The following is a 57,671-nucleotide window of genomic DNA, read 5'->3' as shown; positions in this document are numbered from 1 at the left end:
TCAAATTGCCTGCGTTCAGCCAATTCCTGTTGCAGGGCGGTATAAAGCCTGGCATTGATCAGAGCAATCGATGCCAGATCGGCAAAACGGCTGAGTACGATTACTTCCTCCTGGGTAAACAGCCTGGCTTCCAGATAAGCCAGGCCGATAATCCCGGCCAACTGCCCCTGTGCCTTAAGCGGCATGCCGATAACTGCGTTCACAGAGTTATATTCAACGTCCGGATAACGGCCGGGCCAATTTGCATAATCATTGACAATACAGGTTTCACCAAGACTAATGACCTGTCCGACTACACCCAGGCCAGGAACAATTTCCAGCCCACTGTGACGGGCATAGAAGCCAATGGCCACTTGCAGTTTAAAATTTCCGTCAGCTTCATCAAAAAGCGCAATAAAGCCGTGCTCAGTACCAACAAGTTCGCCGGCCTTTACCACCATGCTTTTCAGTAATTCCTTGCTGTCCAGATTATTCATAAGTGCCAGCGCCGTGTCGTGCAGGGCTGTAAGATAGTTGTTCTGACGGTATAGATCGTCCATGATTCATCCCTGTCTTTCCCAACTTGCATCGATTTCCAAGGGTTGCTGTATAATTCGCCGCCGGCAAAAAGCTTTCCTTCCGGATTAATTGATTTATTGGTAAAATTATACACCTTCGTATAAATACCAGAGTATTTCTGCCATTTCCTCTTTAAATACCGGTACCGGATTTACCCGGGTTGAACCTTTAAGGCAGTTTTCCACCAGCTCGGCAAATCCCTCACTGAAGGCCTCACGATTGACGCCGGCCTGCTCCAGCCCGGCCGGAACAGCTAATGTCCGGTTAAGTTCCTTCACGGCAGCAATAAAGTCCTGGCAGTCCCTGCGGCCAATAATGCGGGCCAGTTCATCCAGCCGGCTGGCTACCTCCATAGAGCGGGCGTTGAATTCCAAGACATAAGGCAGAGCAATGGCGTTCAGCAGTCCATGCCCCAAATCAAGTTTGCCGCCCAGAGCATGAGCAATGCCATGCGCCATACCCAGTCCGGTATTATCAAAAGCCAACCCGGCCAGACACTGATAGTGATGGACCTTTTCCCGGCTTTCAACCGTTTTGTCCTGATAAGATACCGGCAGCCAGGAAAATAATCCGGCCACCGCTCCTTTGGCCAATACCTCGCTGAAATCATCCCGGCTACTGTTAATGTAGCACTCGACAGCATGGGTAAGCGCATCCATTCCGGTCTCGGCCACAACATGGCCGGGCATGGTCATAGTGATATCGGCATCCAGGATGGCTAAATCAGGAATGAACGCCGGCGTCTTTAAGCCAATTTTGAGATTTTGTTCCCGAAAAGTAATGACGGCTGCTTTCGTTACCTCAGCGCCAGTGCCTGAAGTTGAGGGAATAGCGACAAACTGCAGATTCTTACGGACAGCAGGCAGGTCACCTGCCTGCGCCTTGGCAAAATCAAGCTCGGGATAATCATAAAATAAGGCCATTACTTTGGCGGCGTCAATGGGCGAACCACCGCCAACAGCCACTAACAGATCTGGACCGAACTTTCGCATGCTTTGCAGGCCGTCCAGTACTGCCTGGGTATCCGGATTTTTACCAATGCCGCCATATACCTGAGTCGTACAGCCGGCACCCTGTAAGAGGGCCTCTATCCTGTCAATTACGCCGCTGGTTTGCATAGCTTTGCCGCCAGTGACTATAAAAGCCCGGCCGGCCTGAATACCGGCCAGTTCAGCAATGGAACCCTGACCGGTAATAATCGCCCGACCGCCTAATACGATCTTTTTCATGAAGCTTCATCTCCCTTTGGATTTAATCACGAATCATAATACTAGTATTATTGGACACCCCTTGCCGGCAAACCTTCTTAAAAAAAGTAAAAAGCCGCAGCAGCGAAGTCCGCTGTTACGGCTACAATATCATATCCTGTAACTAACCTTCAGCCGGAGTTAAACCCTCACCTGAAGCTAAGTTTACTTTATTGAGGCTTTTTGCCAAACCACTTTTCGTAGATTTTGGCATATTCGCCATTTTGTTTCAGTTCATCAAGCGCTTTATTGATTTTTCCTGCCAGTTCGGTATTTTTCTTAGCCACTGCAATCCCGTATTCTTCGGCATTCAGCACTTCACCGACCAGTTTTGCATCCTTATTGCCGCCTTTTGCCAGATAATATTCATTTACCGGCAGGTCATTTACAACGGCATCAGCACCACCGGCTTTGAGCTCCAGAAAAGCTTCCGAGGCACTGTTAAACTCACGCACTTTGGCATCCTTGATCTTTTTGGCTTCTTCTGCACCGGTTGTGCCGATCTGCACGGCAATCCGTTTGCCTTCCAGATCTTTAAAGTTTTTAACAGCGGTATTATCAGCTTTCACTATAATGGATAAACCGGATTTGTAATAGGGCTTGGAAAAATTAACTTTCTTGGCTCGCTCATCAGTAATGGACATAGCCGACGCAATCACGTCAATTTGGCCGCCTTCAAGCGCCGGAATCAAACCGTCAAAAGCCGTATTAGCCACCTGTACTTCCATTCCCATTTGTTTGCCGATAGCTTTCATGAGATCTACATCAAAGCCCACATAGTCTTTATTTTGATCATCCTGAAACTCAAATGGCGGGAAAGTAGCCTCAGCCCCGACCTTAAGAACCTTGGCAGCTGCCGGCTGGGCCTGCTGACTGCCGCCGCAGCCGGCAAGAGCCACAGTTAGAGCAAACAGCGCCAGACTAGCAAAAGCAATCCACTTTTTGGACATAGTATGTACCCCTCTCTCTTATGCATAATCCTTTATTATTATACATACTTTCATCCAGTCTTCCAAACTTGTTGGCCTGCCAAAACAAATAAAAATACAGGCGCTTGCGCCAGCAAACGCCGCCTATGTCCTTTTATCAAAGATTATTGAAAGAATTTTAACATTTTATTCTTTCTCGGTATACATTTTATTATATCCTTTTTCCAGAAGCCGGGCTAATTGATGGTAGAACACCAGTTGATCCGCAAACAGTATCCTGGTCAGACCGCTGGGCGACGGTACAACAAAGTCAACAATACCGGCAACTGCTCTTTGCGCCTGCTGTCCGCACTTAATATCCGGCCTGCCGGCGAACTCTTTATATACGCCCACACCGGCGAAGCAGGCAATCTTCGGTTTATACTGCCGGAGCTTGCCTTTAAGAATCTCGCGTCCGGCAGCATACTCTTCCTTCGTTATCTCCGCCGCTGCCCGGCTGGGGCGGGCCACGATATTGGTGATTCCCAAACCCAAACTAAGGAGTTTTTTGTCTTCTTCAGGTTTAAACTGGTACGGCGTTAAGCCAGCTGCCGCTAAGAGCTTCCAAAACTTATTGGAATAACCGGCAAAGTGGTGGCCTGTTTCCGCCGACCTTGCTCCAGGATTATAGCCGATAAACAGGATATTCAGGTTGGGAACGATTATGTCCGATACCTGGTTCATCGCAAACCACCTGTTAACGTAAACACACTAATCTCGGCCGGACAACCAATCCTAAGCGGCAGCCAATGGCCTGTGCCTACACTGACATACCCATAAAAGTCCCCTTGCCGGTACAAGCCCCGCATATATTTATACTCAACAGGCAGCAATGATTTTCCGAAGATATTCACCTGGCCGCCATGCGTGTGCCCGGCGAGCGTTAACGGCACACCGCCGCTAAACGCATTATCAAAAAAATCGGGATGATGCGCTAAGAGAACAGGAAATGCATCTGCGGGAATTCCCGCCGCCGCCTGGGAGAAATAGCGTCGCCGGACGTCTTCCTGCTCTGCCCGGTTCTTGCTCCAGGGATAGTCAACACCGGCAAGATACAGTTTGCCGGCAACCGCCTTGTTGCTATTTTCCAAAACAGTAATAGGACTATTGTATAGCGCCTTGCGGATACGGCCAATATCCCGAAAATACTCATGATTGCCCCAGCAATAGAATATCCCGTAAGGCAGTTCGGACTGAAAAGCGGTAAGCCGCTCCATAGTGGGAGCCAGCAAATCCAGATCGTCAACAAGGTCGCCGGTAATCACCAGCAGGTGCGGCTTTTCCTGCTTAATTACAGTAAGTACTTTATCCAGTTTATCCATACCAAAAAAAGGTCCGATATGGGTATCACTGATTTGCGCGATCCTAAATTCCTCTAGTTCTTTAGGCAATTGCGGGAAACTCAACCGGTACCGGTTGGTTGTAATGTACCTATCGCCGCCAATCACCCCATAAGTACTGATCGCGAATGGAATTGCCGGTACTGCGGCCAGGGCACCCTGTAAAAATTGCCGGCGCGTAACCCCTTGTGCTGCGTCCTGCCCGGCCGGAACTTGCGCAAGTTCCGCTGCCGGTGTCTGTAGTTTTCGCATCAGCTTTCTGACAATATACCCGGCCAAGAGTACTACCAGCATAAACACAAGTCCGACCAGCCATATATAGGAGAAATATATAAGATAGCGGAACCACTCTCCGGGGAAACCGCCGGCCGGACGCAGCCAGCGGCTGAAAATGAGAATCCCCAGGGCCAATAGCGTGGCCCCCCAATATATACACTTTGCCTTTTGGCCGGCGTATATAACATGCCATTTGGACAGAATTCGTCCACCCAGCCAGGTTATGCCTGCCAGGATAAGAAGAAGAAACAATACTGAGAAAATCGAAGGTCCGTGCTGCATATGCGCCTCCCTTTAGCGGCTTGTGTCACGTATCTACTGCCTGCAGTTATAGTTAGTTATTTCCCTAAAATATCTTTAGTATAGTCCATTAACCAATAAAGTAGACTTAGTTTCAGGGGGGTTACCCCATCTGAAGGTCAGTCTTCGGCTAAAAGGAAACATCCTGCCCAAATACAATTAACTACTACCAGAAGCAGCGTTACTGCTATATGATTTATTTTCTGGAAAGAGCGTTAGTGTAATATCCATCTGGCTGCATACGGCATATACTAGTAGTCTGAAAGGGGGGAATGAGTATGGCTACAACGGACAGCATAACAATTATTAATACGCTGTTAGGCGATATTAATGCTGTTATACCCAACTTTACCTCTTTAGTCAGCTCTTACCGGCTGCTTGTCGGTGCCGCCGAAGAGATACAGCGTACCCCTGGCGTGCCTTTTGAAATATTTGAACGGTCAGTTATCCGTTATGACCGTGCCGGCACCCTGATTGATCTTTTACTTGAGCTCTTATGCTGCAAGATTGCGTTCACCACTCAGTTTTTGGCGGTCACCTGCGCCCCTGTCGACATCTTCAGACTCCTGGAGAATTGCTGCTCAATTGACGATCCCGCCTGCCGCACGGCTGAAACCATCATTATTCTTGAGGCGCTGCGCCAGTTACTCGGGCGGCCTTGCAATTCCTGCTTCGGTCCGCCGCCGGAAGGCATAACGCCGCCGCCCCCGAAAGTCCCGCCCGCTTCGCCGGCGCCGGCCAAAGCCGACATAATACCAAGCGATCTGGAAACGCAAAAAGAACTTATGACAGAAGTTACACCGCCGCTTTCCCCAGCCTTCCGCAGCCCGCTGTCCCGTAAACATATATAAAACTTACCCGTCTGCCAGCATCCCGGCCTTTTTATATAAAGAATAAAAATGATGGGTAGGGCCTACTCCCCGGCCGATTGTCAGCGCATGTTCGATGGCCACCGTGATGTACTCCTTAGCCGCCGCAACCGCTTCGGCAACAGACATTCCCCGGCCTAAACTGGCGGCAATAGCCGACGAAAGAGTACAGCCTGTACCATGTGTGTTCTTTGTTGCAATTCGCGGAGACGGAAAATAGGTAAAGTTGTCACCGTCAAACAGAATGTCGGTTGAATCGCCTTCCAGGTGTCCGCCTTTCATCAGTACATTCTTACAACCGAGGGCTAGAATGTCGCGGGCGGCGTCTTCCATGTCCGATAGTGTGACAATGGTTCTGCCGGTAATGACCTCGGCTTCAGGAATGTTCGGAGTCAGAATGGTGGCCAGCGGCAGCAATTCCCGCACCAGCGTTGCCTCTGCCGCCGGGTTGAGCAGATGGAAACCGCTTTTAGAAACCATCACCGGATCAACAACTATTTTTTTTGCATTATATTTTTTCAGCCCTTCGGCAATTGTCACAGCGGTTTCGATCTGGGACACCATACCGATTTTGACTGCGGCTACATCAATATCCTCAAAAATGGCTTCAATTTGCTTGGCGATAACTTCGGGCGTAATATCCTGTACCGCAAACACTCCCTGCGTATTCTGGGCAGTAACAGCAGTTATCACACTCATGCCAAACACGCCATGGGCGGCAAACGCTTTGAGATCGGCCTGTATGCCAGCGCCACCGCTTGAGTCTGAGCCGGCAATTGTTAATACATTTTTCATAGTATCACCCCTACCCAAAAATAAACACGAATTCCATAGAATTCGTGTCCTTTCCATTGACAAACACCGCAGCGTACTGGCGCTGTCACCTTCAGTCTTTGTATAGAAATATAGACGCAAACCTCCGGATTATTATAATTTTAGCATATTACAATCCGGAAAAACAGTCTTATGGTTATTCTGGTCTATAATCAGGACTAAATTCGGTAACATATTGCCAGGCTTGTTCCGCCAAGCCTTCCTGTTCGGCCAGTTGAGCCTCGTACAGCAGGTAAAGCCAAACGTGATCATTGGCGATAGCATACTCTTGCCCCTTCATGGTATTACCTCCTTTTATTTACGAAAAAAAGAGGAAGCCATTGCTTATGCATTGGCTCCCTTGCCTTGCTTCTGATGTAGTATATGCGGTCTGCTATAATTACTCTCATACTGCAGGGTATGTATTCTGTATATCCTGCTTGCTGCCGTCCAAGCGCTTATTACCGGTCTCTATCAGGTTCTGAAATTCTTCCGGCGGCAGCGGCCAACTAATAAGATAGCCCTGAATGGTATCGCACAGCTTTTGTTTTAGAAAGGCGAACTGAGTCTCGGTCTCCACGCCTTCGGCCACAACCGACAGGCCCATTTGATGAGACAGTTCGATGATTGTGCCTGTTACAGCAGCATCAATGCCACCGGCAGCAATATCATCAATAAAAGCCTTGTCCATTTTCACAGCCGTAATCGGAAGTTTTTTTAGATATGTCAGCGAAGAGTAGCCTGTACCGAAATCGTCCAGCGCAATCCGTATTCCCATGGCACGCAGTTCTGCCAGCTTACGGACATTATCGGCCAGTTGTTCCATTAAAACGCTCTCGGTAATCTCCAATTCAAGATATTCCGGCGATAACCCCGTTTCCGCCAGGACATCCGCCACACTTTGCACAAAGCCTTCCTGAATCAGTTGCACAACCGAGATATTAACAGCTACCCACAATCGCCTTTGTCCGCTCTTGTACAGATCCTGACTGAACGCACACGCCTGCGCCAGCACCCAGCGGCCAATTTCTACAATCAGGCCGGTTTCCTCCGCCAAAGGAATAAATTTCAGCGGCGACATCATGCCGTATTCAGGACTTTCCCAACGCAGCAACGCTTCAAAGCCCTCAATGCTATCTGTTTTCATGTCAAACTGCGGTTGGTAATATACTTTGAGTTCCTGATTTTTAAGAGCTTGCCGCAGCCGGGACACCAGTTGTGTCTTCTCCGCAACAGCGTCATGCATGGCATCGTTGAAAATCATATAGCCGCGCTTGCCGGAATTTTTGGCAGAATACATCGCCGTATCGGCATTGCGCAGAAGCTTGCCAAGGGAATCGCCATGTTCCGGGTATAGGGCAATACCGGCGCTGGCGGTAATATGAAAAACATGCTCATTCACGATAATAGGCTTCTCCAGCAACTGCATAACTTTATCGGCATAAGTGGCAACCTCATCGCTACCGCTAATGTCGGGCAAAAAGATAATGATTTCATCGCCGCCCAGCCTGGCGGCCATACCGGCATCTGCAACCAATGCCGCCAGTTGACGGCTGATGTTTACCAACAGCTGATCACCCCAGGAGTGACCATACGTATCATTGATCAGTTTAAAATTATCGATATCAATAAACAGAAAAGCTCCCTGTGAGCCCTTTTCCCGTGCCCTGTCTAACGCCGCGCAAACCGTTTCTGTTAAAAGCTCCCGGTTAGCCAGGCCGGTAAGAGTATCGTAATAAGCCATATGCTTAATCTTCTCTTCTTTGAATTTGCGGTCTGTAATATCCGTATACGAGCCAGCCATCCGGACAGGGTGGCCATTACTGTCAAACAAAGCCTTGCCGCGGGATAAAATCCAGCGATATCCCCCCTCAGGCGCTTTCACCCGGTACTCGACCCGAAACAGCGGCTCCTTGCCATCAAGGTGGCTGCCTAGCTCTGCCTCGAAATGCGGCAAATCGTCGGGATGCACGAGTTTTTTCCATTTCTCATGGGTATTTACCGCCTGTTCGGATAATCCGAGCAAATGCAACCCCCGTTCCGACAAAGTCTGGGTATCGCTGGCAACATCCCACACCCACAGTCCATCATTGGAACCCTCGGTCACTAACCGGTACATCTCCTCATGTTGCCGTATTCGCTCTTCATTCAAATATAATTCATTAAAATTCTGCCTCAGTTCTTCCTCTTGCGCCGCCAACTCCTGATGAATGGCCGTAAGTTCCTCATTCTGCTTGATCAGCAGCCGCTCAGTCTCTTTATACTTGCCAATCTTAGCGGCAAGGCAGAGAATAATCAGGCCTAACAATATGACAGTTGCTCCCCAAACAACACTATACATATCTTCCAACCTTCCACACCAGCTTCCTGTAACATAGCCTGTAAAATTATATCGTAATATTTTTGTCAATCCTTTAGAGAAACATAAGGTCAATTAAGGTCAAAAAGTCAGAAAAAGTTAGATCATTTGCGTCCGGCATTCCCTTTTGGCAAAAATCAGTCTGCAAAGCCTAAAATCGCTGATTTTCGCCAATTCTCAAACTCCAACTAAGAAGAGTTTTCTGCTAGTATTAAATTGTAAATATTGCTAAATATATTGTCAGCTTAACTCTATCCTGTTTGAGGAGGTAATTATTATGTCTAATGAAAAATATACACAAAAAGCAGCGGCAGCACTGCAGGAAGCCCAACAGATCGCCGCGCTGAACTATCATCAGGAATTAACGGCTAAACACTTGGCGCTGGCGCTTATGAAAGATGCAACAGGTATCATGGCCTACCTCTTAACCCAGCTACACATCGACACCGGTCTGCTAGCCGCCAAATTAGAGCAGTTGGTAAGAGCTATCCCTTCGGTGCGCGGTCAGGAAAGCGGTTTAAGGATGAATACTGCCATGATGCGAGTCCTGGCCTTAGCCGAAAACCAGGCCAAATCCATGAAGGATGAATATATCAGCGTAGAACACCTGCTGATGGCCGTCGCCGAAGACGGTGACAGCGAGCTGACTGCAGCCTGCCGTGATTTTGGTTTGACTAAAAAACGGATTTTGGAGGTTGTAAATCAGTTTCGGCAAGGCCAGTCCATCACTACCGATAATCCTGATGAAAACTTGGAAGCGCTCAATAAGTATGGCCGTGATTTAACCGAGCTGGCGCGGCAAGGCAAATTGGATCCCGTGATTGGCCGGGATGAAGAAATTCGCCGGGTTGTTGAAATTTTATCCCGGCGTACCAAAAACAACCCGGTGTTAATTGGCGAGCCAGGTGTCGGTAAAACGGCGATTGTAGAAGGCTTAGCCCGCCGCATTATCGCCGGTGATGTGCCGGAAGGTCTGAAAAACAAAACCGTGTTCTCACTCGATCTGGGCGCCATGGTAGCCGGAGCAAAATTCCGGGGCGAGTTTGAGGAACGACTCAAAACAGTGCTGGCCGAAATAGCCAAATCCGAGGGAAAAATCGTCCTATTTATTGACGAGCTGCACACCGTCGTCGGGGCCGGCGCCGCCGAAGGGGCAATGGACGCCGGCAATATCCTGAAACCTATGCTGGCCCGCGGCGAGCTTAGGTGTATTGGCGCCACAACGCTTAACGAATATCGCAAACATATTGAAAAGGACGCAGCACTGGAACGACGGTTCCAGCCAATTATGGTAGACCAGCCAAGCGCCGAAGATACTATTTCCATCCTGCGTGGTTTGAGAGAGCGCTATGAAATTCACCATGGTGTAAAAATCAAAGACGCCGCGCTGGTAGCGGCGGCCGTCCTGTCAGACCGTTATATTGCCGACAGGTTTCTCCCCGACAAGGCTATCGACCTTGTTGATGAAGCTGCGGCAAAATTGCGCACCGAAATCGACTCCATGCCCAGCGAGCTTGATGAAGCATCACGGCGTATCATGCAGTTTGAAATAGAGGAGCAGGCGCTCAAAAAAGAAGCCGACCTTTCCTCCAAAGATAAACTGGAGCGCATTCGTCACGAACTGGCCGGTCTTAAGGAACAGGCCGATGCCCTAAAAGCACAGTGGCAACTGGAAAAACAGGCTATCGTCCGTCTGCGGGACTTAAAAGGGGAAATCGAAACCGCACGCACACAGATGGAAGCAGCCGAACGGGCTTATGACTTAAACAGGCTGGCCGAACTTAAGTATGGCCGGCTGCCCGAATTGGAAAAGCAACTGAAACACGAGGAAGAACAACTCACCAATAACCGTTCTCATAAATCCATGCTGAAAGAAGAAGTGGATGAAGACGACATCGCCAAAGTGGTCAGTCGCTGGACAGGTGTTCCCGTAACTAAACTCATGGCCGGCGAGCGGGAAAAACTAATCCATCTCGAATCGGTTCTTCATCAACGTGTCATCGGGCAGGACGCAGCTGTTACCGCCATCAGCGAAGCCATTATCCGTGCCCGTGCCGGGATCAAGGATCCCAACCGGCCCATTGGCTCCTTCATCTTCCTGGGCCCGACCGGTGTTGGTAAAACCGAGCTGGCCAAAACGCTGGCCGAAGTATTGTTTGACGATGAGCGCAGTATGATCCGCCTGGATATGAGCGAATACATGGAGAAGCATGCCGTTGCCCGTCTTATTGGCGCACCGCCCGGTTATGTCGGCTACGATGAGGGTGGCCAGCTTACCGAAGCCGTCCGCCGCCGTCCGTATAGCGTTATTCTGCTGGACGAGGTGGAAAAGGCCCACAATGATGTATTCAATATTTTGCTGCAAATTCTTGATGATGGCCGTCTGACCGACAGCAAGGGCCGTACTGTGGATTTTAAAAACACGGTAATTATCATGACTTCCAATCTTGGGTCCCAGGATATTCTGAGTAACGAGTTTTCTGTAGCCAAGGAGCGGGTGCTGGATCTCCTCAAGCTTCATTTCCGGCCGGAATTTTTAAACCGTATCGACGATATTGTCGTATTTAACGCCTTAACGGCCAGACAGGTCGCCGACATTGCCGCTATTATGCTGAACAGCTTAAACCATCGCTTGCAAAAGCAGCTAAATATCAGTCTGTTATGGGATGAAAATGCGCTCACGCTGTTATCGAAAGAAGGCTATGATCCGCAATTTGGCGCCAGACCTTTAAAACGTTTAATCAGCCGGCTGGTAGAAACCGAACTGAGTAAAATGATTATCCGGGGTGAAGTACCAGAAGGCAGTCAGGTTTCACTGGGGACGGCCGCAGAAAAAACAACCCTTACCGTTGCGTCCAGACCTGCCAACGAGTAGATCAAAAAGAGACAAAATGCCCGGCTATGGCCGGGCATTTTGTCCGTTTCGGGACCTAAGTACCAGGGTTATGTGACCTTTGGCGGATTGAATTCCATTACCATCCAATTTATACTTAAGCTGCCAATGAAATATCTAGTTATATACGATGCAGTAAATTTTGCAGGCGGGTGGTTTGTTGGCAATACGCGCCGGCAAACTCTTTACTGCAGAATATATAGTATGAAGGAGCTGGTATTTTGTCAACCAGGATGATCGCCGTAAAAGACTTGGTTCCCGGCATGACTATCGGCGAACCGATCCTGTCGGCCAGCGGCAAGATTCTATTGGGAAAAGACGTAGTAATCGCCCCGCGAACCATCGCCTTGCTGTCCATGTGGAATGTCAGCCATGTCTTTGTGGACGGCGAAACCGATTCACCGTCGGACAGCCCGCCGGAGCCGGTACCACAAGCGGTGCCGGAACAAAAGATACCCGCCGGACAGAGCAGTGTTAAAGAAGAGTTCATGAACTTTTTCAAAGAGTATGACGGACTGGTAACAACCACTTCCCAGTCTTTTGATTTTATCCGTAACAGCCAAGAAATTCCCATCCAGGAATTGAAAGAAACCTCGTTCAGCATTTACTCGACCGTACTATCCACCGGGCCGGCCATTATGGACTATCTGTTGGTAAGTGACTTCAATCTTGCCGACAAGGTTACCCGTCATTCCGTTATGGTAGCCTTTATCAGCAGTATTATCGGCCGCAAGCTCAAAATGTCGGATGACCAGCTTAGAGTACTTGTACTGGCGGGCCTGCTGCACGATGTCGGTAAACTGGTAATCGCCAAGGATGCCGATCCGGAACCCAAGGCTCACGTTATTAACAGCGGCAAGCTTCTCCACCATGTGCCCGGGTTACCGCAGGAAGTCTTGCTCAGCGCCATCCAGCACCACGAATGGATGGACGGCAGCGGCTTCCCAATGGGTTCAACAGGTGATAAAATTCACCCCTATGCCCGGATTGTTGCGGTTGCCGACCTGTTTCATCAACAAGCCTATGAAGGCGAACACGCTAATCCGTTCCCCGTGCTGGAATATATGACCAAAGACCTCTTTGACAAATTGGATCAGGCTGTCTGTCAGCCCTTTATCAGACATGTTCGCGACTGCCTGATAAATTCGCCGGTTCTCCTGAGCGACGGCCGCACAGGACAGGTTATCTTCTTTAATGCCAACAAGCTGGACAAACCGGTAGTCAAGACCCACAGCGGCACCATTATTGACCTGGCAACCACCAAACATATTTCTATCAAACGTCTCGTCAGTCAGGAATATTTGGCTAATGCCAATTAGGTATGGAAAAAATCCATCCCCCGCTAACCACCGCAAATCAGCATAGTCCGCTAGTCAAAGGGGCTGTGGCGTTAGCCCTAGAAAACAAAAGACGACAAACCGGCAGTTAAACTGCCCCGTCAAGTGACAATAAAATACGAAAAGAACATCTTCTCTGCCAGCAACTCTGTAAAATGGGCTGCTGGCAGTTTTTATGCAGCTGACGTATCTCATCCGAGCCGCCGGTAAAACTCGGCCCCATCGGGATACCTAATATACCATTTTACGACCGTTTTAAGACAATGCAAAAATTTGGGAAGCGAAATTTTGAGTACTATTTAGCAGGCAGAAATTGCTATTATCGGCGTAAAAAAATACTGGTGGAAGGCGGCGTGGGGTCTGTTAACCATTTGCTCGACACCCGGGATTATATGGATCAATCCATGCTCAAGGGTGGGGCTAGAAGGGTATTATCTATTATCTTCTGATTATGCGTCATGCCATTTGCCCAGCTGCGCAAAGTGCTAATTGGAGCGGCTGAAGCAAGACCCTTTACACCGGGTATTTCGCCGGGGGGGTATATGCCGTAACCGATGGACGTCATTTTGAAAGTCCGGCCGAAGTGGCCATGTTAAAAGGGCATGCCGATATAGTTGGCCAAAGTCTGTGTCCTGAAGTCTATTTGGCGCGGGAAATTAGTGTCTGTTATGCCGGGCATACGGGTGTCAATTAATTGGGAAGGGAGCGTGAAGGACTGGGAACACCAGGAGTTGAGTCAAATCTTCTATGAGGATGCAGACAAGATTGGACATATTTTGGGGGATGCTATTAGCCGGTTGGATACTGAACAGGCCTGTGAGTGTGCCGAATTGCGGAAACGAACTTTGTTAGAGGCAGTATATGGGACTACGTCTTAATTTCCTGAAATTGGACAACCTGTCTCAATTTGCGACCTGGAAAGGTTTTGCATTTTTTTTGCAGAAGTAAGTTGCAAGCGTCCAGACAAAAGGAGAAATATGATCTACGTATTACACTGTCAAATCACACCCGGCCCGAAAAAAGAGCGTTTGGAAAAGGCTATGCGGGAGTCGGCTCCGTATCGTACAATGACAGATACACTTTGGCTCATCGAGGCTGATCTGCTGCCGAAAGAAGTGGAGGCCGAGCTGCAAGCCTTAACTGTAAAATCATTTGTCGCTCCGCTGCATCCTAACGGACCCCGAGGCGGAAAATTGCTGCCTGCCGACAAGGAAAATCAGGAAATACTGCATATCGTACATAGTGAACATTTACGTGATGCAGAAAAAGAGAAGCTGGAAAAGCTGGTACAGGATGCTGGGCCAGCCCGCAAGCTTACCGATTCTTTCTGGATTTTTAAAGCGAAGACAATGCCGAAAGAACTTGATGCATATCTGCAAGCATTAAATACTGTTTCCTTTGCCGCACCTCTGCATCCACAAGCGCAATGCGGCGGAAATCTACTTGCCGAAGATGTGGAATGGATAGCAATGCATACCTTGAAACATTAAGTAAAATACAAGGGTCTGGGCGTTATTTACAATTTTTAAAATTTACCAAAGAGCAATATGAATCTTACACGATACACTATTTTGTTAATCGGTGATTGTAGACACGTGGGCCGTTGTTTGCAGTCCTATTTCTTCTAAATAGTGTATTGTTCTTTTGGGTAGCACGACGGTTGCATCGCATTGCTGGACAAGCTTCAGCGTGTTCAGCACCGGTAGTAAGCTGGCCAGATCGGCAGGCAGATCGATGTCGGGAATCATTTCTACGAGGCCAATGGGGATTTGCTGCTCGGCTACCTTGTAGGCAATCATATCCAGTGCCGTTATGCCATTTTCATTGTAGAACACGCCGTTAAAAGAAAAGGGCGTAGCATAAGTATAGCCAATTAAGTTAAAGCCGCCTTCCTGGTCAACCGATTCAACGAGGCCAGCGCCGATTGCCGGCTTTAATAAATTGGTTCGCTGTGCGCAGGCCAATGCCCGGGGACTGGAAGCAAGCTGTTTAAGCTTTTGGACTGCTTCGCGAAGGGTTGCCGGCTGGAGAGTAGGCGTATCGCCGCCGACGATGAATACGCTATCGGCCAGTCTTTGGTCAGAACCGCCTTTAAATATGTAATCTACGGCATATTGCATGCCCTGATCGAAAGAACATCCTTCATCCGTAAAGATCTCTTTTACCGCCCTGTTGCCGAATGAGGAAGCTACAATGTGATTCATATAGTCCTTGTTGCCGCTTAGATTTTGGCAAATGTATATGTCGCCGCAATTAGCGGTAAGGCAGCTGTCAATAACGTCCAGGAGAGAAGCCTCATAAAAGTCTTTGGCCTCTTCCAGGGTTAAAATGCCGCCCCGCTTAGTTGTAAGCCGAGTTTTGTTGTCGCCGGTGTTAGGAACCTTGGCAAATATAACAATTGCAGTTCTCATGTTTCATACCTCCTATGGATCGCGTTACAAGCCGGAATAAGATCTAAGGTTGTTTATTTGAATATACAGGAAAAAAGGCGCTTTTTCAATGTAAGCTGTTTGGCGAAAAAAGAGGTCAGCCCCTTTGGATTATTGGGGTTTGACCTCTTTTTCCTAATTTGAGACGCTGCTATCTACATTAAAGGAAATAGGCTAACGGCCTATGGCCGGGAATCCATAGATATAACTCTCCCGTTCTCTCGAGACGGCGAATTGCCTCCATTTTTAATTCAGCATCATATTGTTGTTTTGCCATAAAATCCCCTCTCTGATTTTCAGCATATCATGCGTTTTAACTGTCCATCAAAGAAGGGACGGGGCACACAATTTCTTATTTCACACGCGACTTTATTAAAATACAATTATCATTTCGGTAAAAAACTCTGATATAGTAGCCAAAGCCTGCTCAGACCTCTCTGAACAGTCTTTTTGCTACGCTAATTTCCGGTTGTCAATAACCCGCTTGGCTTTGCCTTCGCTGCGCTCCAGCGTATGCGGTGCCACCATCCGCACGGTGCCTTTTACATTGAGCACAGCCTTGAGTTGTTTTTCAATGGCCTTTTCAAGGTCAGCCAGGCCGGCTGCGCCTAATTCCACGTAACCGGCTTCGGTGGGTTCTACCAGCACGGTCAGTTTATCCAGATTAGTTTCCCGGTCAATGATTAACTGATAATGCGGTGCCGTCGCCCCCATTTCGAGAAGCACGCTTTCAATCTGGGACGGGAATACATTGGCACCGCGAATAATGAGCATGTCGTCACTGCGGCCAGTGACCCGCTTCATGGTAATGCCGGTACGTCCGCAACTGCAGGGACGGCGTTCCAGTGAGGTAAGGTCTCTGGTCCGGTAGCGCAGCATCGGCATGCCCTCTTTGGTTAACGTGGTAATTACCAGTTCGCCGGTTTGCCCGTCCGGCAAAACCTCGCCGGTTTCAGGGTCAATGACCTCCGGATAGAACAAATCCTCATGGAAATGGAGCCCCTCTTGACAGCGGCAGTCGGTTGCCACACCCGGTCCGATAATTTCACTTAAGCCATAGACGTCATAAGCAGGCGCGCCGAAAGATTTTTCAAGCTCAAGCCGCATGCCGTCAGACCAGGCTTCGGCACCGCAAAAAACGGCGTTCAGCCCCAAGCGCTTCGGGTCGATGCCTTTGGCTTGCATGGCTTCGGCTAAGTGCAGCGCATAGGAGGGTGTAATAATAATATCGGTTACGTTAAAGTCCTGCATTAAAATGGCCTGACGGACAGGATTGCCTGACGAAGCCGGCACAATGGCCGCGCCGACATGTTCGGCGGCGTAGTGCATGCCGAGTCCGCCGGTAAACATGCCGTAGTTGACGGCAACCTGAAAAACCGATTCGGGTCCCAGGCCGCCGGCGGCCAGCGTCCGGCCCAATGATTCGGCCCACATGGCCAGGTCGTTCTTGGTATAGGCAACCGCCGTAGCCCGGCCGGTAGTGCCGCTGGAGGAGTGAAAGCGGGCGATATCTTTAAGCGGCACGGCCAGCATGCCGTAGGGATAATTATCACGCATATCCTGCTTAGTCGTCAGCGGCAGTTTGGCAATATCCTGCAGCGACTTAATATCCTGGGGCCTAACACCGGCGGCGTCCAGCCGCTGCCGGTAAAACGGCGAGTTTTGATACACTCTGGCCACCAGTTCCTGCAGCCGGCCCAGCTGCAGCTTTTGCATATCTTGGAGCGGCATGGTTTCTATTGCAGCATTTAACATGGTCATTTACTGATACCTTCTTCCTTGTAGTTGGCGTTAACTCCGCGCAAGAGAGCCGCCACCGGATAATACATGGCCTGGGCTATCACGGTATTGGTGGCAGCCACTGTCAGTACCACCGGCAGCATACCGTAGAGATATACCTTAAGCGGCAATCCCAGGATAAGTTTAGCCAAGGTGGTGAAGGTCAGACCGCTGGCCAGCGTTCCGAACAGGGCGCCCACGGCCGGCCTCAGTTCCAGCCGGCCTACTTTCATCGAAAAGGGCAGCCCGACAATACCGGCGCAAACCAAAGCCCCGACAGGTTCGCTGATCAGATTGCCATAGGGCAGCACAGACTTGGAAGTTGCCAGACACAAAGCGCCGGCCACCAGCCCGATACCGGCCGCCCTTCCCAATGAAGTCCGGAATAAAACGATGGACAGACAGTACATAGCAATAATCCAGTTGGGAGAAATACCGGCAATACTCGGACTGACCAGCCGTAAAATGGCCCCAATAGCCAGCAGCATGGCTGTCACAGCCGCCCAGCGAAACCGTCCCTCCTGACCAGTAGTAATGGTAACCAGCTCTTGCTTTTTGTTTTCCATTTTTACGTCCCCCTCTCTTTTTCTTGAAAGTTAAAATACAAAATCCCCGTCCCTTAGCTTATGCTGTGCATAAGCTAAGGGACGGGGATTAACCCGCGGTGCCACCCTTATTGGTCACGACCATACGCCCTGACCCGGCTCGTCAAAGTACAGGATCTACGATCCGATACCCGCTTCCTGATAACGGCGGAAGAAATCCGACAGCGCCTACCCCGCCTGCGGGCGGCTCGGGCTATATCTCCCAGGCCCATTCAACATACCGGATTTGCGCCAAACTCTCACTGCCATTGGCTCGCTGCAGCTTCCTCTGTATGTTTACTCTTCCTGGTCATCGACGATCAAATTATCAAAATATTGTATATATAATACCAAGATTTATGCACAGTTGTCAACACACAAATTACATCAAGGCTTAATTACATATTGGATCAGTTTTTAGCACCTGGCTCTGGCAGGTGTTTTTGTTTATAAGGCGAACACTCCTCACTATACAGTATCCCGTAAAGATATACAGGCAGAGGGTTAGTAAAAACGCAGGTTAGCCGTCGGATAGCGCCCGCATCGGAACGTTACCAACTCCTGTAGTCGATCCGCTCTTATACCGGTATGAGCCACAGTATCGCATACAAGAACAGAACAACCGCCTGCAAGTTCTTATTGCCGCAGACCAAAGCCTGCCTGAACTGAGAGCAGCCGGCTGCCTAACACAAACAATCGCTTCTTCCAGGCTAAACCGGCTAACAGCCGCAATACATAACAATGAAGTTTCAATAACAACAACTTACGATAAACGTAACGCCAAGGTTCAGGTTAGTACTGTTAAACGCAGGCAGCTGCCCCAGCCGGATAACACCATTCTCTTTCGCACATACCTTGTGCTAAGCTTTAACGATCCGGTGGCAGTCAAAACAATCAAAACGATAGTGCTCGATCCGGGGCATGGCGCCAGCGCCCTGGGCGCAACCAGCAATTACCTTATGGAAAAAGAGCTTAATCTTGATATTGCTTTATTCTGCCGCGATATTTTTCGCCAGCATGGTTATGACGTATATATGACCCGGACAGATGACAGCAATCCAGGATTACTGGACCGGGCCGATGCTGCAAACATTTTACAGGCTGACGCTTTTATTTCCATTCATAATAATTCGATGCCTGACGATATGCCAGACGCAGCAAAAAGTTATACCGCGGCACCACCGCACTTTATAATTCCACCGCTGTACAGCCGGCCAAGGAATTGGCCACCCTCCTTGCCGACGAACTGGCAGACGCTCTCAGAATTCAGAAATATCCGCTCCAAGACCGGCCCGGACTGGTTGTGTTAAATTCCACCTGGGTTCCGTCAGCACTGGCGGAAGTAGCTATGATGCCCCACCCGCAGGATGCCAAAATGATAGCTCAGCGAGTATACCGCTTGTCTGCAGCCCAGGCTATTTACCAGGCCACGGAAAAATACTTTACGCTTACTGCTATAGCAGCCGGAGGGAAAAAGCCATGAGCAGAGCCGCCCTTTTTATCCCCATGGTCGCAGCCGCCCTGGCGTTGTTGCTGCTGGTTGCCCCGGCGCCGTTAGCGGCAGCAGCCGCTAACGTTAATCTTGCCAATAATGGATTGGCTGTAGGCGACGCAGCCGGCGATATCTATTACCTTGATCTTGCCGGTGATATTTACGCGGGTGGCCGCGAAAATATATACCGTTTAAAAGCAGGGGAAAACACACCTGTAGTTCTTAATGACGACGAAGCCTGGAACCTAAATATTTCCGGGAAATATCTCTACTACAGCAACTGGTCGGATAATCACCGCCTCTACCGGCTGAGCCTGGACCGCTCTGAAAAAATCAAGCTGGGAGACGATCCGGTCAATCAGATTGCCATCACCGGTGATTATCTCGTATATATAAAATGGTCGAATAACCGTTCCCTGTCGGATAATCATATCTATAAACTGCCGTTGACCGGTGGAATGCCAGAGCAACTTGGCAATGACGCCGCTGAAAACTTATGCGTCTCCGGCGACTGGATTTATTATCTCAATCCCGCCGATGGCTATAGCATCTACCGTATCGGAATAGAGGGTACCGGCCGCAGCAAAATCTCCAATGACCAGGTTCTCTTTATGACGGTCCAGGATGACATTATCTATTACAGCAACTACAGCGACGGCCAAAAGCTTTATTCAATCGGAACAGACGGCACGCGGCGCAATAAGTTAACAGATGACAAGGCCGGGTTTATTAATACCAGTGGTAGCTATGTCTACTACACAAACGGATCGGCCAACCACGCTTTATACCGGATAGCAGCAAACGGGCAAAATCGTCAGGCAGTCTGCGACCTGAATACCGGGCCGCTGCCTATTAATGCTGTTAATGGTACTGTTTACTATAACCGCTTATTTTTCCGGCTATAGAATGTTGACCCAAGCGAGCCTTTCCCGCAATTAAAGGAGGCGTCTCCATGTCTTTTACCATTTTTCTAAAACGACTGCCTGTTATTATAACAGGTCTGGCGCTAATACTGATTTGGGCTGCTCAACCGGCGTTCGCCGGCTACTATCCCCTGCCGCCTTACGAACGTCCGGCCAAGCCAACCGCTCTTGATAAAAAGCTATTGGCAGCTATGGAGGATCATAAAATCGTCGGTCTGTCTGCCGCCGTATTTACCAATAATAAACTGATCTGGAGCGGCGGTTATGGCTGGGCCGATCTTCGCACTTCCCGGCCCGTAACCGCTGACACCGTTTTTAGGATGGCTTCTTTATCCAAAATGGTTACGGCAACCGCCCTTATGCAGCTATATGACCAGGGCAAGTTTAACCTTGACGATGATATCAGCGCCTATCTGGGATATCCCGTCCGTAACCCAAACTATCCTGACGTCAAAATAACCTTCCGCCAGCTTTTAAACCATACTTCCAGCATTGTCGACAGCAGAGCCTATAATAGCCTTGTCGCCGGAACGCCTGAGCTGCTGCAGGAGGTCAATATCCGCGACATGCTTGTCCCGAAAGGCCGGTATTATGATCCTGATACATTCGCCGATTATGCCCCTGGCTCCCAGTTTAGTTATTCTAACTTCGGCACCGGCATTATCGGCTCTCTTGTCGAAAAAATTTCCGGCATCTCTTTCGAACAATATTGCTCCCGCTTCATTTTCAGCCCTATCGGCATGGATGCCAGCTTTGAGCCGGCTGATATTAAAAACTGGCGGAATGTTGCCGTACTGTACAGACCTACCGGCCAGATACAAGCTTTCCGGCCTACCAAAGATGATTATCAAGGCGTCAAGCCGGAGTCAGCTCCAATTACCGCCAGTGCACTGAGCCATTCTCCGGCCGGTGGCTTGCGCTCCAGCGCAGTCGATTTCGCCAAGTTTATGCAAGCCCATATGAACTATAACCGTAATCGTATTCTTAAAGCTGATACCAGCGATCTTATGCATCAATTGCAGTGGTTTGGCGACAGTATGCATGGTTTTTATAAACAAAAAGGACTCAATTTTCATATAACCGATGACTTGGTACCGGGAAAACGACTTGTCGGTCACTCGGGCGAAGCCTACGGCCTGGCCAGTGATGCATATTATGACCAAGACAGCAACCTCGGCATTGTATTCATGATGAACGGCGCCGATTTGTCTGACGCTAACCCGTACTATACCGCTGAAACCGATATCGCCAAAACCCTCTTTGATGCATTTGCCCCCGGGGGATCTTCCAAGAAGCCCCGGCAAATAAAAACCAAAGCCAATACTCCCCTGGTCATTGTCAATAACCGTAAAATAATCCTGCCCGCACCGGCAGTTATAAGCAAGGCAGGAAAAACGCAAAGCCTCTACTTACCGGCCATTTCGGTTGCCGATGCGCTTGCTGTTGGCATTGAGCAGGCGAAGGATGAATTCACTTTTACTTCCGGTCAGAAAAAAGCTATCCTAAAAATCGGCCGCCCCACGATCATTGCTGACGGCAGGACTATTGTCCTGCCTCAGGCACCGTACATGAATAACGGACATGCTATGATACCTATCCGCGAATTAGCTGCCGCCCTTAACCTGAACGCCAAAATCAGTTCCTAACGACTTGACGCATCATTGCATTACCTGTGCAGTGAACTCTGAGAAAATATAAGCAACACCGCCGGCCGTATAGGCCAGTTTCTGCAAAAAAACATCCTCATCGTCCAGCCCAATACATAAAAAACCGCACCCGGCCTGATCTATTTCGGCTGCTGCAAACAGCGCCTCTGACATTGGATCAGCATTTTCGCCATATTTGCGGCCAGGTATTCCGTCAGTTAGAAGAACGATCAACGGATGTTTTGTCTGCTGTCCGATAATATAAGCGAGCGACTGCTTTAGACCAAGCGCCAGCGGCGTAGCCCCGGCGGGTGTCAGATTATTAAACGCACTCAGAACAGCCTGACGGCTATAGGTAAACGGCTGCAGCAGTTCAGCCCGGCTGTCCTGAAAATGCACCAGACTAACCCGACCGTAACCATAACGGCAAATCTCTCCGGCCAAATATTGGGCTGCCTGCAGCCGCCGACCGGCCATACTGCCGCTACTGTCAACCACAAAGCAGGTATCGCAGCCGCGCTTTGGGCGCCGGGCTATAAACCGTATATCCAGAGGGTGAATGCGCAGCCTGCCGGTCATATCCTCAGTCAGAAAACGCGCTGCCGCCGCACTGACGGTAGCGGCAACATCTAGTTCTGATAGCGAATAAATACAGGCGCCAGCCGCTTTTAGCCCGTTCTCCTGTAAACGGCGTGATAATGAGCTGGCAGCCGTAACCTTGCTTTTGTTATTTATCCGTGTTATAGCCTGCTGCCAGCTCTCAAACAGTCGCGGGGCATAAAGGCAAATATCTGCCGCGCTCGCTTGTGATATGGTTTTATCTGACCTGCAACCGGTAAACATTTCGCCGGAATGACACTGGTCTACTCCGATAAGGGTCTGTCCGCCGCCTTTGCCTTTGCTATTTTCGGAAGGAGCAGATTGCCCAACTGAATGCCGGTCCGGTTCTTGCGCCTGCCAATTATCACTTGCCGCGCCAGCCGGCTTGCTGCCCTCCTGGCTTGCCGGGGCGTCCTTAAGAAATGAATCTGTCTGGTCAGTGTACGGACTAAGGTCATTTTGCCCGCCGGCAGATTCAACATAACTAATTCGTTCATTTCGCCTCGGTTCCAGGCCCATGTTCTGGATTGCAGTTTCTACAGCCGCAACAATATAGAGCAGACATGCGAAATCTGCGGTTGGCAGACTTAGCGCCACATGGACATGATTTTCATGAACCCGTCGCACTGACGGCTTCTGCCCGCTTCTTAAGCTGCCCGTAATCCTGCCGCCGCCGGTAGCTGTCTGAATATCGATAAGCTCCGGGTTAACAATCCCTTGACAAAACCCGTCGGCCTGCTGAGCCGCCTGCGTATTATACAAGGCAACGGCCCGGCAAATATAGCTTGCCGCCAGTTTATGGTCAATCTCACCGCACTCATGGAAAATATCCAGATGGCAAACAGCACCGCAGTCGCTGCGGTGATAAAAAATCTTACCGGCATCGGTATCCACTAATATCTGGACATGCTCGGGATTGTGGGAGTCAAAGGCATGAACCTTGGTACTTACTACAGCACTTTGACCCAACCGAGCGGCCTGTTCGGCCGCAAGCGCCTGAGCAATACTGTTAGCTGCCCCGCCCAGTTGAAGTAAAAGCAAACGTTCTAAGTTCGCGTTAAGATTATCTGCCATGCTGATTGATTTCGATCGTGACAAACTGATCTTCCGGCAAGTGGGTTATGGGGGTGGCAGGGTTGGGCGGCGCAATAATGGTTGTCGCCAAAGGATCAATTATATGCGCCCCTCCTGGCTGCCCGCTGCCTTGGGTACCGGTATCAGGCAGCCAGGGACGGTTTCTAAGCAGGTTCACTATCTGCGACTTAAGTGACGATAAGAGTGCCGCCACAGGGGAAACAGCTTTTGCGGGGCTGGTTGCCGAAGCTACGCAGTTAATCGGCGCATACTCTTGACCGCACAGTAAACGGTTAAGGAATTCCATAATTGCCGCTATTGTTTCTTGATTATTCCGGTGCATCAATGCCAGCGGCGCTACTTGCATTAGCTCAGCCACACCGGCAGTCGGTCGGCCGGCGAGTAATGCAGTCAGGCAAGCTGCTGTTTCCATAGCGGTAATACTCCGCAGACTTTCCAGGTTGAACTCAAGGTATATTCTTCCGAGAACCTCGCGCAAATCCTGACTAGGCGTAACATCCTGCAAGCTGCCCAGTGGCTGACATACAGGCAGATCTACTCTCTGCCTGTTATCTTCCCCTGCTAAAATGCGAACGACATCCTGACTATTATCCGGCCGTCCCATTGTCACCGCCAAGTCAAAGCGGTCGGCCAACTGTTTTCTGATACGGTTAAGCGGTCCAGGATCCTCATCCGGATTGGACGCAGCCCAAATACTTACGGTAACCGGCAATTCAACCACCGGCAAGCCGGGCTCCTCGATTTGTACCCGGCCAGGTCTCGTGCCCATTACATCCAGAAGAATATCAGCCAATTCAGGTGATGTATCGGCCAGACGGTTGATTTCGTCGATAAAAACTATACCCCGGTGCGCCTGGGGAATGGTGCCGGGCAGCAAGGCTGCCAGCGGCTTGGCAGGATCGGTAAGCTTGACAAGGTCAATACTGCCAACAACGGTTCCGGGTTTAGCAGCCTGCGAGATTTCTAAAAAAGGACGTGGAACCTCTTCCGTACCTAAAACTGCAATCTCATCCCGGGACAAATGGCGATGGAACGGGCAATGCGGCGCAGCCGGATCACAATTGTACAGGCAGTTTTTTATCCGGGTAATAGGAGGCAGTAAAGCCCGTGCCATCCGCATAATAGTCGTCTTGCCTGTACCACGCAGCCCTTCGGCCTGGATATGAAACGGCCTGTCATTAACGAGAGCGGCCACTGACATCTCAACTGCCCGGAATAAATCCCGGTTGCCGGTATGCCTGATAAGCCGGATATATTCATGCATATCATTCCCCTCCGGATTCTTTTGTTATATTATGTAGTGTTCCCCTCGGAGTGACATCCATGCTCACATAAAAAATCCAGAATATGTATTTGTATAGCTTATTTCTACTATCTAAGCTACGCGCAAAGAAAAAATATGACATTATTTTTAAAATTAATACAGAAATTGGTATACTTTTGCAAATAAATGTAATATAATTTGAAATAATACTTAACTAGCTAATGATTGAGGTAACTTTGAGTGCAAATCGACGAAATGCTCATGCATCAGCTTTTCCAAACAACCCGTATTATTTCTTATAGTTTAAATCGCTTTTTTAAACCCTATAATCTTCATTTTTCAGAGTGGGGAATAATCATAATTTTAATGAATAGTGCCCCCCTGACGCAGCGTCAATTAGCCTGTTATTTGAAAATTGAGCCGGCGTCTATATCCAAAAGTTTAGCCGGTTTAGAGAAAAAAGGACTCATCATCCGGGAAACAGGTACAGACCGAAGAGAGAAAAATGTCTTCTTAACCGAAAAATCCAAAAGCCTCTACCAGCAATGGAATTCCATTGCAGAAAAGCATCGAAAAACGATTTTGGCGGATTTAACTCTGGAAAAGAAACAGGAATTGCATTTGCAACTAAAAAATATTTATCAGGCGACGCAGCTGTATGACGAGAAAAGTCGTATATGAAGATGGCATCAGTCATGTGAGAATACCGTCTACAAGACGAACATTATACTATTAAACTGAATATGTAGGCATACTTGCCGAAAGGCAAGGACGCAAAGCCATGGGTCTAAAGGCAGTGAGTGCCTATGATTGCCAGGTTGCAAATTCGATTCTGTTAAATCGATGGATCAGGCCTGCCCATAGCGGGTCTTTATTTTTTTCCTGATCTGCCTTATTGCTGCCAGAACCAGGTACATTCATAACTTGGGCGTGCTGCGCCTTGATCGGGATTGGAGGGATTTCTGGAAGATTAATAATAATTTCGGAGCATTAGCATTATTAGCAGATGTACTAATTATAACGCTAAACATTCTATTAATAGTTTTCTTTTGCAGCATTTTATATAGCTTATTCACACTGCTCCTAAACTGGATTTTGCACTAAATGCGGAAATGGAGAGATGAGCTTGAAAAGCTTACGAGCAAAGCTTGCCGTAACAGTAATAACGCTATTTGTAATTGCGCTTAGCACACTTGCTGGTCTAAATTACTGGCAATCGCAAAAAATGCTGGTACAGGATGTTGAAAAAGAACTTTCGCTCTTGGCACAAACCAATGGCGAAGCTGTCGGGCTATGGCTTGTAGAGCATAAAACCGAATTAGAAACCATCGCACGGTCGCCGGTTATGACCAGCGGCAATCGCGACGCCATGGTATCTTATATTATTTCAGAAATAAACAATAACAAGCTATATGAAAACATCTTTTGGACAGATAGTAACGGTAACTACGTTGATACCCGCGGCTTAGCGGGCAATTCAACAAGCCGCCCTTACTTCAAACAGGCAATTGAGGGGAAAACCACCATCACCGATCCGATTATATCCCCGGGCAGCGGTAAACTGGTCGTAGTAATTGCTACCCCCATCAAAGCTGACGGACGCATTATCGGAATTTTGGCTGGGGCCATTAATATCGAAGAAGTGGAAAAGCGTATTCTGGATATTAAAGTGGCCCAGACCGGGTATGCCTATGTTTTACGGACTGACGGCACAATAATCGTCCATCCCAATAAAGAATTAGTAAACAAAGCCAATGTTAACAACGATCCTAATGCAACCCCCGCTCTGAAAGCAGCTGCTGAAAAGATGCTGCGTGGAGAAACAGGAATTTCCAGTTATCCTTATGCAGGTGTGGAAAAGTATTTAGCCTATGCACCAATTACCGGAACTTCCTGGTCCCTGGGAGTAACAGTGCCTGCCAACGAAGCCAAAGCCCAGCTAAACGCCTTTGCCTGGATTTCACTAATTACAATTATTACGGTACTGATTTTAGCTATCATAGTTATTCTCTGGTCAGCGGCACGCATCACCAAACCGCTGCTGATTCTTGAAGAAACAGCCAGCCGTATTGCCGGCGGCAATCTGAGTATAACCAGCATCAATGTACGCTCACAGGACGAGTTGGGCCGGCTGGCCCGGGCCTTTGAAACCATGATAGGCAACCTGCGGGCACTTGTAAAAAAAATTGATACATCCTCAGAAATGGTGGCCGCATCGGCTGAGGAACTGACTGCCAGTGCCGACCAGTCATCGCAAGCCGCCACGCAGGTGACACATTCAATTACCGATGTATCTAAAGGCATGGAAGAACAATTAAGCGCGGCCAATGATACCTCGGCGGTGGTTCAACAGATGTCAGCCAGCATCCAGCAAATTGCCGCCAACGTCACTGAAGTCGCTACCCAGTCAGCCCAGGCTTCAGGCAAAGCCAACGAAGGCAATAACGCGGTGGAAAAAGCAGTAAGTCAAATGACCCATATTGAACAGACCGTTACAAGTTCTGCTGGGGTTGTGGCCAAATTAGGCGAACGCTCTAAAGAAATCGGCCAGATTGTGGATACTATTTCCGGTATTGCCGGCCAGACCAATCTACTGGCCCTCAACGCCGCCATCGAAGCAGCCAGGGCCGGTGAACAGGGACGCGGCTTTGCCGTAGTAGCGGAAGAAGTCCGCAAATTAGCCGAACAATCGCAGGATGCAGCCAAACAAATTGCTGTTTTGATCAGTGAGATTCAGGGCGACACCGCTAAAGCGGTAATCGCCATGAATGAGGGAACCAGGGAAGTTAAGCTGGGAGCTGAAGTAGTCAATGCTTCCGGGCAAGCCTTCCTGGAAATTACCACACTTGTTGCTCAAGTATCTAATCAGATCGGAGAAATTTCCTCAGCCATCGAACAGATGGCTGTAGGCAGTCAGCAAATTGTTAACTCAGTAAAACGGATTGATGACTTAAGTAAACGAGCCTCCGCAGAAACACAGACCGTGTCAGCCGCCACAGAGGAGCAATCGGCATCTATGGAGGAAATCGCCTCTTCAAGTCAAGTTCTGGCCAAACTGGCCGTGGAACTCAGAGAAGCTGTTAATAAATTTGAGGTTTAGGTTGCTGCACACAGCGACAATAAAGAGTAAGAGAAGCCGCTCGTTTGAGCGGCTTCTCTTACTCTCGGTAGAATTCCTGTTATGCAGGAATTCTACAAGCTCAGTTTAGTTTTGATGCGTTCAATCGCTTCCTGCGTACTTTCCTGGCTGCCGAAGGCTGTAAGACGGAAATATCCTTCGCCGGCAGGACCAAACCCGGAACCGGGTGTACCTACAATGTTGACCTCTGTCAACAGTTTGTCGAAAAACGCCCAGGAGTCATAACCGGCCGGTGTTTTTAGCCAAATGTACGGTGCATTGACACCGCCAAACACTTCCAAACCAATGCTTTTGAGTCCTTCCCGGATAGTCTTGGCATTGGCCATATAGTAGCTGATAAGCTGCTTTATCTGCTGTTGACCCTCTGGTGTATATACCGCTTCCGCCCCCCGCTGGATGATATAGGGGACGCCATTAAACTTGGTGGTTTGGCGACGGTTCCACAATTTATTCAGCGGATACTGACTGCCGTCTTTCAGGGATGCCATAACTGTTTTCGGTACTACGGTAAAGGCGCAGCGCGTACCGGTAAAGCCGGCATTTTTCGAGAACGTTCTAAATTCAATAGCTACATCCTTAGCCCCTTCGATCTCATAAATACTGTGAGGGATACCCGGCTCCTGAATATAGGCTTCATAAGCTGCGTCATAGAGAATAATAGAACCGTTGGCCTTGGCGTAATCAACCCATTTTTTTAGTTCTTCCTTGGACAGCGTAGTACCTGTCGGATTATTAGGGAAGCATAGGTAAATAATATCAACCGGTTCTTCAGGCAACGCCGGTATAAAATTATTCTCCGCATTGCAGGTCAGATAGGTCACACCGGCAAACTTGCCGCCGGCCAACTCGCCACTGCGGCCGGCCATGATATTAGTATCAAGATAAACAGGATATACAGGGTCGGTAATGGCAACTATGTTATCAATACCGAAAATCTCCTGGATATTGCCTACATCACTCTTGGAACCGTCGCTGACAAATATTTCGTCAACTTCAAGGGTTACCCCAAGCGGCTTATAGTCGGTAGCAATAATTTTTTCAATCAAAAATGCGTAGCCTTGTTCAGGACCATAACCACGGAAGGTTTCGGCTTTGGCCATTTCATCTACGGCCGTATGCAAACCTTTTATGACAGCCTCCGGCAATGGTTTGGTCACATCACCGATACCAAGTCTGATAATATTGGCATTGGGATTATCCTCTTTAAACTTGGTCACACGTCTTGCTATTTCAGCAAACAGATAGCTCCCAGGCAATTTAAGATAGTTTTCATTAATTAAGGCCATGTTTGAACTCCTCTCTGGTTTGTATAATTTGGCGGTTTTAGTTGTTCCCCAAAGCACCAGGGGTAATACGACAGAAAACAGCGATATTTGGTATTATATTCTGCTATATGTACATTTTTCCTCTTTGTCTTTATAAAAAAATGATTGCTGCCACTCTCTGTCTCGCCAGCGGCAACAATCATTTTCAGCAGATAGCCAATCCTATTGTAAGTCCCAGCATAGCAAGCATAGCTACATAGTCAGAACCACCCAGCGCTATATCGGCCGTAAACTGGCGGCGTCCCTGCCGTCCGAAGCCTCTAAGTTCCAGGCTCATAGCCATGGTTTCCGAGCGTGATACCGCCCGGAGAACAAGCGGTTCGACAATAACAACATAGTCCCGCAGGCGCTTTAACGGATTGCCGCGGAAGACGTATCCCCGGCAGGCCTGAGCCTCCCGCACGGCCTGGCTTTCTTCTAAAAAGTCCGGTACAAACCGGAGCGCCGAAGTAAACATAAAAGCATACTCATACGGAATCCGGCACTGACTTACCAAAGCGGCTGTCAAATCCTGCAGCTTAGTGGTGGCTAATAAGAAGATAAAAACAATCGACATGGCAAACATTTTAAGTCCTGAAAGCAGCGAAAACTCAATTGTACTGCCAAATACATACTGGATGACTGCCAAAATTCCGGCAAATATCGCCAACCCGCCGGCTGCCTTGATATGTTTTTCGGCTGGCCGGTACAGTGCAAATATGAACAGTTCGCCGCCGGCCAGAGCCGCTTGCCCCGCTAAGGTTGGGATAATCAAAGCCCAGACCGAAACCGCGGCAGTTAGAATTAATTTTGTAAGCGGCGCAAGCTTAGGCATACTGTTCCCTCCCTTTTTTAATAGCAGCTCCCAGCAAGTCTGTCAGTTCAGCTGCATTGCCGGCGTCAATGCCTGTAAGTTGCTGACTGAGCGCAACAGCAGCCGGCGGCAAAAGCCCCCAGGCCGCAATATTCCGGCTACCGTCAAATAACTCGGCCGGCGTACCGTCAAACACCTTTTTCCCCTGGTTGAGCACAACGGCTCTGCCTGCATACCGGGCAATCAGTTCCATATCATGGGTAACCAGAATAATGGTAATGCCTTGTTGGTTGAGACCGGTCAAGAGCTCCATCAGGTTTTGGGCCTCCCATGGATCCTGGCCGCTGGTCGGCTCATCAAGTATAAGCATTTTCGGTCTCATGGCAATAGCCGAAGCAATCGCCACTTTTTGCTTATGCCCCCGGCTCAGCATGCGCGGGAAATTGCCGGCCAGTTCTGTAAGACCGGTCATTTTGAGCGCCCAGGCAACCGATTCATTAATGGCCTCCGGGCTAAATCCCAGTTGTTCCGGTCCATAGGCAATTTCTTTCAGTACCGTTTCCCGGAATATCTGCCTGTCCGGGTTCTGAAACACATAGCCGATACTCCGCGCCATATCGGCCGGCGTCATGGCTGCCGTACCGTTACCGGCGAACTGAATGCTGCCGCCCGCCGGCTTAATCAGTGACATGGCCAGACGGGTCAGGGTTGTTTTGCCACTGCCGTTTCGGCCGGCAAGGGCTACAAACTCACCGGCTCTCACGGCAAAATCAACATGATCGAGTGCCCTACCGCCATTTTTATACGTAAAAACAATATCTTGTATATTTAAAAGAGTATCAGGCACTTCTGGCCACTCCTCTGCTCTCGTTTGCCGTTAACTGGTTCAATTCTGCAGCGGCTTGTTCTCCGGTTTTCCAGTCGCCAAATTTTACGCCGGTTCTTTCTTCCAGAGTCAGCTTGATAACCCACAGGGGAGGAACACCCAGTTTAAGCTCCGGCTGCTGCCACATATAAGAAAGCGTCTCACCGACTTCACCGGCAAAATTCAGTCTGCCATCCCGCAAAACAAGGATTTGGCTGGCGTAAGGCAGTATCCGTGCCAGTTGGTGTTCCACAACAATAATTGTTTTTCCCTGCCGGTTAAGCTCAGCGAGCAGTTCATATACTCCGGCCGCGCCTTCCGGATCAAGCGCCGACGCCGGCTCGTCAAGCACCAGTATATCAGGCGCCATAACCAGCACCGACGCAATGGCCAAGCGTTGCTTTTGCCCGCCGGAAAGGCCTGCGACCTCGCGATTCTCAAAGCCAGCCAACCCCACCATTGTTAGCGCCTGACTAACCTTTTCGGCAATCTCACTGCGGCTGCAGCCTGAAGTCTCCAGTCCAAAGGCCACCTCTTCCGCAGCCGTCAACGCAACCAGCTGGCTTTCATAGTCAGCCAGTACGGTTCCTACCTGCTCAGCCAGTTCACCCATGCTGCTTTGCGAGGAATTGACACCGCCGACTTGTACCGCTCCGCCCTGCCGTCCGCCAAAATAATGCGGCACCACACCGGCAATTGCCAGCGCCAGACTGGTTTTGCCGGCACCGCTGGGGCCGGTAATAACACTGAAAGATCCCCGGGGAATGGTTACGGTAATATCATTAAGTACTAACTCACTGTTCGGATATGCGTAGGAAAAGTGTTCAAACACAACCGCCATTAGCTTATTCCTCCTTGCCGCCAAATAACCGTTTCGCCGGGAAATAAAGCAGTTGGGTAATAACTATATTAATGCCGGCTACCGTTAGCACGACAGGCAGCATAGCATACAGATAAACGGCTGTCGGCAAAGATAAAACCACTTTTAGAATAGTTATAAACGTGAAACCGCTGGCCACCGTGCTGATACCGGCGGTTATTGCCGGTCGCAGGTTAACGCCGCCCAGTTTCATGCTTAGGGAGGTATGGACCAGCAGCGCACAAACCAGAGCGCCAACCGGTTCGCTGGCAAAGTTCGCATAGGGCAAAGCGGCCTTGGAAATGGGAATGGAAATGGCTCCGGTAACCAAACCAATGCCAATCGCCTGCTTATAATTCACTTTGGTTAAATTGATAGCAATACAGTACATCGCAATCAGCCAGTTCGGTGTAATACCGGCAATTGCCGGCGTAACCAATTTTAGAATAACACCTATAGCCAGGAGCAGCGCCGTGACTGCCACCCAGCGAAAACGTCCCTCTTGCCCGGTTTTAATTGTAACTAGTTCTTGCTGCTTAGTCTCCACGTGAACTCCTCCTCGTTAATAATATGTGCTGCCGGAATTGCAGAGAAGTCGTCAGCTGCGAGGCACCCCGAGGACTGGAACGCCAGCGTACACGGCAGTACGCTGGAGCGAAGCCCGCAGGAGTAACGAAGCAGATGGCGGCTTATCTGCAATTCTAATGGGTTCGGCAATAAATAAAACAAAACCCCGTCCCTTAAATTATGCTCCTAGCATAATCTAAGGGACGGGGTATTATAACCCGCGGTGCCACCCTAATTGACCAGATAAACCGGTCCGGCTTGCTTAAGTACAGGACAAAAGTCCGATACCCGCTTCCTGGTAACGGTGGAAGAAACCGACAGCGCCTACCCCGCTTTTCGCGGCTCGGACTGTATCTCCCAGGCCCATTCGACATGCTGAGCAGCGCCAAACTTCCACTACCATTGGCTCGCTGTGGCCCTCTGACCATGTGTACTCTTCCTGGTCATCGATAATAACCATATCTGTTAGTGCAAAGTATAGCAAAATATCGGGCCGTCTGTCAATTGTTTTTTAATGCGACACTTAGGTATAGAGCAAAACGGCCGGTATTATTCGGTCCGGATGGTAATGGCATCAACCTCTTCATTATCTGCAGAAAAAACAACCTCGCCTTTTACCCTTTTGCCCTTAAGCACGGCTGGCAGCCAGTAACTGTCGTCAGCCCACATCTCTTTATAGGGAATTTCAGTCACCGCAAACCACTCCGGTTTCATTTCCGGCGTCTCTTTAGGCTGCCCTTTCCAGGACCGCACTATATATAGATGCACGTCGTGGTCAAGCTCCGGATTTTCGGGGAAAACAAACATCAGCTCGCCCATATCCTCAAGATCTTCTTCCCGTACAATAAGACCGCATTCTTCCTTTAACTCCCGCACAGCTGCAGTCACCGGCGTCTCGCCATCCTCGATTTTTCCGCCAAAGCCGTTATATTTGCCCCGGCCAAAGCCGGTCTTCTTCATACCCAGTAAAATACGTTCTGCCGGCCGGCCCTCAACAGGCAGGCACAATGTTGTGGAACGCATAATAGTCCCTCCTATGCTAACCGAAAAACTTTTAACTTATTGGTTATTGTTGAAATGGCCAGTGGCAACAGCGGCCCCAGCTCCCCATCCAAATCACTTTCCACCGGCTCTTCACACTCAATATAAATGTTGGCGGCTTGTAAATGCCGGATGTGGCTGCTAGAGGTATGCCGGCCGGCGAAAATACTGATAAACAAGCCCATAAGTTCCGAAATACTGCATTTATTAACAACTAACAAATCCAGCATGCCATCATCAATTTTGGCTTTGGGGGCCAACGTGGGAAAGCTGCCAACCATTCCACTGTTCATAACCAGGAATAAGAGAATATCATCCTGGATAATCTGTCCGTCTGCCGTTATCTTTACATGCAGTGAGCGAAAGCTTGGCAATTCGCCCAATCCCTTGAGATAATACGCCATCCGGCCTAAGGTATTCTTTAGTGTAGTATCCACACTATGCGCCACAGAAGTTAACAGGCCTGCACTGGCAACATTAAGGAAATACTCGCCATTCACCCGCCCGACATCTACCGTACGCCATACACCGCCGGTAACAGCCCTAAGACATACAGACAAGTCTTTGCCAAAACCCAAATGACTGGCAAAATCATTGCATGTGCCGCTGGGGATAATGCCCAGCGGCACATCAATTTCTTCCGCCAGCATAGCATTGATAACTTCATGCACCGTGCCATCGCCGCCGGCCACGATAAAACCGTCTGTCGCAATTCCCCGGACCTGACTGATAAAGGACCGGATATCTCCCTTGAGCCTGGTGCGGAACGGCAGAACCAGTCCGCCGGATACCTGCAGGTATTCGATTACCTCATCCAGGCGGGACTTAAACTTGGCATCTCCTGATACCGGATTATAGATTAGTGCATATTTTTTCATTCCATCCCCCCGAGCCTAACGGCAAGATACTGCAGTCTCATAAGTCTCGGATCTAAATTCCGACCTGGACCGCCCGCTCCTTATTATATTAGCAGAAATTAAGCCACTGGCCGTCCGCCGGAACATGTACCCGGCTGTCCAGCCCCTCCTGATATAGGAAACGCTTGAGTTCATCCCGGGTCAATAGACAATGATTGATTGCTTCCATATGAACTACCACCAGGTTAGCACTGGGAGCCTGCCTGCATACCTGAACAATATCCTCTGTCCCCATTGTAATCGGCTCACCTTGGTTGAACCTTGCCGCTCCGCCGAACAGAATGATTACGTCAGGCCTATGTATTGCCAGCGTCTCTGCCACCTCCGGGCACCAGATAGTATCCCCGGCAATATAGATGGTCGGCTCACCGGCAGATTTGAGTACATAGCCGGATACCGGCGCCATTTTCCGGCCAATTTCACCCGTACCATGCTGTCCCCCTGTCCGGACAATGGAAATACCCTGCCAGGAAACATTTGAAATTACAGCCTGTACATTGGCAAACCCCTGTTGCTTCAGTTTGTCAGAATCCTCCGGCTGGCAAAACACCGGCATGGCTTTAGGCAACTGTTCACCAGCAGCGCTGTCAAAATGATCCCGGTGCATATGGGTAACAAGACAGCAGTCGGCTTTTACTACTTCCGCCAACTCAACAGGTAAATCCACAAGCGGGTTGCGGCGCTGATTGGGTGAGTTGTCGATAGGTGTCATGCTTTCTGCCGGGCCCAGAACTGGATCAACCAGCAAGACAAGATCATGTATATAGAGGTGAAAAGTAGCATGCCTCACATGCCGAAGTTTCATCAGCCATTCCCCCCATTAAAACTATTTGCATTTGCTATCCAGATTATACCACAACAATCTGCCGTCTGCAGCAAATTACCGTCTTTTTACGCCTCTTCCAGGCGAACATAGCTGCCACGCCCGGCCGGCTGGGCCGGCTCGACTACTAAGCGGCGCGGCATACGCTGCCTTAGTTCAGATACATGACTGATGACGCCGATAGTCAGACGTTCCAGATGCAATTTTTCCAGGCTGGACATGGCAACATCCAACGCATATTGATCCAGCGACCCAAAGCCCTCGTCTAAAAAGAAAAATTCCAGCGGATATTTTCCTCTCAACTGAATTTGAGCTGACAGCGCCAAAGCCAGTGCCAGCGACGCCTGAAAGGTTTCCCCGCCTGACAGCGTACTGACAGGCCGCCTGACACCGCCGTTGGCGTCATCCCGGATTAGAAACCCGCCGTCAGAGCTCATTTCCAATGCATACCGGTGCTGCGTAATCTGTTTCAGACGTTCCGAGGCCTGACGGGCCACAAGGTCCATTTGTTCCTGCGCTAAATATTCAACAAATACATTGCCCCTGAGGACAGTCCGCAGCGCCAGCAGGCAATCCTTCTTGTCCTTAAGTTCAAGCCGGCTGCTCTCCAGTTGTGACCACCGCAAATGCCTGGCCTCTATATCCCGATATTCCTTATCAGCCTCTATGCGCTGTTCTGCAGCCTTATTTTTAGCGGTTTCGTCAGCCAGTTTCCTTTGTACAAGTTGCTCCCACGCTGCATCGGTAACACACCGCCCGTTAAGAGCGCCTGCCAATTGCTCGCACTGGGCTGTCAGACGCTGCTCGCCAGCCGCATATTCTTTAAGTATACGGCGGTACTCTTCCTGCCGTGCTGCCGGAATATGCGCCTTTCTTACAGCCTCCGTATCGCCCAGGCCCTCCTCGGCAAGTTTGGCCTCAAACCTACCCGATAAAGCTTCCCGCCGTTTGGCAGCCTCCTGCCAGCTGGTATCGGCCCGGGCGCAGGCCTGCTCGGCTTCGCTAGCAGCGTTGGCCGCCTTTTCCGCCCGTTCCTGCGCCATACTCTCTTCCCGGCGAATTGTTTCCAGTTCCTGCTGAGTCCGGGACAAAAGCTGATTAGCCGGGATACCGCCGGTAATAGCGCGAAGTTCCTGACTTTTTGCTTTTTCCAGTTCATTAAGACTGGCCAGCCGTGCTGTTAGCGCCGCTAAATCAGCTTCCGCCGTTTGTACAGAACGCTGTAATTCCGGGATCTTCGCTTGATTTATTTCGTATTGCTGCCGGTAACCGGCAAGCTGCTTCGCTATAGATTCGTACTGCCGGTCCTGGGAAACAATATACTCATTGATGGCCTGCATTTGCCCCAGTGCAGTTTCGGCTGCCATGCCGGCGGAAGTTTCCTGACCTGCTTCCTGTAGCGCGCTGCTAAGCTGGGCTAAGGCAGCGGCTACCGCCTCCCGGGCTTCGACATAATCCTCCCTGATCAGGTTAAGTTCACTAAGCGCCGTTGCTGCCTGCTGCTCCAGCGCTGCCGCTGCCGTTCTGATCTTATTTAGGTTTTCCCGTTCCGCCGCCACAGCCTTGCCTGTTTCGGCCAGTGCCTGTGTCAGTTTGGCAATATGCGCTTTGGCAGCCATAATATCTTGCTCAAAGTTTTGCTCTGCCGCCGTAGTTGCGTGCGCCCTGACGCCTACCGGCCGGGGATGACTGGTTGAACCGCAAACAGGGCAGGCTTGTCCCGGAACTAATTCACCCGCTAAACGAGCGGCAGCCGTCTGTTTCTCACCGGCTATCAGTTGGTCAAGCTGCGCTGTCGCGGCGGCTAGCTGCTTCTGGGCTGCCTGTACTTCGGCAAGCTCCAGCTCCTGTAACCTTTGCTCTGCCTGGCTAAGCTTTTCCCGGGCCTGACTGGCAGCAGCCTCGGCGGCAGTCAGGTGCTGTTTACGCAAAACACCTTGCTGTTTAACCTTGCCTGCGGCCTCCCTTCTTTGCTCAAGTGTGTGCGCCGCCTGCTGGCATAGCTGGGCCTGCTTCCGCATGGCAGCGCTAATAGCAACTGCCAGTTGCTGCTGCTCCAGCTCTTTTATAGTAGCAGCCAGAGCCTCATTCTTAGCTGCCTGCTGCGTAACGGCCTGACTGGCAGTCCTACAGTTCGCTTGCTGCTGTTGTTGCTGCCGGCCTAAAGACATAGTCTCCTGCGCCAGCCGCGTTACTTCTTTTTCCAGGGTAACAGCCGCGTCCAGTTTGGTTCGCCGCTCAATCAGCTCAGGCTCTAGTTTTAGGCGGGCTTGCTGGGCCGCCATATACATAGACGTCTGCCGTCCGGATTCTTCGGCCGTTTTTTTTGCCAGTTCCGCCGTCTGCTGCTTAGTGTCGGCCGCAGCCTGCTGCGCTGTTTGGCTGGCAATAAATTCATCAAGCACAGGTAATACCCTTGCCGCCTTTTCAGCTTGTTCAAGCGCAATGCCCAGCGACTTTATTTCTGGTTCGCGTTGGCGATGAGCAGCCAGCTCCAGCTGCTTTTTATTCAGTTCATTTTGCAAGCCGTGGATTTCCTTGGTTTCATTGTAAAGCCGTTCAGTCTCTTTATATTGGTGCAGCGCAGCGGCCTCGGCCTGCCGGGCGGCTGTAAGCACAGCCGCCGCCTCTTTTACCCTGGCGGGCGAGGCATCGCCGATGCCTTTTTGCTCGCTCTCCATTTCAATATAGCTAACTTCCGTAATTTTATAGCGGTCGTTTACTTTATTCAGCAATACATTGCCATACTGCTCCAGGGAAAACAGCCGCTGCAGCATCTCCCGCCGCTCTTTGCCGCCTAAATTCAAAAACTCGGCAAACTTTCCCTGCGGCAGCACAACAGCACGGGTAAAGTCCTCTTCTCTGAGACCAAGCAACTGGGTAACTTTATCAGTGACGTCCCTGTCCTTATCGGCCAGAATCTCTTCGTGTTCCCCGGCTACAGCCACCAACCGGCTGTGGGTGTTTGTCACGGCCAACTGATCCTTACGGGTATAGCGCCGTTCTGCACGGTAGATGCGGTATGCGTCCCCCTGCCCCAGCGAGAACATCAGCGAAACCTTCACTTGTTTTTCGGCGTGGTTTAAAATACCCTGCGTACGCCGGCCGGCTCTCACGACAGTGCCATATAAAGCCAGTGTCATGGCATCAAGGATCGATGACTTGCCGCTGCCCGTTGGGCCAAAAATCCCGAATACCCCGAGTTCGCTTAACTGGGCAAAAGGAATTTCCTGCTCTTCCCGAAAACTATGCAGCCCGGAAATTTTCAGCAAAAGTGGTTTCATTCTGCCGCCTCCTCCCTGCCGGCTTCCGCGTGGTCACCTGTTTCATCTATAATACTCTGGCTTAATTCCAGAAACAATTCGACAAGCTTGTCATCTGGTTTTAAACCGCCGTTTTGCTGTTCATAAAACCGGATAAACAATTCGTTAAGGGGCAGAGTATTTAGCCGGACTGCCTCCGCTCCGCTGCCGGCAGCCGGCGAGTTAAAGACAGGCTTGATATTAACAAATCCCTGATGCAGCGACCGCAGCTCCTGAATTTCATCCAACGCCAAAGCCTTAGTAATTTCTATTTCCACTTCGATCCAGGCGTCTTTATCCCGCCCGGCCATAACCCATTCCCGTATTTCAGGCAAGCCGCCCGTTGCCCGCCAGCGGACAAGCGGCCTGCCGGCTGAGAGATGCACTTCCCGAATACTCACCGGCTGGCCCGGCTGAGCATCGACAACAGTTACTGATTTCGCGTAGCCGGTTTCCGAGAAGCTGTAGGCCAGCGGAGAACCGGCGTAACGGCAGGGCGCCGCTGCGCCGCCCACATATTGGGGACGGTGCAAATGACCCAAAGCAATATATTGCGCACTGACCGGCAATATCATGGGATCAACGGCATAAGCGCCGCCCACCTGAATCTGCTGCTCAGAGTCAGACTCAATTCCGCCCCGTACGTACAGATGACTTACCGCCAGGTTAACGGTATCTGCGCGGTATTTACCATTAAGTGAGGCAAATAGTCCTGCCAGCCTGTCATTATATCCCTGTCGTAACTCCTTGTCTTCGAGCGACGCAGCCAGTAGCTCCTTAAGTCGTCCCTCGGACGGATAAGCAAGAGCGGCAATAACAGCTGTATGCTGAACACCGGGCACGGCCAGCTCCAACCAGGCCTGGCCGCCGGCAAGCCGCCGGACTCGCCCTAAGCCGGGATTAGTCGGACCAAGCTCTTCTTTGGGGAATCCGGCCAGTGTAATCCCTAAACGAGCCGCCAGCGGTGAAGCGGCACATAACCTTTCCGGATTGTCATGGTTACCGGCTACAATAACAAGGCCGCGTTTACCATGGTCTGCCAATTTGTCGACAGCGTAATAAAATAACTCCTCAGCGGCTGCGCTGGGATTCGGACTTTGAAAGACATCCCCGGCCACCAATACCAGATCAATACGCTCATCAACACAAAGACTACATAATTCCTCAACAAAGGCCTGCTGTTCCGGCAGCCTGTCCCGCCCCTCGATGGTTTTGCCAAAATGCCAGTCGGCTGTATGTAAAATCCGCACGATTTGTTGCTCCTTTATGATATAGTAAAGCATGCTTTGAGTGACTTTCGCCTTACATACAAAAATTCCTGCACAAAGCGCGGGGTTCCTATCCCGTATTGCATTTGCTAAATAATGAATACTAAACGAAAGTCATATTTTCACGTTATTGTCCTCAATACTAGGCCTAGCCATCTTTCTATAAAAATGAACAAAAGGGGGCAAGAAACCTTGTGCAGTTCAATGCTAAATGGACAACAATACTGTTTCTTAGTCGGAATAGCCATATTCAATTTGTATTAACAAAACTCTCAATGCTATGTGTAACGGTTTGGCAAGTTGTCCGTTTTGACCGGTAAAAAGCTCGGCATATTCTCCATCAAGTTCATGCCAAGGAATGATTTCCGTCTTTTTTATCCATTGATCATTGGGATTCATTGTTAACCTTAGCAGCTAATTGAAGTCTCTGAATTTCATTTCTTTGATACAACTTTGTACATATTCATCACCAATGTACAAGATTTTGAACTATTTTTTAATTTTTTTGCACCTATTATACTACGCTTGTCAAAAAAAATCAGTATTTGTAAGGGTTTGTGGTTTATTCAGTACTCATTAAAACAGCAAATTGCACATAGATTACCGCCTATGTTAAAGTCTTTCTAAAACACAAGGCCGTGATGAAACAACAGTTTCTCCACGACCCCTTCATTATTATTCTTTTATAGTTATATTTTGCACATTATATCTGCAGACCATATCGGACACTTACAAGAAAGACTGGACACCTAGGCATCCTAGCCCGAGTAGCCAAGACGTAAAGAAATATCCCTTGCAACCGTTTTTACTCTTGGTATGAATTCAGCTACAACTTCATCTGTAATACGAACAGCAGGACCGGCAACACTGATTGCAGCTTTAATTTTACCTGCATGATTGAATACCGGTGCGGCTACGCCGCGTATACCTGACAAATAATATTCATTATCCAAGGAATAACCCCTTTCCCTAATTTCCACCAGTTGCTCCTTGACAGTGCTTAAATCAATAACTGTATTTTTCGTGTGCTTGATAAACAAACCGTCTTGTACAGTCTGCGCAAGCAGAGTATCCACTTCCATAGGATTCATATAGGCAAACATCGCAAGTCCCAGTGCCGTGCAAAAAGCAGGAAACCGGGTTCCTACGTCAAGGCCCATACGTAACGGCTCACGGCTCTCGACCCGATCTATATAGATCACCGAATAATAATCTAATACAGCCAAATTTACGGTCTCTTTTGTAGTTACCGCCAATTGTTCCAGAAAGGGGCGGGCTGTTTTCCGAATTCCGATTTGATTAACAACCCTGTTTCCGATTTCAAATAGTTTGAAATTAAGTTTATACTTTTCCGAGTCCGTCTGTTCAACATAACCATGAATTCGCAAGGTAGTAATGATGCGGTATATTGTCGCCTTACCCAACCCTAGTTCTCTACTTAACTCGCTAATGCCCATTTCTTCTACCCGGCTTAAGGTTTCTAAGATAACCAGCGCCTTTTCTACCGAGTGTACAACGGTGGCGGGATCAATCATATAGATTCTCTCCTTAAAAATTGCTATTATCCGGATATATTGTATAGCAAGTCTCTTTGCCTGTAAACTGTTATCAGAGTATGTGTTATCAGAATATCCGCGCCGGCGATTACTGCATCTAATCTTTATTGGGAATTAGTCTCTTGTATCATCATTTTATCAAGTTTGTCCGCCAATTCTCCGACTTCCTGAATGGTTCCGGCAACATGGGAAATTGCGTTGGCAATTTCGGAAACAACTTTTTGGACTTGCGTAATTTCACTGTTAAGACCTTCACTGCTCTTTTGGATGTCATCAATAATGCCGGCGATTTTATTCACCGACTCTGCACTGTCCGTTGCCAGCTTTCTAATTTCCTGGGCAACAACGCCAAAGCCTTTACCCTGGTCACCAACCCGGGCCGCTTCAATAGCAGCATTCAGCCCCAAAAGATTTGTCTGTCCGGCAATACTTTTGATGAAGCCTACTACCTGGTCCGTTTCACCCACTTGCTTTTGCGTAGTACGAACAACGGTAACCATATTTTCGCAAGTTGCCGCAGCTTCCTCAGACTGAGCGGTTATTTCTTCTGTGGTAGCAGCTAAATGGCTCATACTTTCCGATAATTTGCTGGCCATACCGGCTAACAAATCATAGCGTTCCACATTTTCCTGGACGGATATCATGCCAACCACTTCACCGGTTTCATCCTGTATCGGCACAGAACATACAACAAAGGGGACTCCCCAGAGGGATGCATCCTTCCGCTCCACCACCCGACGCTTTTCATGGATGGCATTATAAGCCGCCATACCGGCACGAACGGGTGAACCAACCGGAACTTTTAAAACAAGCGTTGTACCAGGTTTATACGAGAGTATCTGCTCACAGTCGGAAACAACAACACCCACATCATTCAAAAAAAGTTGTGAAATAACGGGAATAGCCTTAATGTAATTCGCGATAACCGGATTCAAATTATGCCCCCCTTATGCCAACAGCTTTGGGTTATATTCTGATTATATTCCAGCCTGGTTCCGTAAGTTTATATGTTCTGTCCGGCAGGGTGTTATCCAAGCTAAATTACCCTCGGCATCAAAAGGTAGCTCCATTAAATCCGATAGTATTTCCAAATTGGGATTAGCAACACTCGCGGGGATTAACACCCTTGAAATATAGAATTGATCCAACTCCAGCGTATTTTTTATCCAAACCATTTTGACGCCTTCCGGCTCTACAGGTCCACAAATCATAAGAGCGGCGGCGATTACTTCCCTGGCCGAATCCAAAGTAATCGGTATGCGGCCTTTCTCCGGGCAAGCTCCGGTTAAACAATTAATGGCCGTGGCCTTGAAATCAATTTTATCTACCAATCGCCGTGTGGCTAAGTCCGCCATGCCGATTCCCACCGCATTCCCATAAGTGTCATCGGCCAAATCCAGCGCTACGATCCGGGTGTATTGCGGAAACTCCGCTTCTGGTTCAGCCACGTTATAGATCCTGCCGACGACATTGGTGTCCATTCCTGTGCCGGAAATTGTTTTACCAATTTCCGGCACCACAACCAGATCCAGCCTGCCAAAAGGAATCCGGGCCATCATTGTTTTTGCTTTCCTCAATAATTCTTTTTCCGTTTCTTCCAGATTTTCCGGCTTGGCAGCACTAATAACGGCCGTTTCATGATAAAAGTTCTCCACCAATCCCATACCGAACAAAACCGGGATTTTCTTTAGAACGTAACGGGCTACCACCGGTATAACCTGATTAAAGCCCCGTTGTACTGCAAACCGGTGCGCTATTTGCGCGCCTTTATGTTTTCCCAGGCCAATGGTGATAAGCTTCATCATACCGCTTTCAATGGGTCCGCCGAAATCAGTGTGCGCCTTTACTCTATGAACCAAAACAATACCGTCGGCCTGGGCAGCCGTTTTATCAATAAAAACAGGAATACCGCTTGCGGTAGTGCCAAGCTGAACTACTTCCATAGAGGACCGGATGGGCACACCTGTGCTTTTTTCGGTTATCCCCAGCGTCTCAAGCACCATAACCTGGCCTTCAGCCGAGGCGCCACCGTGACTCCCCATCGCCGGTACAATAAATGGCTCGGCTCCCCATGCTTTTAGCTCTTCAGCCAAAGTTCTTACAATCAAAGCATGGTTGTCGATTCCCCGGCTGCCTACCGCAATCGCTATGCGGGCACCGCGCTTTACCTGTAAATTTAGTCGGGCAACTTCCTGTCTAACCACATCAGCGACGTTTGTTATCGCGGGTATGTCGGAGTGCTGCTTCACTAATACTACTTGGGGAAATCTCACAATCCGCCCTTCTTTCTTACTTTTTTTGGGGCAAAGGAAACCCGTCTTCTCCCAGTAATTGTATCATAAAACCATATTCAGGAAATACCTATTTGGCAATTACGGGGACGGTATTGGCGGCTGACGGCATTATCGTAATGGTGAAATCTGTACGGCCTATTTTTTCCTGGGCAATGGCTAAAGCCTCCGCCGCCGTTGTTGCCGGAAACATGCCGGCGTTTCGGATGAAAGCGGCATTCTCTGGCTTGGTAACAACAATAAGCGGATTTCTCCTGGCTATATCAGCCAGTTTATACGCAAGGAAGCCGGGAATGGTAAAGTGCTCCCGCAAAGCCATTTCCTGTTCTAATGCCGTTTTATATTTGAACCAGTCGGCAAATTCCGGTGGCTCCTTAATATCCGCCAATTCCATAAAGCAGAGAATAACCCCGCCTGGTTTGACAGCCATATAAGCATTATCAACCGTCTTTAGGCCTTGATATAAATTGATATCTTTCGGAAACCCGCCGGCAGAGGCGATCACCAGATCAGCCTGCTCACTCACTGAAACGCCGTAAATCTCATCCACCAATGTAACCCCGGCCAGCCAGGCATCATACCAATGACCGCTCACAAACTTGGCAAACCGACCGTCAGGGGCGAAAACCGCATTTAAGAGAAAATCCGGCTTAGCCAAAGCCGCTTGCTCAATCATATCCTGATTCATTTCATTGTCGTCAATAGCGCCGGATACGCAGTTCGGATTTATCCCCTGACCAACAACTTGGTTCATACACAACAGATGATTGCCCTGAATGGCCTTAAAGCCGCTGATTCCCGGCAATATGGCTTTGCGGCCGCCGCCATAGCCAGCCATCATATGATGGACAATGCCTCCGGTCAGAATTTTTATATCGGCTTCAGCCACCCGCTTGTTAATACGGCACTCCACCCCGCGGCTGGTTGTGCCTGTATAAACCAGCTCGGCCTCATTATGACAATCATGATTGACGATTTCAATCCGTTCACAGACCTGCCGTCCGCAAATCAGGGCGAATTCCTCCTGAGTATTCAGCCTGTGCGCACCAACAGCAATGGTAATAAAAATATTCTGATCGGGAATGCCGGCCTCATTCAGTTCGTCAAGCAGAACAGGCAAAAACTGGTCAAACCTAACCCAGGTCCGAGTAATATCGCTGACAATCACGGCGACCCTGTCGCCGGGTTTCACGATTTTCTTAAGCGGCGGTGTACCGATAGGTTGCCTGAGGGCCGTCCGCACAGCCGATGGAATATCCTCGACAACCTCACAGGGACGTCCATACACCTCATTGATAATTTTTTCTTCGGGAAGGCTGATCTTAAGTTCACTATGGCCATATCTAAAATCAATAGTTCTGTTTGCCACCGCAATTCCTCCCATAATAAGCATGTGCACGCATTCTGCGGACACACTTGTCAAATACAATCAAAGCCTTTTTGAATGGCCACTTTATTTAATTCAATAACCTGTGGCTTAGCTGCAAACTTTTTAGCAAAAGCCATAAATAACGTATCCATACGCACTGCGCCGGTAGCCGCAATAAGCGCGCCTAGCGCCACCATATTGGCCATTTTGGGATTTCCCAGACCAGCGGCCAGATCATTGACCGGAACCCGGTAAGTCCGGATATCCTCCCGCTCGACCGCTTTGTCAATCAAGGAACTGTTGACAATCAGCACTCCCTGCGGCCTGACCATAGGCATAAACTTGTCCAGTGAAGGCAGGTTTAAAACCACGACGGCGCTTGGCTGGCCAACAATCGGCGAACCTGTCGGCCCATCGGCGATAATGACCGAGCAATTGGCGGTTCCGCCCCGCATTTCCGGGCCATAAGCGGGAATCCAGGACACGTTCTTTTCTTCCAGCATACCTGCATACGTCAATATTTGCCCCATTAACAGGACTCCCTGACCGCCAAAACCAGACATAATAAATTCGTGTCTCATGTTCATCACCCCTGAATATCTTTATATGTGCCGAGCGGAAACTGAGGGATCATATTATCCTCCAGCCATTTAACCGACTCAAGCGGTGTTTTATTCCAGTTTGTCGGGCAAGTGGCCAATACTTCCACCAAGGCAAAGCCATGGCCGTTCAGTTGCATAGTAAAGGCTTTTTTAAGGGCTGCTTTAGCCTTAACCATATTTTTCGGATTGTTTACCGCCACACGCGCGATAAAGGCCGGCGCCTCAAGGGTTGCCAGCATTTCCGCAATACGGATGGGACAACCGGCATTTTCGCTCTTACGTCCGTACGGCGAAGTATTTGTCACCTGGCCCACCAGCGTAGTCGGCGCCATTTGCCCGCCGGTCATACCGTATATCGCATTATTTACAAATACTGTGGTTATATTCTCGCCCCGGGCGGCGGCGTGAACAATTTCGGCACACCCAATGGAAGCCAAATCTCCATCACCCTGATAGGTAAAGACAACGGCATCCGGGTGTACGCGCTTTACGCCGGTGGCTACGGCAGGCGCACGGCCATGCGCCGACTCAAGCGTGTCAAAGTTGAAATAGTTATAGGCAAGAACGGCACAGCCAACCGGCGCTATGCCGATGGTTTGGGTTCTTATGTCCAATTCGTCAATAACCTCGGCGACTAAACGGTGGATAAGACCGTGATGACAACCGGGGCAATAGTGTGTTTCCACGTCTCTTAACGCTTTTGGCCTGGAGTATATAAGTTCTGCCATAGTTATCTTGCCTCCTTATTACCGTTCATAACGTTTACAATCTCGGCAAAAACCTCTGCCGGCGTCGCTATCATGCCGCCGGTCCGGCCATAAAAGTAAACCGGCTTGCGGCATTTTGTCGCCAGTTTTACATCCTCAATCATTTGCCCGGCACTCAATTCCAGCGTCAAAAAAGCTTGGGCCGTGTCTGCCAGTCTGGCAAAAGGCGGCTCCGGGAACGGCCAGAGAGAAATGGGCCGCACCAGACCTACCTTCATCCCCTTTTCCCGCGCTTCTTCCATAGCCGAATGCGCTATACGGGCCGTAATACCGTAAGCCACAAGGACCAGCTCCGCATCCTCTGTGTTCGTTTCTTCCCAGCGCATTTCGTTTTGCTGAATAACCGCGTACTTTGCCTGCAGACGGATATTGAGTTCTTCCAACTGTTCCGGCTTTAAGAACAAAGAATTAATTACATTGGGCGTCGAACGCTCACGCAGCCCGGTTACAGCCCACGGTTTTTCAACCTGCTTTACGCTGCCTGCCTTTATTTCCACAGGCTCCATCATCTGTCCCAGTGCGCCGTCCCCCAGCACCATAACCGGATTACGATACATATCGGCAAGATCAAAGGCCAGCAAGGTCAAATCCAGCATTTCCTGAACAGAGTTGGGGGCCAATACGATATTGCGGTAATCACCATGTCCGCCCCCTTTAGTCGCCTGAAAATAATCGCTTTGCGCCGGCTGAATGCCGCCTAAGCCCGGACCGCCGCGTACAATGTTGACGATAACACAGGGAAGCTGACAGGCCGCAATAAACGATAAGCCCTCCTGTTTTAAACTGATTCCGGGGCTGGATGAGGAGGTCATAGCCCGGGCACCGGCTGCCGCCGCTCCATAGAGCATATTAATAGCCGCCACTTCACTTTCGGCTTGCACAAATACGCCGCCAATCTTAGGCATTTCCCTGGCCATATATTCTGGTATCTCGGTCTGGGGTGTAATGGGATAGCCAAAATAGTGACGGCAACCGGCTTTAATCGCCGCCTCGCAAATGGCTTCGTTACCTTTCATCAGTACCTTTTCCGACACGAAAGATCACTCCTTGTTACTTGTAAATTTCAATTACCGAATCCGGACAGGCCCTGGCGCATAAAGCGCAGCCAACACACGCCGCCTCATCCTGACAAGTTGCAAACGCATAGCCTTTGGTATTAAACGCGGCCGACATAGTGATTAGCTTCTTGGCGCAAGCGACTGTACAAAGTTCGCAGCCTTTACAGCGCTCTTGAAAAAAAACAGGTCTGGGCATTACCATCTCTCCTTTATGCATAGTAAGCACACGCAAGCATATCGTTCATTCATGCAGAACATCATTCTTCCTTAAGAACAAACAGGGCTGACTGCTTACAGTTTACCCCGTTTCTCAATAGCCTTGACCAGCTTGGTAAGCGTTTCATTCACCGGTGTGGGAATTCCTAACTCCTTACCTGCCGCCACTATGGCGCCGTTGATGGCCAGCACCTCGGTGCGGGAACCGCGTTCAATATCCTGCCGCATGGAAGCCTTATTATTGTAAGTTCCTCTGGCAACGCCCCGGACGTGCTCCAGGATATCGTCGACCATAAAGGCAATCCCCTTGGCTTTGGCAACGGCTGCGCCTTCCTGGACCACAGCCTCCTGCAGAGCGGCTGTCTCCCCGTATTCCAGCAACTGCCCGTTGGTCAGCAGGGTAATCGCCCCAAGAGCATTAATCCCCACATTGACCAGCAGCTTAGTCCAAATCAGGCTGTCAACATTCTGACTCATATGCATTTCAACACCTGCCTTGGCAAAGGTGTCCACAACATTTTGCAAGCGCGCGGTTATCCGTCCGTCCAGTTCTCCTATGGAAATCGATCCCTGTTCACTGGGCTGAATTTTTCCCGGTCCCAGCACGGTACAACCAAAAGCAGTAGTCCCGGCGATAATCCGGTCGCGTCCCAGCACAGCTGACAGTGTATCTACATTGCCCACGCCGTTTTGGACAGTAAGCACGGTCGTGTCCGGTCCGACAATCTTCAGGCAATCCTCGGCCGCTTGCTGGTTATCATACGCTTTGACGGCAAAGATAATTAAGTCCGGTCTACCGGCCTCTTTAATATCGGTAGTTGCCTGTACTTTAAATATTTCCGTTCCATTTGGCCTTACCACGCTCAGGCCGGCTGACTGTATCACACGCACATGTTCCTTATTAATGTCGACAAAGGTTACATCCTCACCGCTTTTTTGCAGGAAGGAACCAAGTAAGCCGCCAATCGCTCCGGCACCGACAACAACAATCTTCATAATAAAAACCTCCTTACTTAAAACAATTTATTAGTTTTACACCATATTCCCAATTTCCCGGCCCCTTTAATCAATTCCTCACGAAAATCCGGATGAGCAATCTGAATAATCCGCTCCGCCCGTTCCCAGGTAGACCGCCCGGCCAGATCGGCAGTTCCCCACTCGGTTACGAGATAATGCGCCTGCGTGCGGGGATTGGTAACCACTGCGTTTTCCGGTAAACTGGTCCTCACTCGCGAATGTACCTGCCCCGTTCTTTTGTCCGTATAGGTGGATGTAAAACAAATGAAACTTTTTCCCCCGTTAGACATATAGCCCCCGGTCAAAAAATCCAGTTGTCCGCCAGTTCCACTAATTTGCCGGCTGCCAGACGTTTCCGAGGTAACCTGTCCTAAGATATCAACTTCAACACAATTGTTGATCGTAATCAAGTTGTCGTTAGCAGCCATAATATGCGGATCATTGGTATAATCGATCGGATATGTCGCTACGGCGGTGTTGTTACCAACCCAGTCGTATAACTCCTTACTCCCGGCACAAAACGAAAATACTCCTTTTCCCTTGTCGATATTCTTGTGGCTGTTTGTTATCTTCCCGGCACTTGCCATGGCCATGTAAGCATCTACCAGCATTTCGGTATGTATCCCCAGATTTTTCAAGCCCGACTCGGCGATCATTGTCCCCACTGCATTCGGCAATGCGCCCACGCCCAACTGGATGGTTGCGCCGTCACTTAGTTCCTGCATGATTAATGCGGCAATTTTCTTATCTATAGCCGATACTTCGGCCGGAGCGATAACCGGCAGCGCCGGATTATCACTTTCCACTATGAAGTCAACATCGCTAAGGTGAATACAATTATGCTGCCCGCCGGCAACTACCGGCAAATTTTCATTGATTTCAAGGATAACAACCTTAGCGCGTTCCGTAATTGCCTTACAGGCGGAATTCGTAAGGGAAAAGCTAAAATAACCGTTGGCATCCATGGGCGGGACACTCAAGATAGCTACATCCACTTCCAGACTTTTTCGATAATATAACGGCATGTTCCGATAAACCATAGGGATATAGTGGCATAATCCCTGATCACTCAATTTTCTTTCCAAACCGCTTAAATGCCAGCTGTTGTAGCAAAAATGTTCCCGGTCAGGATCGGCTTTAACAATCTCTATCGGTCGTAGCAGCAAGCCGCCTCGTACCTTCACATTTCTTAACTCATCTTTCCGAAGGGCCAGCGCCTTATCACAAACCGCCGGCTGAGCCAAACCAAAGTTATAATCAACCCAGTCACCATTTTTTACTACCCGGACTGCCGTTTCCGCCGATACCAGCTTTGCTTTATATTCCGACATTAAGCCCATTGCATGCCTCCATTTTTTGTTAACGAGCAAACGTTGTTCATAATAAAAGAACAACGTTCACTCATTATGACAGACTTTATAGCATGATGCCTAAGAAACCTGATTCAGAATGCAGTTCTTAGGGCAGCTTATACCGTCAATCTATACAGAAATTGGCCCTTCCGTCTTGTCCTCAACAGGCTTATTTGCCCAATATCCGGCGATAATAGAGCCTGTGAAATTATGCCAGACACTAAATATGGCACCCGGAACGGCGGCAAGCGGCTCTAAGTGAGCGATTGCTAATACCACTGCCAAACCGGACATTTCAATACCAATTTCAAAGGTAATGGCTCTTGCTTGCTTTTCACCCAAGCCAAGTGCTTTGGATGCTCCATAACCGAGCAGCAAACCCAGTCCGTTATGCATCGCAACGGCTATAAAGGCAATCAGGGCTACCGTCACCAGCTTGGCGGCACTCATGGCCACAACAATGGCAATGGCCCAGATAATTGCGATAACCGAGATGACCGGAACAATTTTCATAATACGGTCCACCAAGCTGCTAAAGAGGCCGCGCAGTACCATTCCCGTTATAACCGGCCCCAAGACGATTTTTACTACATCCAGAAACATGGCTTGAGCATTGACATGAACTTCCGCACCGGCAAGCAGCATAAACGTAGTCGGTAACAATAACGGCGCCAGGATGATGTTAAAGCTGGATACGGTTACCGATAAAGCCGTATCGGCTTTGGCCAGAAAACTCATGACGTTGGAGGCGGTGCCGCTGGGACAGCAGCCAACTAAAATTAGTCCGGCCGCCAAAGCAGGCGGTAAGCCCAGGACCTTTGCCACACCAAAGCCAACAACAGGCATAATGAGGTAACGCAGGATAATCCCGGTAATAACGTCTCTGGGCCTGGACAATACCAGTTTAAAGTCTTCCACCGACATGGCCAGCCCCATCCCGAGCATGATAATGCCCAGCAGGTAAGTTACCAGCGGTCCTTGCGTTTTTAATGAATCCGGGTATAAAAAGGCAAGACCGGAAAACAAGATAAGCCATAGAGGAAACAATTTTGTAATTGCCATTGCAATTTTTTCCAACAGAGCCATTTCGGAATTCCTCCACTCTCTTTGTTTTAATTTTAGCGCCAATTAATATAAACGCTTCAAGTCTTCCTCTTTCATGCCAAAAGAATGTTCCGGTCCGGGAAATACTCCCTCCTGCGTTTCCTTATAAAAAGTGTTCAGGGCGCCTACCATTTGTGCATTCAGCTGGGCATACTGTTTTACCATTTTAGGAACAAAGCGGTCAAACATTCCCAGTAAGTCCTGCGTGACCAGTACCTGAGCATCACAATACGGCCCTGCACCAATACCCATGGTGGGAATCGTCAGTTGTTCGGTAAGCATTTTGGCCACCGGCGCGGGTATACATTCCAGAACAATGGCGAATGCCCCTGCTTTCTCAAGCGCTTTTGCATCCTCCAACAGTTGTTTGGCAGCTTCCGCATCTTTGCCCTGAACTTTAAAACCACCCAATTGTCCGGCAGTCTGCGGCGTTAAACCAATATGGCCCATAACCGGAATACCGCCGTTTACCATTGCTTCCACAATGTGCGCAACATTCTTGCCGCCTTCCAGTTTAATAGCATCAGCACCACCTTCTTTCAGAATACGGTTAGCGTTACGGATAGCATCCTCAATACCGGTATTGTAGGAGCCAAACGGCATATCACCAACAACGAATGTCTTAGGTGCTCCTTTGACTACGGGTTTGGTGTGATGAATAATGTCGTCCATGGTTACCGGTACAGTACTGTCATATCCTAATACTGTCATCCCCAGCGAATCTCCCACCAGAATCATTTCAATCGGCGTTTTCTCGATCACGGAGGCCAGCAATACATCATACGCCGTGATCATGGTAAATTTTTCAGTCTTACCCTTCATTGCTTTGCATTGTGGAATTGTCATTTTTACTTTTGCCATACTATCTTCTCCTTGCAAATTATATTTATTGTTTTGCTTATGCAAAACAATATTGCCTGAATAACAAATAACTTTGTTCTCTATTTCGAAACGAGCGTTTCATTTTTTTGTATAAAAATAAACTTGACTAATCAAGAGTGTGTAAAAAATTTCATTTTAATAAAACAACATGTAAATATGCAGATTATTTTGCTTTTTGTGTAAATTTTATATCTTTTGTTATTTCTTGTCAATATATTATTTTATTTAAATATTACAATTGAAGAGGACTTCATGATTTAATGGAGAATTTTTAAATAAGTATACTTTATAATAAGAACACTGTTCATAATTAATGAACAGTGTTCTCAGTAGATCAATTCAATATGTTGATCAACTATGCAAAAAGCAGTTCTCACACTATTGGAAGTTGCCATAAAATACAAAACAGCGTCATTACTAGCGGGATGTGACAAATGTGCAGCAAATTTTCAGACAACCTACGAAAAAAAATAAATATTTACTCGCCTCAGTAGACCGCGCAATTGAACTTCTGTTTCTGTTAGAAAGCGCTCCACAGGAAATGGGAGTCACCGAACTAAGCAGAGCCCTTGGTGTGCAAAAAAGCACAACGCACAACCTATTGCAAACTTTATTGGCAAGAGATTTTGTGCGTCAGACAGATACCGGGCAATACACTTTAGGCTTTCGTTTGATGCCGCTTGGTTTGGCTTGTACAGAGCGGTTAAACATACGTAGACTGGCTTCTCCCTTCCTGAAAGATCTGGTCAATGAAGCAGGAGAAATAGTGCAGTTGGCAGTGTTGTCTGCCGGCCAGATAACCATTGTAGACAGGATCGAACCTTCACGTTCCATTTTTATAATCCCGCGCTTTGATTACTGCAACACATTTCACAGTACCGCCATGGGCAAAATATTCCTCGCCTTTAACTCGAACGATTTTATTAATAAAATTTTGACACAGCCATTAGCGCAATATACTGCCCACACCTTAACTGACCAACAGTTGCTATGTGAAGAAATTGTAAAAATTAAAGATCGGGGCTACTCGATTGCCTGTAACGAAACCATAGAAGGAGTTACGTGTATGGGAGCGCCTATATTTAATGCCAATGGAAAAATTGAAGCCGCGATTACTATTTCCGGAATTACTTCCTGGTTTAATACGGAAAGACTTGGAGCAGTTACTTACATGTTAAAAGAAAAGGCCAGTTTAATTTCACAACAATTAGGATATCGGGGTTAATGCCGGTCAATGCCGGCGTAAGATATCTATTTAATAACATAGTAAAACCACGGCTTAGCCGTGGTTTTACTATTATACTTTTTATATTACCAAGCCGCAAATACAGACCCTTTAAAATGCTCATTAATAAATTTCTTCACTTCTTCCGATTGATAGGCCTTAATAAGCTTTGCTACTGCCGGATTGTCTTTATCTTTGGACCTAACAGCAATAACATTGGCATACGGAGAATTGCCGTCTTCAATAGCCAGCGCATCTTTATTGGGAACCAGACCGGCGGTCATAGCATAGTTGGTATTAATGGCTGCCAGATCGACATCTTCCAGCGAACGGGGTACCTGGGCAGCATCAAGTTCTTTAATCTTTAAGTTTTTCGGATTCTCAGCAATGTCGGCGGCTGCCGCTTTCAGACCGACACCGGCTTTTATTTTAATAAGTCCCTGCGTTTCTAAGAGCAACAACGCACGCCCGCCGTTGGTCGGGTCATTGGGAATGGCAACAGTAGCTCCCGGTTTAAGTTCATTGATTGATTTTATTTTTTTCGAATAAATACCCATGGGATAAATAACCGTTTTGGCTACAGATACAATGTCATATTTGCGATCTTGGACCATGTTATCAAGATAGGGCTGATGCTGGAAGCTATTCACGTCGATATCGCCCTGGCTTAATGCGACATTGGGCTGGACATAATCATTAAACTCCACAACCTGAATCTTGAGGCCGTCTTTTTCAGCCACTTTTTTGACAGCGTCCATAATTTCCGCATGCGGGCCGGCGGTTACACCTACTTTTAGCGTTTTATCCGCAGCGGGAGCCGCGGCTTGCTGACTGCAGCCTGTCAGTCCGGTGACAGCAAAGGCTAGAAGGGAAACAAAAGCCATTCTTTTAATATACCGTTTCATCTTACACTCTCCCAATCAATTTACTATTTTAAAGTGAGCTTTTCCAAGCGGTCGACAGCAGCTTTCAGTGTTTCAAATTTTTTGCAGAAACAGAATCGTATCAACGTTTTTCCGGCTGTGCTCTCAGGCCGGAAGAAGCTGGAGCCCGGTACTACGGCTACCCCGATTTCGCTGGCCAGATATTTCGCAAAAGCAACATCGTCATCCCAGCCAAACGGAGTAATATCTGCCATAATGTAGTAAGCCCCCTGCGGTCTTACACACTTAAAGCCAATTTTTTCCAAGGCGGCAAGCAGGTAATCACGCCGTTCACTATAAAACCCGGCTAATTCCTGATAGTATTCCGCACCAAAGTTAAATGCCTCGGCCGAGGCCACCTGGAGCGGTGCAGCAGCGCCAACCGTTAAGAAGTCATGTACCTTGCGGACCGAAGCCGTAATCTCAGCTGAAGCCTGTACAAAGCCAATGCGCCAGCCAGTGACACTAAAGGTCTTGGAGACACTGTTTACGGCAATTGTACGCTCAGCCATACCCGGCAAAGTCCAAAGCGGGATATGCTGGGTATTATCGTAAAGAATATGTTCATATATCTCATCATTGATTGCCAGCACATCATACTTAATACAAAGTTCGGCAATCAGTTCCAGTTCCTCACGAGTGAATACTTTTCCGGTAGGATTATTCGGCGTATTAATAATGATTGCCTTGGTTTTATCCGAAAAAGCGGCAATTAACTCCTCACGGTCAAAATTGAACCCTGGCGGGTTTAAACTAATATATTTAGGTACTGCTCCGCATAAAATTACATCAGCGCCGTAATTCTCATAAAACGGTTCAAAAATTATAACTTCATCCCCTGGATTAACAGTAGCCAGTAAAGTGGCGATCATACCTTCAGTTGCACCGCAGCACACCGTTAACTGACTCTCAGGGTCAATGGTGACGTCATAGTCGCGCTTGACCTTGGCGGCAATAGCATCGCGCAAGCCTTTTGTTCCCCAGGTTATCGCATACTGGTTGTGATCCTCCGTTACAGCGCGTACAGCAGCCTGCTTAATAGCCTCCGGCGCAGGAAAATCAGGAAACCCCTGGGCCAGATTTATTGCGTTGTGAGCAGCCGCGATCCGGCTCATTTCCCGGATTACCGACTCGGTAAACTGTCGTGCCTTGGCTGAAGCGTAGCCACCTGCACGAATACTATCGATAATATTTTGCATGTTGTATACCTCCTTAAAGTAGGGCGGCTATCTTTTATTCAACTTGTGAGCAAAGTAATCACCGCTGGATTGGACAATCTGCACCAAGGCAATCAGGATAACTACCGTTGCCAGCATGACATCGGCTCTGAATCGCTGGTAACCGTAGCGGATAGCCAGATCACCCAGTCCGCCGCCGCCGATGGCGCCTGCCATAGCCGAATAGCCAATAAGACTGATTACCGTTAATGTAAGTCCCAGCACTATAGACGGCATTGCCTCAGGTATAAGCACGTTTAGAATGATTTGCCCCGGTGAAGCCCCCATAGACTGCGCTGCTTCTACAAGCCCGGCATCGACTTCCTTGAGCGCCGACTCAACAACGCGGGCAACAAACGGAATCGCGGCAATGCTTAAAGGTACAATAGCTGCGTTGGTGCCTATGGAAGTCCCCGCAATGACCCGTGTGAAAGGAATGATAGCCACCATCAGAATAATAAACGGAGTAGACCGTGCCGCATTTACAACAGCCCCTAACGACTGATTAAAGACAACATTTTCCTTGATATGACCCTTACCGGTTATAACCAGGATTACTCCCAGCGGAATCCCCAGCACGGCTGCTACCAACGAGGAAATTGCCACCATATATAAGGTTTCACCCAAGGACTCAGTTAGCAGCATAAGCATGTCTTGCGACATAACCAATCACCTCAGTTCCTAAATCTCTGGCCTGCAAATAGTTTAGCGCATTCTGAACATCCTCAGTTTTACCGGACAACTCAATAAGCAGCGTCCCATATGGCGTATCCTGCAGATGGTCAATATTTCCCGAGATGATATTGGCATCTACGGCAAATCGCCTTATGAGTCCGGCAATTACAGGTTCATTGGTGGCTGCCCCGAAGAAGGAAAGCCTTACCACAACGTTGCCGCCGGGTACCGGCTGTTCGGACAATACCGCAGTCAAAGCATCCGGTAGTTTATTATTGATAACCGCCTTAATAAATTCACGGGCCGTTGCTGATTTTGGTTTAGTGAACACGTCAAAGACCTTACCCGTCTCCACTAAGTGCCCGCCTTCAATAACGGCCACCTGGTCGCAAATAGCTTTGATTACATGCATCTCATGAGTAATAAGTACAATGGTTAAGCCTAATTTCTTATTTATATCCTTAAGCAGCGCTAAAATTGACTCTGTTGTCTGCGGATCGAGCGCCGAAGTTGCTTCGTCGCATAAAAGTACTTTGGGCTGGCTGGCTAATGCCCTGGCAATACCCACCCGTTGTTTCTGACCACCGCTCAACTGGGCCGGATACACATCCCGCTTGTCACTGAGCCCAACCAGATCGAGCAGAGGCAAAACTTTTTGTTCCCTCTCTGCTCGGCTGACACCGGCAATCTCAAGAGGAAAAGCAATATTTTCAAGTACAGTACGTGAAGAAAGCAGATTAAAATGTTGAAATATCATCCCAATACTTTTACGGGCCGTTCTCAGCTGGGATTCGGTCAGCGCCGTCATATCCTGCCCATCTACAAGCACCTGCCCGGCAGTTGGACGTTCCAGCAGATTGATGCACCTGATCAATGTACTTTTACCTGCGCCGCTTTTACCAATTATGCCGTAAATCTCACCTTGTTCGATAGTGAGGGAAACATCATCAAGCGCCTTTACAGGGCCTGCTTCCCCCTGATATATCTTCTGCAAACCAGTTAACTTTATCATACCGGTAGTTATCCTCCTTGCCATTACTATAGGATCCAATAGAAGATTACAGACAGGCTGTTAATATAAGCGGAGGCTAATCACCATCGTCGAAACCTTATTAGCATCCGGCCTATAAGAAAATCTCTATTAGATTTCACACAAAACAAAAAACCTCTTCGCAGATGAAGAGGCATATACACTTGCTATGCTATTCTTCATCTGCCAAACCCTTGTGGGTTGCAGGAATTGGCACCGTTCGCATGTACGATGGTTGCCGCGGCTTCATAGGGCCAGTCCCTCAGCCAACTCTTGATGAAAAATACGTATTTAGTTCATGAGTAATAGTAACATGGGGCAATATCACTGTCAAGGAATTTTTATTATGGAAATATAGAAAAAGTATTCCGCAAATTCCATACCATTATGTTTACCAAAAAACAGCCACGGCTCTTTTTAAGCTTTTTTACCAACAGTAGCAACATAGATAGCAAACTGATTATCGCCGTCAATCCCAAGAGCCTCATTCAGCTTGTCGTCGTCGAAGGCGGCTATGGCACATACGCCACTATCAATTGCCTCGGCGGCCAAATATAAATTCTGGCACACATGCCCGGCATCAATATGCAGATACCGATAGCCACGCTGCCCATAACGATAGGTCATTCGATACACAGCAGCCGTCCATATAAAAGTAACAGCACTCTTTTTGACAAAATTCTGTTTGAGACAAGCTTCTGTAATTACTTCACTTA

The 57,671-nt window shown here is 48.8% G+C and carries 53 protein-coding genes, 2 riboswitches and 1 other annotated feature (2 of these 56 cut by a window edge); of the genes, 13 read left to right on the top strand and 40 right to left on the bottom strand.

Annotation, left to right across the window (positions count from 1 at the left end):
- The 5 genes from SATMO3_RS00530 to SATMO3_RS00510 form a co-directional block, all read right to left on the bottom strand.
- Window positions 1–539 carry the beginning of an HD domain-containing phosphohydrolase gene (locus tag SATMO3_RS00530; protein WP_371376003.1) on the bottom strand. 1,060 nt of this gene lie to the left of the window's left edge, so only the first 539 of its 1,599 coding nucleotides appear in the window; it begins with the start codon at window positions 537–539; the stop codon falls past the left edge of the window.
- 105 nt (window positions 540–644) lie between these two features.
- Complete coding sequence (locus SATMO3_RS00525) at window positions 645–1,787, bottom strand: iron-containing alcohol dehydrogenase (protein ID WP_371376000.1); 1,143 nt, start codon at window positions 1,785–1,787, stop codon at window positions 645–647.
- A gap of 188 nt (window positions 1,788–1,975) precedes the next feature.
- Window positions 1,976–2,755 carry a basic amino acid ABC transporter substrate-binding protein gene (locus SATMO3_RS00520; RefSeq protein WP_371375997.1) on the bottom strand — a complete coding sequence of 260 codons (780 nt, stop codon included), beginning with the start codon at window positions 2,753–2,755 and terminating at the stop codon, window positions 1,976–1,978.
- 165 nt (window positions 2,756–2,920) lie between these two features.
- A complete protein-coding gene (locus SATMO3_RS00515) occupies window positions 2,921–3,457 on the bottom strand; it encodes a mismatch-specific DNA-glycosylase (RefSeq protein WP_371375994.1) in 537 nt (178 codons plus the stop codon).
- On the bottom strand, window positions 3,454–4,671 hold the full coding sequence (locus SATMO3_RS00510) for a metallophosphoesterase (protein WP_371375991.1): 1,218 nt from the start codon (window positions 4,669–4,671) through the stop codon (window positions 3,454–3,456). The genes SATMO3_RS00515 and SATMO3_RS00510 overlap by 4 nt, the downstream gene beginning before the upstream one ends.
- Window positions 4,672–4,967: 296 nt before the next feature.
- Here SATMO3_RS00510 and SATMO3_RS00505 point away from each other — a divergent pair, with 296 nt between their 5' ends.
- Window positions 4,968–5,540, top strand: coding sequence for a hypothetical protein (locus tag SATMO3_RS00505; protein WP_371375989.1), 573 nt, complete (start codon window positions 4,968–4,970; stop codon window positions 5,538–5,540).
- A 3-nt stretch (window positions 5,541–5,543) separates the two neighbouring features.
- Here the strand turns inward: SATMO3_RS00505 and thiD are convergent, their stop codons facing one another.
- From thiD to SATMO3_RS00490, 3 genes are all read right to left on the bottom strand, one after another.
- The gene (gene thiD / locus SATMO3_RS00500; RefSeq protein WP_371375986.1) at window positions 5,544–6,353 is read right to left on the bottom strand and encodes a bifunctional hydroxymethylpyrimidine kinase/phosphomethylpyrimidine kinase; all 810 of its coding nucleotides are present in this window, start codon (window positions 6,351–6,353) and stop codon (window positions 5,544–5,546) included.
- A gap of 175 nt (window positions 6,354–6,528) precedes the next feature.
- Window positions 6,529–6,672, bottom strand: coding sequence for a hypothetical protein (locus tag SATMO3_RS00495; protein WP_371375983.1), 144 nt, complete (start codon window positions 6,670–6,672; stop codon window positions 6,529–6,531).
- A 105-nt stretch (window positions 6,673–6,777) separates the two neighbouring features.
- Entirely contained in the window at window positions 6,778–8,712 is a 1,935-nt protein-coding gene (locus SATMO3_RS00490; RefSeq protein ID WP_371375980.1) for a putative bifunctional diguanylate cyclase/phosphodiesterase, read from the bottom strand.
- A 295-nt stretch (window positions 8,713–9,007) separates the two neighbouring features.
- On the opposite strand from SATMO3_RS00490, the gene clpB reads away from it, so the two are divergent.
- The 5 genes from clpB to SATMO3_RS00465 all read left to right on the top strand — a co-directional run bounded on the left by clpB (window position 9,008) and on the right by SATMO3_RS00465 (window position 14,450).
- Window positions 9,008–11,605 carry an ATP-dependent chaperone ClpB gene (clpB, locus tag SATMO3_RS00485; RefSeq protein WP_371375977.1) on the top strand — a complete coding sequence of 866 codons (2,598 nt, stop codon included), beginning with the start codon at window positions 9,008–9,010 and terminating at the stop codon, window positions 11,603–11,605.
- Window positions 11,606–11,844: 239 nt separating this feature from the next.
- Window positions 11,845–12,942 (top strand): HD domain-containing phosphohydrolase, encoded by a 1,098-nt coding sequence (locus SATMO3_RS00480; RefSeq protein WP_371375974.1) that lies wholly within the window; start codon window positions 11,845–11,847, stop codon window positions 12,940–12,942.
- A gap of 607 nt (window positions 12,943–13,549) precedes the next feature.
- Window positions 13,550–13,654, top strand: a complete 105-nt coding sequence (locus SATMO3_RS00475) for a hypothetical protein (protein ID WP_371381647.1) — start codon at window positions 13,550–13,552, stop codon at window positions 13,652–13,654.
- A gap of 13 nt (window positions 13,655–13,667) precedes the next feature.
- Entirely contained in the window at window positions 13,668–13,838 is a 171-nt protein-coding gene (locus SATMO3_RS00470) for a hypothetical protein (RefSeq protein ID WP_371375971.1), read from the top strand.
- Between the two features lie 99 nt (window positions 13,839–13,937).
- Window positions 13,938–14,450, top strand: a complete 513-nt coding sequence (locus tag SATMO3_RS00465) for a hypothetical protein (RefSeq protein WP_371375968.1) — start codon at window positions 13,938–13,940, stop codon at window positions 14,448–14,450.
- 84 nt (window positions 14,451–14,534) lie between these two features.
- Here SATMO3_RS00465 and SATMO3_RS00460 read toward each other — a convergent pair whose 3' ends face one another.
- The 3 genes from SATMO3_RS00460 to SATMO3_RS00450 form a co-directional block, all read right to left on the bottom strand.
- Window positions 14,535–15,371 (bottom strand): DUF2064 domain-containing protein, encoded by an 837-nt coding sequence (locus tag SATMO3_RS00460; protein WP_371375965.1) that lies wholly within the window; start codon window positions 15,369–15,371, stop codon window positions 14,535–14,537.
- Between the two features lie 471 nt (window positions 15,372–15,842).
- The gene (locus SATMO3_RS00455) at window positions 15,843–17,150 is read right to left on the bottom strand and encodes a phenylacetate--CoA ligase family protein (protein ID WP_371375962.1); all 1,308 of its coding nucleotides are present in this window, start codon (window positions 17,148–17,150) and stop codon (window positions 15,843–15,845) included.
- Window positions 17,147–17,734 (bottom strand): tryptophan transporter, encoded by a 588-nt coding sequence (locus tag SATMO3_RS00450; protein WP_371375960.1) that lies wholly within the window; start codon window positions 17,732–17,734, stop codon window positions 17,147–17,149. Before SATMO3_RS00450 ends, SATMO3_RS00455 begins: the two co-directional genes overlap by 4 nt.
- 875 nt (window positions 17,735–18,609) lie before the next feature.
- Here SATMO3_RS00450 and SATMO3_RS00445 point away from each other — a divergent pair.
- Genes SATMO3_RS00445 through SATMO3_RS00430 form a run of 4 tightly spaced genes read left to right on the top strand, consistent with a single transcriptional unit; the run spans window position 18,610 to window position 21,813 of the window.
- A complete protein-coding gene (locus SATMO3_RS00445) occupies window positions 18,610–19,062 on the top strand; it encodes an N-acetylmuramoyl-L-alanine amidase (RefSeq protein WP_371375958.1) in 453 nt (150 codons plus the stop codon).
- Window positions 18,975–19,235, top strand: a complete 261-nt coding sequence (locus SATMO3_RS00440) for an N-acetylmuramoyl-L-alanine amidase (protein WP_371375955.1) — start codon at window positions 18,975–18,977, stop codon at window positions 19,233–19,235. Before SATMO3_RS00445 ends, SATMO3_RS00440 begins: the two co-directional genes overlap by 88 nt.
- The gene (locus SATMO3_RS00435; protein WP_371375952.1) at window positions 19,232–20,149 is read left to right on the top strand and encodes a DUF5050 domain-containing protein; all 918 of its coding nucleotides are present in this window, start codon (window positions 19,232–19,234) and stop codon (window positions 20,147–20,149) included. The genes SATMO3_RS00440 and SATMO3_RS00435 overlap by 4 nt, the downstream gene beginning before the upstream one ends.
- Window positions 20,150–20,196: 47 nt before the next feature.
- On the top strand, window positions 20,197–21,813 hold the full coding sequence (locus SATMO3_RS00430) for a serine hydrolase (RefSeq protein WP_371375949.1): 1,617 nt from the start codon (window positions 20,197–20,199) through the stop codon (window positions 21,811–21,813).
- Window positions 21,814–21,825: 12 nt separating this feature from the next.
- Here the strand turns inward: SATMO3_RS00430 and SATMO3_RS00425 are convergent, their stop codons facing one another.
- Window positions 21,826–23,511, bottom strand: a complete 1,686-nt coding sequence (locus SATMO3_RS00425; protein ID WP_371375946.1) for a VWA domain-containing protein — start codon at window positions 23,509–23,511, stop codon at window positions 21,826–21,828.
- A complete protein-coding gene (locus SATMO3_RS00420) occupies window positions 23,477–24,772 on the bottom strand; it encodes a magnesium chelatase (RefSeq protein WP_371375943.1) in 1,296 nt (431 codons plus the stop codon). The genes SATMO3_RS00425 and SATMO3_RS00420 overlap by 35 nt, the downstream gene beginning before the upstream one ends.
- Before the next feature lie 240 nt (window positions 24,773–25,012).
- Here SATMO3_RS00420 and SATMO3_RS00415 point away from each other — a divergent pair, with 240 nt between their 5' ends.
- On the top strand, window positions 25,013–25,453 hold the full coding sequence (locus SATMO3_RS00415) for a MarR family winged helix-turn-helix transcriptional regulator (protein WP_371375941.1): 441 nt from the start codon (window positions 25,013–25,015) through the stop codon (window positions 25,451–25,453).
- A 57-nt stretch (window positions 25,454–25,510) separates the two neighbouring features.
- Window positions 25,511–25,598, top strand: a riboswitch (cyclic di-GMP riboswitch).
- 300 nt (window positions 25,599–25,898) lie between these two features.
- Window positions 25,899–27,872: a methyl-accepting chemotaxis protein gene (locus tag SATMO3_RS00410; RefSeq protein WP_371375938.1), complete on the top strand. Its 1,974-nt coding sequence runs from the start codon at window positions 25,899–25,901 to the stop codon at window positions 27,870–27,872.
- A gap of 92 nt (window positions 27,873–27,964) precedes the next feature.
- Here the strand turns inward: SATMO3_RS00410 and SATMO3_RS00405 are convergent, their stop codons facing one another.
- The 22 genes from SATMO3_RS00405 to panB all read right to left on the bottom strand — a co-directional run bounded on the left by SATMO3_RS00405 (window position 27,965) and on the right by panB (window position 51,864).
- On the bottom strand, window positions 27,965–29,197 hold the full coding sequence (locus tag SATMO3_RS00405; protein WP_371375936.1) for an LL-diaminopimelate aminotransferase: 1,233 nt from the start codon (window positions 29,195–29,197) through the stop codon (window positions 27,965–27,967).
- 184 nt (window positions 29,198–29,381) lie between these two features.
- Window positions 29,382–30,050, bottom strand: a complete 669-nt coding sequence (locus SATMO3_RS00400; RefSeq protein WP_371375933.1) for an energy-coupling factor transporter transmembrane protein EcfT — start codon at window positions 30,048–30,050, stop codon at window positions 29,382–29,384.
- Entirely contained in the window at window positions 30,043–30,876 is an 834-nt protein-coding gene (locus SATMO3_RS00395) for an energy-coupling factor ABC transporter ATP-binding protein (protein WP_371375931.1), read from the bottom strand. Before SATMO3_RS00395 ends, SATMO3_RS00400 begins: the two co-directional genes overlap by 8 nt.
- Entirely contained in the window at window positions 30,869–31,735 is an 867-nt protein-coding gene (locus tag SATMO3_RS00390) for an energy-coupling factor ABC transporter ATP-binding protein (RefSeq protein WP_371375928.1), read from the bottom strand. Before SATMO3_RS00390 ends, SATMO3_RS00395 begins: the two co-directional genes overlap by 8 nt.
- A gap of 4 nt (window positions 31,736–31,739) precedes the next feature.
- Entirely contained in the window at window positions 31,740–32,300 is a 561-nt protein-coding gene (locus SATMO3_RS00385) for a tryptophan transporter (protein ID WP_371375925.1), read from the bottom strand.
- 216 nt (window positions 32,301–32,516) lie between these two features.
- Window positions 32,517–32,776 (bottom strand) — a binding site (T-box leader).
- 93 nt (window positions 32,777–32,869) lie between these two features.
- Window positions 32,870–33,343, bottom strand: coding sequence for an 8-oxo-dGTP diphosphatase (locus SATMO3_RS00380; protein ID WP_371375923.1), 474 nt, complete (start codon window positions 33,341–33,343; stop codon window positions 32,870–32,872).
- Between the two features lie 11 nt (window positions 33,344–33,354).
- The gene (locus SATMO3_RS00375; protein ID WP_371375920.1) at window positions 33,355–34,239 is read right to left on the bottom strand and encodes a diacylglycerol kinase family protein; all 885 of its coding nucleotides are present in this window, start codon (window positions 34,237–34,239) and stop codon (window positions 33,355–33,357) included.
- Between the two features lie 88 nt (window positions 34,240–34,327).
- Complete coding sequence (locus SATMO3_RS00370; protein WP_371375918.1) at window positions 34,328–35,083, bottom strand: MBL fold metallo-hydrolase; 756 nt, start codon at window positions 35,081–35,083, stop codon at window positions 34,328–34,330.
- An 86-nt stretch (window positions 35,084–35,169) separates the two neighbouring features.
- Window positions 35,170–38,385: an AAA family ATPase gene (locus SATMO3_RS00365; RefSeq protein WP_371375915.1), complete on the bottom strand. Its 3,216-nt coding sequence runs from the start codon at window positions 38,383–38,385 to the stop codon at window positions 35,170–35,172.
- On the bottom strand, window positions 38,382–39,653 hold the full coding sequence (locus SATMO3_RS00360) for an exonuclease SbcCD subunit D (protein ID WP_371375913.1): 1,272 nt from the start codon (window positions 39,651–39,653) through the stop codon (window positions 38,382–38,384). Before SATMO3_RS00360 ends, SATMO3_RS00365 begins: the two co-directional genes overlap by 4 nt.
- 776 nt (window positions 39,654–40,429) lie before the next feature.
- On the bottom strand, window positions 40,430–41,206 hold the full coding sequence (locus tag SATMO3_RS00355; protein ID WP_371375911.1) for an IclR family transcriptional regulator: 777 nt from the start codon (window positions 41,204–41,206) through the stop codon (window positions 40,430–40,432).
- Between the two features lie 125 nt (window positions 41,207–41,331).
- The gene (locus tag SATMO3_RS00350) at window positions 41,332–42,162 is read right to left on the bottom strand and encodes a methyl-accepting chemotaxis protein (protein ID WP_371375909.1); all 831 of its coding nucleotides are present in this window, start codon (window positions 42,160–42,162) and stop codon (window positions 41,332–41,334) included.
- Between the two features lie 42 nt (window positions 42,163–42,204).
- On the bottom strand, window positions 42,205–43,500 hold the full coding sequence (locus SATMO3_RS00345) for a lactate racemase domain-containing protein (protein ID WP_371375906.1): 1,296 nt from the start codon (window positions 43,498–43,500) through the stop codon (window positions 42,205–42,207).
- A gap of 88 nt (window positions 43,501–43,588) precedes the next feature.
- The gene (larA, locus tag SATMO3_RS00340) at window positions 43,589–44,887 is read right to left on the bottom strand and encodes a nickel-dependent lactate racemase (RefSeq protein WP_371375904.1); all 1,299 of its coding nucleotides are present in this window, start codon (window positions 44,885–44,887) and stop codon (window positions 43,589–43,591) included.
- Between the two features lie 50 nt (window positions 44,888–44,937).
- Complete coding sequence (locus SATMO3_RS00335) at window positions 44,938–45,468, bottom strand: 2-oxoacid:acceptor oxidoreductase family protein (RefSeq protein ID WP_371375902.1); 531 nt, start codon at window positions 45,466–45,468, stop codon at window positions 44,938–44,940.
- Window positions 45,469–45,473: 5 nt separating this feature from the next.
- The gene (locus SATMO3_RS00330; protein ID WP_371375899.1) at window positions 45,474–46,217 is read right to left on the bottom strand and encodes a thiamine pyrophosphate-dependent enzyme; all 744 of its coding nucleotides are present in this window, start codon (window positions 46,215–46,217) and stop codon (window positions 45,474–45,476) included.
- Between the two features lie 2 nt (window positions 46,218–46,219).
- Window positions 46,220–47,290, bottom strand: a complete 1,071-nt coding sequence (locus SATMO3_RS00325; protein WP_371375897.1) for a 3-methyl-2-oxobutanoate dehydrogenase subunit VorB — start codon at window positions 47,288–47,290, stop codon at window positions 46,220–46,222.
- 16 nt (window positions 47,291–47,306) lie between these two features.
- Window positions 47,307–47,510, bottom strand: a complete 204-nt coding sequence (locus tag SATMO3_RS00320; RefSeq protein ID WP_371375895.1) for a 4Fe-4S dicluster domain-containing protein — start codon at window positions 47,508–47,510, stop codon at window positions 47,307–47,309.
- A 95-nt stretch (window positions 47,511–47,605) separates the two neighbouring features.
- On the bottom strand, window positions 47,606–48,526 hold the full coding sequence (locus SATMO3_RS00315; RefSeq protein WP_371375892.1) for a ketopantoate reductase family protein: 921 nt from the start codon (window positions 48,524–48,526) through the stop codon (window positions 47,606–47,608).
- 17 nt (window positions 48,527–48,543) lie between these two features.
- Entirely contained in the window at window positions 48,544–49,887 is a 1,344-nt protein-coding gene (locus SATMO3_RS00310; RefSeq protein WP_371375889.1) for an acetyl-CoA hydrolase/transferase family protein, read from the bottom strand.
- Between the two features lie 141 nt (window positions 49,888–50,028).
- Window positions 50,029–50,985 carry a bile acid:sodium symporter family protein gene (locus SATMO3_RS00305; protein WP_371375887.1) on the bottom strand — a complete coding sequence of 319 codons (957 nt, stop codon included), beginning with the start codon at window positions 50,983–50,985 and terminating at the stop codon, window positions 50,029–50,031.
- Window positions 50,986–51,027: 42 nt separating this feature from the next.
- Window positions 51,028–51,864: a 3-methyl-2-oxobutanoate hydroxymethyltransferase gene (panB, locus tag SATMO3_RS00300; RefSeq protein WP_371375885.1), complete on the bottom strand. Its 837-nt coding sequence runs from the start codon at window positions 51,862–51,864 to the stop codon at window positions 51,028–51,030.
- A gap of 448 nt (window positions 51,865–52,312) precedes the next feature.
- Between panB and SATMO3_RS00295 the strand changes: the two genes are divergently transcribed.
- Window positions 52,313–53,110 (top strand): IclR family transcriptional regulator, encoded by a 798-nt coding sequence (locus tag SATMO3_RS00295; RefSeq protein WP_371375882.1) that lies wholly within the window; start codon window positions 52,313–52,315, stop codon window positions 53,108–53,110.
- An 86-nt stretch (window positions 53,111–53,196) separates the two neighbouring features.
- Here the strand turns inward: SATMO3_RS00295 and SATMO3_RS00290 are convergent, their stop codons facing one another.
- The 5 genes from SATMO3_RS00290 to SATMO3_RS00270 all read right to left on the bottom strand — a co-directional run.
- A complete protein-coding gene (locus SATMO3_RS00290) occupies window positions 53,197–54,015 on the bottom strand; it encodes a MetQ/NlpA family ABC transporter substrate-binding protein (protein ID WP_371375879.1) in 819 nt (272 codons plus the stop codon).
- Between the two features lie 23 nt (window positions 54,016–54,038).
- Window positions 54,039–55,232, bottom strand: a complete 1,194-nt coding sequence (locus tag SATMO3_RS00285) for a pyridoxal phosphate-dependent aminotransferase (RefSeq protein WP_371375877.1) — start codon at window positions 55,230–55,232, stop codon at window positions 54,039–54,041.
- A 27-nt stretch (window positions 55,233–55,259) separates the two neighbouring features.
- Window positions 55,260–55,913: a methionine ABC transporter permease gene (locus tag SATMO3_RS00280; protein ID WP_371375875.1), complete on the bottom strand. Its 654-nt coding sequence runs from the start codon at window positions 55,911–55,913 to the stop codon at window positions 55,260–55,262.
- Entirely contained in the window at window positions 55,882–56,937 is a 1,056-nt protein-coding gene (locus tag SATMO3_RS00275) for a methionine ABC transporter ATP-binding protein (RefSeq protein WP_371375872.1), read from the bottom strand. Before SATMO3_RS00275 ends, SATMO3_RS00280 begins: the two co-directional genes overlap by 32 nt.
- Before the next feature lie 194 nt (window positions 56,938–57,131).
- Window positions 57,132–57,238, bottom strand: a riboswitch (SAM riboswitch).
- 134 nt (window positions 57,239–57,372) lie between these two features.
- On the bottom strand, window positions 57,373–57,671 hold the 3' portion of the coding sequence (locus SATMO3_RS00270) for a SagB/ThcOx family dehydrogenase (RefSeq protein WP_371375869.1). It continues 442 nt past the right edge of the window; the window shows 299 of its 741 coding nt (coding positions 443–741); the start codon falls outside the window, past its right edge; it ends in the stop codon at window positions 57,373–57,375.

Origin of the sequence: Sporomusa aerivorans (genome assembly GCF_041428895.1) — a bacterium.
GTDB classification, from domain to species: Bacteria; Bacillota; Negativicutes; order Sporomusales; family Sporomusaceae; genus Sporomusa; species Sporomusa aerivorans.
This window is presented reverse-complemented; position numbering and strand designations above follow the sequence as displayed.

Excerpts from the sequence above, each read along its gene's own strand:
- SATMO3_RS00380 (WP_371375923.1), bottom strand. The coding sequence starts at position 33,343 with ATGCGTTCCACAACATTGTGCCTGCCTGTTGAGGGCCGGCCGGCAGAA.
- SATMO3_RS00370 (WP_371375918.1), bottom strand. The coding sequence starts at position 35,083 with ATGAAACTTCGGCATGTGAGGCATGCTACTTTTCACCTCTATATACAT.
- clpB (WP_371375977.1), top strand. The coding sequence starts at position 9,008 with ATGTCTAATGAAAAATATACACAAAAAGCAGCGGCAGCACTGCAGGAA.
- SATMO3_RS00400 (WP_371375933.1), bottom strand. The coding sequence starts at position 30,050 with ATGCCTAAGCTTGCGCCGCTTACAAAATTAATTCTAACTGCCGCGGTT.
- SATMO3_RS00355 (WP_371375911.1), bottom strand. The coding sequence starts at position 41,206 with ATGATTGATCCCGCCACCGTTGTACACTCGGTAGAAAAGGCGCTGGTT.
- SATMO3_RS00515 (WP_371375994.1), bottom strand. The coding sequence starts at position 3,457 with ATGAACCAGGTATCGGACATAATCGTTCCCAACCTGAATATCCTGTTT.
- SATMO3_RS00510 (WP_371375991.1), bottom strand. The coding sequence starts at position 4,671 with ATGCAGCACGGACCTTCGATTTTCTCAGTATTGTTTCTTCTTCTTATC.
- SATMO3_RS00310 (WP_371375889.1), bottom strand. The coding sequence starts at position 49,887 with ATGGGCTTAATGTCGGAATATAAAGCAAAGCTGGTATCGGCGGAAACG.
- SATMO3_RS00525 (WP_371376000.1), bottom strand. The coding sequence starts at position 1,787 with ATGAAAAAGATCGTATTAGGCGGTCGGGCGATTATTACCGGTCAGGGT.
- thiD (WP_371375986.1), bottom strand. The coding sequence starts at position 6,353 with ATGAAAAATGTATTAACAATTGCCGGCTCAGACTCAAGCGGTGGCGCT.
- SATMO3_RS00285 (WP_371375877.1), bottom strand. The coding sequence starts at position 55,232 with ATGCAAAATATTATCGATAGTATTCGTGCAGGTGGCTACGCTTCAGCC.
- SATMO3_RS00420 (WP_371375943.1), bottom strand. The coding sequence starts at position 24,772 with ATGCATGAATATATCCGGCTTATCAGGCATACCGGCAACCGGGATTTA.
- SATMO3_RS00460 (WP_371375965.1), bottom strand. The coding sequence starts at position 15,371 with ATGAGAACTGCAATTGTTATATTTGCCAAGGTTCCTAACACCGGCGAC.
- SATMO3_RS00365 (WP_371375915.1), bottom strand. The coding sequence starts at position 38,385 with ATGAAACCACTTTTGCTGAAAATTTCCGGGCTGCATAGTTTTCGGGAA.
- SATMO3_RS00435 (WP_371375952.1), top strand. The coding sequence starts at position 19,232 with ATGAGCAGAGCCGCCCTTTTTATCCCCATGGTCGCAGCCGCCCTGGCG.
- SATMO3_RS00495 (WP_371375983.1), bottom strand. The coding sequence starts at position 6,672 with ATGAAGGGGCAAGAGTATGCTATCGCCAATGATCACGTTTGGCTTTAC.
- SATMO3_RS00505 (WP_371375989.1), top strand. The coding sequence starts at position 4,968 with ATGGCTACAACGGACAGCATAACAATTATTAATACGCTGTTAGGCGAT.
- SATMO3_RS00455 (WP_371375962.1), bottom strand. The coding sequence starts at position 17,150 with ATGACCATGTTAAATGCTGCAATAGAAACCATGCCGCTCCAAGATATG.
- panB (WP_371375885.1), bottom strand. The coding sequence starts at position 51,864 with ATGGCAAAAGTAAAAATGACAATTCCACAATGCAAAGCAATGAAGGGT.
- SATMO3_RS00390 (WP_371375928.1), bottom strand. The coding sequence starts at position 31,735 with ATGGCGGTTGTGTTTGAACACTTTTCCTACGCATATCCGAACAGTGAG.
- SATMO3_RS00335 (WP_371375902.1), bottom strand. The coding sequence starts at position 45,468 with ATGAGACACGAATTTATTATGTCTGGTTTTGGCGGTCAGGGAGTCCTG.
- SATMO3_RS00290 (WP_371375879.1), bottom strand. The coding sequence starts at position 54,015 with ATGAAACGGTATATTAAAAGAATGGCTTTTGTTTCCCTTCTAGCCTTT.
- SATMO3_RS00320 (WP_371375895.1), bottom strand. The coding sequence starts at position 47,510 with ATGCCCAGACCTGTTTTTTTTCAAGAGCGCTGTAAAGGCTGCGAACTT.
- SATMO3_RS00280 (WP_371375875.1), bottom strand. The coding sequence starts at position 55,913 with ATGTCGCAAGACATGCTTATGCTGCTAACTGAGTCCTTGGGTGAAACC.
- SATMO3_RS00450 (WP_371375960.1), bottom strand. The coding sequence starts at position 17,734 with ATGGAAAACAAAAAGCAAGAGCTGGTTACCATTACTACTGGTCAGGAG.
- SATMO3_RS00275 (WP_371375872.1), bottom strand. The coding sequence starts at position 56,937 with ATGATAAAGTTAACTGGTTTGCAGAAGATATATCAGGGGGAAGCAGGC.
- SATMO3_RS00330 (WP_371375899.1), bottom strand. The coding sequence starts at position 46,217 with ATGGCAGAACTTATATACTCCAGGCCAAAAGCGTTAAGAGACGTGGAA.
- SATMO3_RS00315 (WP_371375892.1), bottom strand. The coding sequence starts at position 48,526 with ATGAAGATTGTTGTTGTCGGTGCCGGAGCGATTGGCGGCTTACTTGGT.
- SATMO3_RS00465 (WP_371375968.1), top strand. The coding sequence starts at position 13,938 with ATGATCTACGTATTACACTGTCAAATCACACCCGGCCCGAAAAAAGAG.
- SATMO3_RS00490 (WP_371375980.1), bottom strand. The coding sequence starts at position 8,712 with ATGTATAGTGTTGTTTGGGGAGCAACTGTCATATTGTTAGGCCTGATT.
- SATMO3_RS00405 (WP_371375936.1), bottom strand. The coding sequence starts at position 29,197 with ATGGCCTTAATTAATGAAAACTATCTTAAATTGCCTGGGAGCTATCTG.
- SATMO3_RS00375 (WP_371375920.1), bottom strand. The coding sequence starts at position 34,239 with ATGAAAAAATATGCACTAATCTATAATCCGGTATCAGGAGATGCCAAG.
- SATMO3_RS00475 (WP_371381647.1), top strand. The coding sequence starts at position 13,550 with ATGTTAAAAGGGCATGCCGATATAGTTGGCCAAAGTCTGTGTCCTGAA.
- SATMO3_RS00430 (WP_371375949.1), top strand. The coding sequence starts at position 20,197 with ATGTCTTTTACCATTTTTCTAAAACGACTGCCTGTTATTATAACAGGT.
- SATMO3_RS00520 (WP_371375997.1), bottom strand. The coding sequence starts at position 2,755 with ATGTCCAAAAAGTGGATTGCTTTTGCTAGTCTGGCGCTGTTTGCTCTA.
- SATMO3_RS00305 (WP_371375887.1), bottom strand. The coding sequence starts at position 50,985 with ATGGCTCTGTTGGAAAAAATTGCAATGGCAATTACAAAATTGTTTCCT.